General features: G+C 68.5%; 49 protein-coding genes and 1 pseudogene (2 of these 50 only partly in view). 16 read left to right on the forward strand and 34 right to left on the reverse strand.

Annotated elements, in window-relative coordinates:
- The 3 genes from EJI01_RS08585 to EJI01_RS08595 form a co-directional block, all read left to right on the forward strand.
- A protein-coding gene (locus EJI01_RS08585; protein WP_126836699.1) for an efflux RND transporter permease subunit crosses the window boundary here: on the forward strand, positions 1 to 1400 show its 3' portion. The gene continues 1723 nt to the left of window position 1, outside the view; only the last 1400 of its 3123 coding nucleotides appear in the window; its start codon lies beyond the left edge, outside the window; it ends in the stop codon at positions 1398 to 1400.
- An 835-nt stretch (positions 1401 to 2235) separates the two neighbouring features.
- Positions 2236 to 5493: an efflux RND transporter permease subunit gene (locus tag EJI01_RS08590; protein WP_126836700.1), complete on the forward strand. Its 3258-nt coding sequence runs from the start codon at positions 2236 to 2238 to the stop codon at positions 5491 to 5493.
- Between the two features lie 7 nt (positions 5494 to 5500).
- Positions 5501 to 6913 carry an efflux transporter outer membrane subunit gene (locus tag EJI01_RS08595; RefSeq protein WP_126836701.1) on the forward strand — a complete coding sequence of 471 codons (1413 nt, stop codon included), beginning with the start codon at positions 5501 to 5503 and terminating at the stop codon, positions 6911 to 6913.
- 637 nt (positions 6914 to 7550) lie between these two features.
- Here EJI01_RS08595 and EJI01_RS08605 read toward each other — a convergent pair.
- A complete protein-coding gene (locus EJI01_RS08605; protein ID WP_126836702.1) occupies positions 7551 to 8420 on the reverse strand; it encodes a MurR/RpiR family transcriptional regulator in 870 nt (289 codons plus the stop codon).
- Between the two features lie 122 nt (positions 8421 to 8542).
- Between EJI01_RS08605 and EJI01_RS08610 the strand changes: the two genes are divergently transcribed.
- The 4 genes from EJI01_RS08610 to EJI01_RS08625 are packed head-to-tail and all read left to right on the forward strand — an operon-like array spanning position 8543 to position 12335.
- Positions 8543 to 9871, forward strand: coding sequence for an aspartate aminotransferase family protein (locus EJI01_RS08610; RefSeq protein WP_126836703.1), 1329 nt, complete (start codon positions 8543 to 8545; stop codon positions 9869 to 9871).
- A gap of 29 nt (positions 9872 to 9900) precedes the next feature.
- Complete coding sequence (locus EJI01_RS08615; protein WP_126836704.1) at positions 9901 to 10806, forward strand: transporter substrate-binding domain-containing protein; 906 nt, start codon at positions 9901 to 9903, stop codon at positions 10804 to 10806.
- A 9-nt stretch (positions 10807 to 10815) separates the two neighbouring features.
- Entirely contained in the window at positions 10816 to 11457 is a 642-nt protein-coding gene (locus tag EJI01_RS08620) for an aspartate/glutamate racemase family protein (RefSeq protein ID WP_126836705.1), read from the forward strand.
- Positions 11458 to 11510: 53 nt separating this feature from the next.
- Positions 11511 to 12335 carry an undecaprenyl-diphosphate phosphatase gene (locus EJI01_RS08625; protein ID WP_126836706.1) on the forward strand — a complete coding sequence of 275 codons (825 nt, stop codon included), beginning with the start codon at positions 11511 to 11513 and terminating at the stop codon, positions 12333 to 12335.
- Between the two features lie 304 nt (positions 12336 to 12639).
- Here EJI01_RS08625 and EJI01_RS08630 read toward each other — a convergent pair whose 3' ends face one another.
- From EJI01_RS08630 to EJI01_RS08670, 8 genes are all read right to left on the reverse strand, one after another.
- Positions 12640 to 13479, reverse strand: a complete 840-nt coding sequence (locus EJI01_RS08630; protein WP_126836707.1) for a proteasome-type protease — start codon at positions 13477 to 13479, stop codon at positions 12640 to 12642.
- 24 nt (positions 13480 to 13503) lie between these two features.
- Positions 13504 to 16137, reverse strand: coding sequence for a DNA mismatch repair protein MutS (gene mutS / locus EJI01_RS08635; protein WP_126836708.1), 2634 nt, complete (start codon positions 16135 to 16137; stop codon positions 13504 to 13506).
- Positions 16134 to 16532 (reverse strand): type II toxin-antitoxin system VapC family toxin, encoded by a 399-nt coding sequence (locus tag EJI01_RS08640; protein WP_126836940.1) that lies wholly within the window; start codon positions 16530 to 16532, stop codon positions 16134 to 16136. The genes mutS and EJI01_RS08640 overlap by 4 nt, the downstream gene beginning before the upstream one ends.
- Positions 16532 to 16744 (reverse strand): AbrB/MazE/SpoVT family DNA-binding domain-containing protein, encoded by a 213-nt coding sequence (locus tag EJI01_RS08645; RefSeq protein ID WP_093102362.1) that lies wholly within the window; start codon positions 16742 to 16744, stop codon positions 16532 to 16534. The genes EJI01_RS08640 and EJI01_RS08645 overlap by 1 nt, the downstream gene beginning before the upstream one ends.
- 111 nt (positions 16745 to 16855) lie before the next feature.
- Positions 16856 to 17494 (reverse strand): GDSL-type esterase/lipase family protein, encoded by a 639-nt coding sequence (locus EJI01_RS08650; RefSeq protein WP_126836709.1) that lies wholly within the window; start codon positions 17492 to 17494, stop codon positions 16856 to 16858.
- Between the two features lie 81 nt (positions 17495 to 17575).
- Positions 17576 to 18091, reverse strand: a complete 516-nt coding sequence (locus tag EJI01_RS08655) for a hypothetical protein (RefSeq protein WP_126836710.1) — start codon at positions 18089 to 18091, stop codon at positions 17576 to 17578.
- A gap of 112 nt (positions 18092 to 18203) precedes the next feature.
- The gene (locus EJI01_RS08660) at positions 18204 to 19043 is read right to left on the reverse strand and encodes a siderophore-interacting protein (RefSeq protein WP_126836711.1); all 840 of its coding nucleotides are present in this window, start codon (positions 19041 to 19043) and stop codon (positions 18204 to 18206) included.
- A 139-nt stretch (positions 19044 to 19182) separates the two neighbouring features.
- Positions 19183 to 19752 (reverse strand): PadR family transcriptional regulator, encoded by a 570-nt coding sequence (locus EJI01_RS08670; RefSeq protein WP_126836712.1) that lies wholly within the window; start codon positions 19750 to 19752, stop codon positions 19183 to 19185.
- 227 nt (positions 19753 to 19979) lie between these two features.
- Between EJI01_RS08670 and EJI01_RS29655 the strand changes: the two are divergent.
- Positions 19980 to 20117, forward strand: a pseudogene (locus tag EJI01_RS29655) (AraC family transcriptional regulator); the annotation flags it as partial.
- 151 nt (positions 20118 to 20268) lie between these two features.
- Positions 20269 to 20559: a GyrI-like domain-containing protein gene (locus EJI01_RS08680; protein ID WP_126836713.1), complete on the forward strand. Its 291-nt coding sequence runs from the start codon at positions 20269 to 20271 to the stop codon at positions 20557 to 20559.
- Positions 20560 to 20711: 152 nt separating this feature from the next.
- Here EJI01_RS08680 and EJI01_RS08685 read toward each other — a convergent pair whose 3' ends face one another.
- From EJI01_RS08685 to EJI01_RS08695, 3 genes are read right to left on the reverse strand one after another with little or no spacing between them, the layout of a single operon-like run.
- Entirely contained in the window at positions 20712 to 22028 is a 1317-nt protein-coding gene (locus EJI01_RS08685; protein WP_126836714.1) for a sulfatase, read from the reverse strand.
- Between the two features lie 9 nt (positions 22029 to 22037).
- Positions 22038 to 23003 (reverse strand): Bug family tripartite tricarboxylate transporter substrate binding protein, encoded by a 966-nt coding sequence (locus EJI01_RS08690; RefSeq protein ID WP_126836715.1) that lies wholly within the window; start codon positions 23001 to 23003, stop codon positions 22038 to 22040.
- A gap of 14 nt (positions 23004 to 23017) precedes the next feature.
- Positions 23018 to 24001 (reverse strand): Bug family tripartite tricarboxylate transporter substrate binding protein, encoded by a 984-nt coding sequence (locus EJI01_RS08695; RefSeq protein WP_126836716.1) that lies wholly within the window; start codon positions 23999 to 24001, stop codon positions 23018 to 23020.
- A gap of 114 nt (positions 24002 to 24115) precedes the next feature.
- On the opposite strand from EJI01_RS08695, the gene EJI01_RS08700 reads away from it, so the two are divergent.
- Positions 24116 to 24607, forward strand: a complete 492-nt coding sequence (locus EJI01_RS08700; RefSeq protein ID WP_126836717.1) for a MarR family winged helix-turn-helix transcriptional regulator — start codon at positions 24116 to 24118, stop codon at positions 24605 to 24607.
- A 9-nt stretch (positions 24608 to 24616) separates the two neighbouring features.
- Here the strand turns inward: EJI01_RS08700 and EJI01_RS08705 are convergent, their stop codons facing one another.
- Positions 24617 to 25612 (reverse strand): Bug family tripartite tricarboxylate transporter substrate binding protein, encoded by a 996-nt coding sequence (locus EJI01_RS08705; RefSeq protein ID WP_126836718.1) that lies wholly within the window; start codon positions 25610 to 25612, stop codon positions 24617 to 24619.
- A gap of 220 nt (positions 25613 to 25832) precedes the next feature.
- Here EJI01_RS08705 and pcaQ point away from each other — a divergent pair, with 220 nt between their 5' ends.
- Complete coding sequence (gene pcaQ, locus EJI01_RS08710; protein ID WP_126836719.1) at positions 25833 to 26780, forward strand: pca operon transcription factor PcaQ; 948 nt, start codon at positions 25833 to 25835, stop codon at positions 26778 to 26780.
- Here pcaQ and EJI01_RS08715 read toward each other — a convergent pair.
- The 3 genes from EJI01_RS08715 to EJI01_RS08725 are packed head-to-tail and all read right to left on the reverse strand — an operon-like array spanning position 26762 to position 31106.
- On the reverse strand, positions 26762 to 27841 hold the full coding sequence (locus tag EJI01_RS08715) for a mechanosensitive ion channel family protein (RefSeq protein WP_126836720.1): 1080 nt from the start codon (positions 27839 to 27841) through the stop codon (positions 26762 to 26764). The two genes, pcaQ and EJI01_RS08715, sit on opposite strands and share 19 nt — an antisense overlap.
- Complete coding sequence (locus EJI01_RS08720; protein WP_126836941.1) at positions 27841 to 30081, reverse strand: FUSC family protein; 2241 nt, start codon at positions 30079 to 30081, stop codon at positions 27841 to 27843. Before EJI01_RS08720 ends, EJI01_RS08715 begins: the two co-directional genes overlap by 1 nt.
- The gene (locus EJI01_RS08725; RefSeq protein WP_126836721.1) at positions 30081 to 31106 is read right to left on the reverse strand and encodes an inositol monophosphatase family protein; all 1026 of its coding nucleotides are present in this window, start codon (positions 31104 to 31106) and stop codon (positions 30081 to 30083) included. Before EJI01_RS08725 ends, EJI01_RS08720 begins: the two co-directional genes overlap by 1 nt.
- 88 nt (positions 31107 to 31194) lie before the next feature.
- On the opposite strand from EJI01_RS08725, the gene EJI01_RS08730 reads away from it, so the two are divergent.
- Both EJI01_RS08730 and cysE read left to right on the forward strand, forming a co-directional pair.
- Complete coding sequence (locus tag EJI01_RS08730; protein ID WP_126836722.1) at positions 31195 to 31947, forward strand: RNA methyltransferase; 753 nt, start codon at positions 31195 to 31197, stop codon at positions 31945 to 31947.
- Positions 31948 to 31982: 35 nt separating this feature from the next.
- The gene (gene cysE, locus EJI01_RS08735) at positions 31983 to 32756 is read left to right on the forward strand and encodes a serine O-acetyltransferase (protein WP_126836723.1); all 774 of its coding nucleotides are present in this window, start codon (positions 31983 to 31985) and stop codon (positions 32754 to 32756) included.
- A 768-nt stretch (positions 32757 to 33524) separates the two neighbouring features.
- On the opposite strand, the gene mog is transcribed toward cysE, so the two are convergent.
- Positions 33525 to 34121 (reverse strand): molybdopterin adenylyltransferase, encoded by a 597-nt coding sequence (mog, locus tag EJI01_RS08740; protein ID WP_126836724.1) that lies wholly within the window; start codon positions 34119 to 34121, stop codon positions 33525 to 33527.
- The gene (gene yjgA / locus EJI01_RS08745; protein ID WP_126836725.1) at positions 34118 to 34774 is read right to left on the reverse strand and encodes a ribosome biogenesis factor YjgA; all 657 of its coding nucleotides are present in this window, start codon (positions 34772 to 34774) and stop codon (positions 34118 to 34120) included. The genes mog and yjgA overlap by 4 nt, the downstream gene beginning before the upstream one ends.
- Positions 34775 to 34832: 58 nt before the next feature.
- Between yjgA and pmbA the strand changes: the two genes are divergently transcribed.
- Positions 34833 to 36203, forward strand: a complete 1371-nt coding sequence (gene pmbA / locus EJI01_RS08750; protein WP_126836726.1) for a metalloprotease PmbA — start codon at positions 34833 to 34835, stop codon at positions 36201 to 36203.
- A gap of 15 nt (positions 36204 to 36218) precedes the next feature.
- Here the strand turns inward: pmbA and EJI01_RS08755 are convergent, their stop codons facing one another.
- From EJI01_RS08755 to nirB, 13 genes are all read right to left on the reverse strand, one after another.
- A complete protein-coding gene (locus EJI01_RS08755) occupies positions 36219 to 36947 on the reverse strand; it encodes an alpha/beta fold hydrolase (protein ID WP_126836727.1) in 729 nt (242 codons plus the stop codon).
- 91 nt (positions 36948 to 37038) lie between these two features.
- Complete coding sequence (locus EJI01_RS08760; protein WP_126836728.1) at positions 37039 to 37995, reverse strand: helix-turn-helix domain-containing protein; 957 nt, start codon at positions 37993 to 37995, stop codon at positions 37039 to 37041.
- Positions 37996 to 38487: 492 nt separating this feature from the next.
- Positions 38488 to 38964: an NUDIX domain-containing protein gene (locus tag EJI01_RS08770; protein ID WP_260602378.1), complete on the reverse strand. Its 477-nt coding sequence runs from the start codon at positions 38962 to 38964 to the stop codon at positions 38488 to 38490.
- A 2-nt stretch (positions 38965 to 38966) separates the two neighbouring features.
- Positions 38967 to 39416, reverse strand: a complete 450-nt coding sequence (locus EJI01_RS08775) for a GatB/YqeY domain-containing protein (RefSeq protein ID WP_126836730.1) — start codon at positions 39414 to 39416, stop codon at positions 38967 to 38969.
- Between the two features lie 98 nt (positions 39417 to 39514).
- Positions 39515 to 39727: a 30S ribosomal protein S21 gene (gene rpsU / locus EJI01_RS08780; protein WP_007833691.1), complete on the reverse strand. Its 213-nt coding sequence runs from the start codon at positions 39725 to 39727 to the stop codon at positions 39515 to 39517.
- Between the two features lie 110 nt (positions 39728 to 39837).
- The gene (locus EJI01_RS08785) at positions 39838 to 41040 is read right to left on the reverse strand and encodes an NAD(P)/FAD-dependent oxidoreductase (protein WP_126836731.1); all 1203 of its coding nucleotides are present in this window, start codon (positions 41038 to 41040) and stop codon (positions 39838 to 39840) included.
- Between the two features lie 59 nt (positions 41041 to 41099).
- Complete coding sequence (locus EJI01_RS08790) at positions 41100 to 42230, reverse strand: sterol desaturase family protein (protein WP_126836732.1); 1131 nt, start codon at positions 42228 to 42230, stop codon at positions 41100 to 41102.
- A 79-nt stretch (positions 42231 to 42309) separates the two neighbouring features.
- Positions 42310 to 43107, reverse strand: a complete 798-nt coding sequence (cobA, locus tag EJI01_RS08795) for a uroporphyrinogen-III C-methyltransferase (protein WP_126836733.1) — start codon at positions 43105 to 43107, stop codon at positions 42310 to 42312.
- Entirely contained in the window at positions 43104 to 44018 is a 915-nt protein-coding gene (ybiB, locus tag EJI01_RS08800) for a DNA-binding protein YbiB (RefSeq protein WP_126836734.1), read from the reverse strand. The genes cobA and ybiB overlap by 4 nt, the downstream gene beginning before the upstream one ends.
- 92 nt (positions 44019 to 44110) lie before the next feature.
- Positions 44111 to 46906, reverse strand: coding sequence for a nitrate reductase (locus EJI01_RS08805; RefSeq protein ID WP_126836735.1), 2796 nt, complete (start codon positions 46904 to 46906; stop codon positions 44111 to 44113).
- A complete protein-coding gene (locus tag EJI01_RS29660; protein WP_126836736.1) occupies positions 46899 to 47015 on the reverse strand; it encodes a hypothetical protein in 117 nt (38 codons plus the stop codon). Before EJI01_RS29660 ends, EJI01_RS08805 begins: the two co-directional genes overlap by 8 nt.
- A gap of 29 nt (positions 47016 to 47044) precedes the next feature.
- Complete coding sequence (gene nirD / locus EJI01_RS08815; RefSeq protein ID WP_126836737.1) at positions 47045 to 47470, reverse strand: nitrite reductase small subunit NirD; 426 nt, start codon at positions 47468 to 47470, stop codon at positions 47045 to 47047.
- A 16-nt stretch (positions 47471 to 47486) separates the two neighbouring features.
- Positions 47487 to 49943, reverse strand: a complete 2457-nt coding sequence (gene nirB / locus EJI01_RS08820; RefSeq protein WP_126836738.1) for a nitrite reductase large subunit NirB — start codon at positions 49941 to 49943, stop codon at positions 47487 to 47489.
- 58 nt (positions 49944 to 50001) lie between these two features.
- Here nirB and EJI01_RS08825 point away from each other — a divergent pair, with 58 nt between their 5' ends.
- On the forward strand, positions 50002 to 51708 hold the full coding sequence (locus EJI01_RS08825; RefSeq protein ID WP_126836739.1) for a bifunctional protein-serine/threonine kinase/phosphatase: 1707 nt from the start codon (positions 50002 to 50004) through the stop codon (positions 51706 to 51708).
- A gap of 32 nt (positions 51709 to 51740) precedes the next feature.
- On the opposite strand, the gene EJI01_RS08830 is transcribed toward EJI01_RS08825, so the two are convergent.
- Positions 51741 to 53018: an MFS transporter gene (locus EJI01_RS08830; protein WP_126836740.1), complete on the reverse strand. Its 1278-nt coding sequence runs from the start codon at positions 53016 to 53018 to the stop codon at positions 51741 to 51743.
- 265 nt (positions 53019 to 53283) lie between these two features.
- Between EJI01_RS08830 and EJI01_RS08835 the strand changes: the two genes are divergently transcribed.
- Entirely contained in the window at positions 53284 to 54549 is a 1266-nt protein-coding gene (locus EJI01_RS08835; RefSeq protein WP_126836741.1) for a type IV pili methyl-accepting chemotaxis transducer N-terminal domain-containing protein, read from the forward strand.
- A 154-nt stretch (positions 54550 to 54703) separates the two neighbouring features.
- On the opposite strand, the gene EJI01_RS08840 is transcribed toward EJI01_RS08835, so the two are convergent.
- Together EJI01_RS08840 and ntrB are read right to left on the reverse strand one after the other, a co-directional pair.
- Positions 54704 to 55513 (reverse strand): ABC transporter ATP-binding protein, encoded by an 810-nt coding sequence (locus EJI01_RS08840; RefSeq protein ID WP_126836742.1) that lies wholly within the window; start codon positions 55511 to 55513, stop codon positions 54704 to 54706.
- Positions 55510 to 55836 carry the end of a nitrate ABC transporter permease gene (gene ntrB / locus EJI01_RS08845; protein ID WP_126836743.1) on the reverse strand. It continues 600 nt past the right edge of the window, so 327 of the gene's 927 nt are visible here — the last part of the coding sequence; the start codon falls outside the window, past its right edge; its stop codon occupies positions 55510 to 55512. The genes EJI01_RS08840 and ntrB overlap by 4 nt, the downstream gene beginning before the upstream one ends.

Raw genomic sequence — 55836 nt, forward strand, 5'->3', positions numbered from 1 at the left:
CCCGCATCGAGGCGGCGCAGGACGTTTCGTTCGTGCGCATGGCCGAGCTGCAGCAGGCCGCGGCCAACGCGATCCTCGCCGACCCCGAGGTGCGCAGCATCAGCTCGGTGGTGGGCGTGGATGCAGCCAACAACACGGCGCTCAATACCGGCCGCATGCTGGTGAACCTGCGCGCCGACCGCGGCAACCAGGAAGAGACCATGCAGCGCCTGCGCGAACGCGTGGGCGCGGTGGCGGGCGTGACGCTCTACCTGCAGCCGACGCAGGACCTGACCATCGATGCCGAGACCGGTCCGACCGAGTTCCGCGTCTCGCTCGAAGGCGTGGACACCGCGACCGTGAACGAATGGGCGAGGAAGCTGGTGGAGCGGCTGCGTACCGTGCCGGAAGTGCGCAACCCGACGACCGATGCGGGCGCGCAGGGGATGGCCGCCTACGTGGACATCGACCGCAATACCGCCTCGCGGCTGTCGGTCACGGCGAGCTCGGTCGACGATGCGCTCTACAGCGCCTTCGGCCAGCGCATCGTCTCGACCATCTTCACCGAGACCAACCAATACCGCGTGATCCTCGAGGCCCAGCGCGAGGCGCTGTCCTCGCCGCAGGGCCTGGGCAATCTGCAGCTGCGCACCGGCGCAGGCACGCCGACGCCTCTGTCCTCGCTGGCAACGGTGCGCGAGCAGCTGGCGCCGCTGGCGGTCACGCGGGTGGCGCAGTACCCGGCCGCCACGGTGGGCTTCGACACCGCGCCGGGCGTCTCGCTCGGCAGGTCGGTATCGGAGATCCGCGCCGCGGCCAAGGACATCGCGCTGCCCGCGAGCGTGGGCATGACCTTCCTCGGCGCGGCGGGGGCCTACGAGAAGTCGCTGACCAACCAGCTGTGGCTGATCCTGGCGGCGGTGGTGTGCGTGTACATCGTGCTGGGTGTGCTCTATGAGAGCTACATCCATCCGCTGACGATCCTGTCGACCTTGCCTTCGGCGGGCGTCGGCGCGCTGCTGGCGCTGATGGTGACGGGCAACGACCTCGGCGTGATCGGGATCATCGGCATCATTCTTCTGATCGGCATCGTGAAGAAGAACGCGATCATGATGATCGACTTCGCCATCGATGCCGAGCGCCATCAAGGCAAGTCGCCGCAGGAGGCGATCCACCAGGCGGCCTTGCTGCGCTTCCGGCCCATTCTGATGACGACGCTGGCTGCCTTGTTCGCAGCCTTGCCCTTGATGCTCGGATGGGGCGAGGGGGCTGAGCTGCGGCGTCCTCTTGGCTTGGCGATCTTCGGCGGGCTGGTGGTGAGCCAGGTGCTGACGCTGTTCACGACGCCGGTGATCTATCTGGCTTTCGATCGGATGGGGCGGCGGTTTGGAGGAAAGCGTGAAGCGACGCATTCCGCTTGAATCCCTCTTGCTCCCTCTCCCTCTGGGAGAGGGTGGGGGTGAGGGCGTTGGGCCTTTGAATCGCTGCTGTTCTTTGCTGAGGCTGGAGCCGGGTCTCGCCCCGGCGGGCGAGTCACTTTCTTTTGCGTCGCCAAAAGAAAGTAACCAAAGAAAAGGCGACCCCACTGTCTGCGACCCCCTTCGGGGGCAACCTGCGGTGCTCGCGTCGCCGGCCTGCCGCAGAACTCGCTGCGTTCACTTCGTTCACTGCGCTCAGACAGCTGCGGCAAGTCAGACCACGATGCACGCCTGTCCTTCGGCAGGCGTGCGGCCGACGCCCCTGCGCTCCTCGGCGCAGCCAGAGGGGAGTGGCTCGGGCCTTCGCTTCGCTCGGCCGCCAAGAACCCCAACAGCCAACCCCTACACAAGTACGCGCCATGGCGCGTACTTGTTCAATCCCCTCTGGGCGTGCCGAGGAGCGCAGCTTCAGGCGGAAGAAGGGGCGCGCGTGCGGCCGGCGCCGGGCCGCCCCAAGGCGGCCGAACCTCCCCCTTGGGGGGTGGCCAATTACACGCAGCGAAGCGAAGTGAAAAGCCGGGGGGCACAGGTGACCCGAAGCGAGTTTGCGCGGACCCCGCCTGAAGCGAGCACCGCAGGTTGCCCGGAACGAAGTGGAGGGACACGCACAGTGGGGTCGCCTTCTTTTGCTTACTTTTCTTGGCGAGACAAGAAAAGTGAGTCGCCCGCCGGGGCGAACTCCCGGCTTCGGCTTCAACCCAAGCGCAACGTACGAGTCAAAGGCCGAAACGCCCCCACCCCAACCCTCCCCCAGAGGAAGAGGGAGCAAGGCTAAGGCATGAACTTCTCCAGACCCTTCGTCGAACGCCCGATCGCCACGGTCCTGCTGACGATCGGCGTCGCGCTGGCCGGCGTCGTCGCCTTTTTCGTGCTGCCGGTCTCCCCGCTGCCGCAGGTCGATTTCCCCACCATCTCGGTCCAGGCCAGCCTCGCCGGCGCCAGCCCGAGCACGATGGCATCGAGCGTGGCCACGCCGCTGGAGCGCCGGCTCGGCATCATCCCCGGCGTCAACGAGCTGACCTCGACCAGCTCCAACGGCTCGACGCGCATCACGCTGCAGTTCGACCTGAAGCGCAACATCGACAGCGCCGCGCGCGAAGTGCAGGCGGCCATCAACGCGGCGCGCGCGGATCTGCCGGCCACGCTGCGCAGCAACCCGACGTATCGCAAGCGCAACCCGACGGCGGCGCCGGTCATGATCCTCGCGCTGACATCCAAGACGCGCACGCCGGGGCAGATCTACGAAGCGGTATCGAACATCGTCAGCCAGCGCCTGTCGCAGGTCGAAGGCGTGGGCGAGGTCGAGATCGGCGGCGGTTCGCTGCCGGCGGTGCGGGTCGAACTCGAGCCCTTCGCGCTCAACCGCATGGGCATCAGCACCGAGGACGTGCGTGCTGCGATCCAGGCCAACAATGCGAACCGTCCCAAGGGCGCGATCGAGAGCGGCGACCGCCGGCTGCAGGTCTACACGCCCGCTCCGGGCCGCCGCGCCGCCGACTACCGCGACCTGGTGATCGCCTGGCGCAACGACTCCGCGGTGCGCCTGGGCGATGTGGCGCGCGTGATCGACAGCGTCGAGAACACGCGCACGCTGGGCCTGTTCAACGGCGCGCCCGCCGTGGTCGTGCTGCTGACGCAGCAGCCCGGCGCCAACGTCATCGAAACCGTGGACGGCGTGCGCAAGCTGCTACCCGAATTGCGCGCGCAACTGCCGCAGGACATCGACATCCAGGTCGCCTCCGACCGCACCAACTCGATCCGCGCCTCGCTGCGCGAGATCGAGTTCACGCTGATGATCTCGATCGTGCTGGTGGTGCTGGTGGTGGGGCTGTTCCTGCGCAAGGCGCGCGCCACCATCGTGCCGGCGGTGGCTACCGTGGTCTCGCTCTTGGGCACCTTCGGCGTCATGTACCTCCTGGGCTACAGCCTCAACAACCTGAGCCTGATGGCGCTCACCGTGGCCACAGGCTTCGTGGTGGACGACGCCATCGTGGTGCTGGAGAACACCACGCGCCACGTCGAGGCCGGCATGAACCGCGTCGAGGCGGCGCTGCGCGGCGCGCGCGAAGTGGGCTTCACGGTGCTGTCGATCAGCCTCTCGCTGGTGGCGGTGTTCATCCCGTTGCTCTTCATGGGCGACCAGGTCGGCCGGCTGTTCCGCGAGTTCGCGGTCACGCTGTCGGCGGCGGTGCTGATCTCGCTCGTGATTTCGCTGACCACCACGCCGATGATGTGCGCCATGCTGCTGCGCAGCGAGGCGGAAGAGGCGCCGGCCAAGAAGCGCGGGCGCGTGCGCGCCTGGCTCGGCAGCCGCGCCGAGCGCGCCTGGCAGTGGACCCTGCGCACCTACGCCCACAGCCTCGATTGGGCGCTGGCGAGCAAAGGCGTCGTGATGGTGGTGCTGCTGGCGGTGATCGCGCTCAACGTCTATCTCTTCAATGCCATCCCCAAGGGCTACTTCCCGCAGCAGGACAACGGCCAGCTCAACGCGGGCTTGCGGGCCGACCAGAGCATCTCCTCCGTGGCGGTCGCCGAGAAGCTGCGCCAGGCCGTGGACATCATCCGCAAGGACCCGGCGGTCGACACGGTGGTGGGCTTCTCCGGCGGCAGCCGCGCCGGCGGCGGCTTCATGTTCGTGAACCTCAAGCCGCTGTCCGAGCGCACCGAGAAGACGGCCGCGGTGATCGACCGCCTGCGCCCGCAGCTCAACCAGCTCACCGGCCTGCGCGTGTTCCTGTTTCCGGTGCAGGACCTGCGCATGGGCGGGCGCTCCAGCAACTCCAGTTACCAGTACACGCTCAAGAGCGACAACCTCGGCGACCTGCGCGCCTGGTCGACCAGGCTGGCCGATCGCCTGCGCCAGGAGACCGCGCTGACCGACATCGACAGCGACGATGCCGACAACGGCGTCGAGACCTATGTCGAGGTCGACCGCGATGCCGCGGCCCGGCTCGGCGTGACGTCGAGCGCGGTCGACAGCGCGCTCTACAACGCTTACGGCCAGCGCTCGGTGGCCACCATCTACGACGAGCTCAACCAGTATTCGGTGATCATGGAATGGGCGCCGCGCTTCCAGCGCGCGCCGATCGCGCTCAAGGACCTGTACGTGCCCTCGACGCTGAACGCCACCACCACCGCGAATGGGGCGACCAGCATCAGTTCGCTTCAGGCCACCACGGACGCGGCGACCGGCACCTCCACCACCACCTCGGCCAACCCGGCGCTGCGCACCGCTTCGACCGGCCAGCAGATCGCGACCAGCGTCACCAACATGGTTCCGCTCGCGGCCTTCGCCAAGCTCAGCGAGCGGGCGGTGCCGACCTCGATCGACCACCAGGACACCGAGCTCGCGAGCACCGTCTCCTTCAGCCTGGCCGAAGGCGTGAGCCTGGCACAGGCCAAGCGCATCGTCGCTCAGGCCGAGGCCGACATCGCGATGCCGGTCAATGTGCGCGGCAGCTTCCAGGGCACGGCGCTGGCGGCGCAGCAGTCGCAGGCGCAGCAGCTGTTCCTGATCGTCGCGGCGCTGGTCGTGATCTATATCGTGCTCGGCGTGCTCTACGAGAGCCTGGTGCACCCGGTCACGGTGCTGACCACGCTGCCTTCGGCCGGCGTCGGCGCGGTGCTCGCGCTGCTGCTGTTCCGCATGGAGTTCTCGATCATTGCGCTGATCGGCGTGTTCCTCTTGATCGGCATCGTGAAGAAGAATGCGATCCTGATCATCGACTTCGCGCTCGAGGCCGAGCGCGCGCGCGGCCTGAGCGCGATGGAGGCGGTGCGCGAGGCCTGCCTGCTGCGCTTCCGCCCGATCCTGATGACCACGCTGGCGGCCGCACTCGGCGCGCTGCCGCTCGCGATCGGCTTCGGACAGGGCGCGGAGCTGCGCCAGCCGCTGGGCGTCGCGATCATCGGCGGCTTGATCGCGAGCCAGCTGCTGACGCTCCTGACCACGCCGGTCGTCTACGTGCTGCTCGACAAGCTGCGCCGGCGCCCGGCCAACGAAAAATACCTGAGCCGTGCCGCGAGCTCGACATGAAGACCCGATGACGACGAACAGAAGAACCCACCTGGCCCTGGCGCTTGCGGCCTTGCTCGCGGGCTGCGCCGTCGGCCCGCGCTACGAGCAGCCCTCCACCGCCGTGCCCGCCACGTGGAAGGAAGCGGCCGCCGCCGAAGGCTGGCTGCCTGCCGCGCCGGCCGATGCGCTGGACCGCGGCGAGTGGTGGAAGCTGTTCGGCGACCCGGCGCTCGACGAGCTTGCGGCGCGCGTGCAGGTGTCGAACCAGAACATCGCTGTCGCCGTGGCCAACTACGCGCAGGCCCAGGCGCTGGTACGCGAGCAGCGCGCGGCCCTGTTCCCGACCGTCACGGCCGACGGCGGCGCCCGGCGTTCCGGCGCGCGCAATACCTCGCCTTCCACCACGGCCAGCGCTTCGCTGCAGGCCGACTGGGCGCCGGACGTGTGGGGCCGGCTGCGTCAGGCAGTCGGCGGTGCGCAGGCCAGCGCGCAGGTCAGCGAGGCCGATCTGGCCTCGGCGCGCCTCTCGGCCGTGGGCGAGCTCGCGACCAACTACTTCGCGCTGCGCGAAGCCGATGCCGAGCTGCAGCTGCTGGCCGTCACGCTCCAGGGCTACGAACGCAGCCTGGAGATCGCGCGCAACCGCTACAACGCCGGCATCGCGGCCCAGACCGACGTGCTGCAGGCGCAGACGCTCTACGTCAACACCCAGGCCGAGCGTGTCGCGCTGCAGCGCACCCGCGACACGCTGGAACATGCGATCGCGGTGCTGGTCGGCGCCGCGCCGGCCGAGTTCGTCCTGAGGCCTGCCGACTGGAAGCCAATCGTGCCCGGCATCCCCGCCGGCGTGCCCTCGACCCTGCTGCAGCGCCGGCCCGACATCGCCGCAGCGGAGCGCGCGGTGGCCGTCGCCAATGCGCAGATCGGCATCGCGCGCTCGGCCTACTTTCCGAGCCTGACCCTGAATGCCGCGCTCAGCAGCAGCGCGAGCCGGGTCGGCGACCTGTTCAATGCCTCGAACATGCTCTGGTCGCTGGGCCTGTCGGTCGCGCAGACAGTGTTCGATGCCGGCGCCATCGGCGCGCGCGTCGATGCGGCCAAGGCCTCGCACGAGGCGGCGGTGGCGAGCTACCGCCAGACCGTGCTCGCTGCCTTCCAGAACGTCGAAGACCAACTCACTGCAGGCGCCAGCCTCGCGCAGCAGGAGGACCTGCGCCGCGAGGCCTCGGCCGCGGCGGACCTCACCGAGCAGCAGTTCCTCAACCGTTACCGTCAGGGCCAGGTGAGCTACACCGACGTGGTGACGGCGCAGGTCTCGGCGCTTAACGCGCGGCGCACGCTGCTGCAACTGCAGGTCAATCGGCAGGGCGCGGCGGTGGCGTTGATTCAGGCGTTGGGGGGCGGGTGGCAGGCGGGGTGGGGCTCGTCGTCCTCCTGATCTATACGTTGTGCTTGAGTTGAGGCCTGGAGCCGGGAATTCGCCCCGGCGGGCGACTCACTTTCTTTTGCTTCGCCAAAAGAAAGTAAGCAAAGAAAAGGCGACCCCACTGTCTGCGACCCTCCACTTCGTTCCGGGCAACCTGCGGTGCTCGCTTTTCGCGGGGTCTCGCTCGAACTCGCCTTCGGCTCAGACAATCGCGAGCCCTGATCCGCGAAAAGCTGCGCTCCTCGGCGCAGCCAGAGGGGAGTGGGTCGGGCCTTCGCTTTGCTCGGCCGCCAAGAACCCCAACAGCCCAAACCCAAAACACAAGGACGCGCCATGGCGCGTCCTTGTTCAATCCCTCTGGGCGTGCCGAGGAGCACAGCTTCAGGCGGATAAAGGGCCGCGCGTGTTTGAGCGCAGCGAGTTTGCGCGGACCCCGCCTGAAGCGAGCACCGGAGGTTGCCCGGAACGAAGTGGAGGGACACGCACGGTGGGGTCGCCTTTCTTTGCCTACTTTCTTTGGCGAGACAAAGAAAGTAGGTCGCCCGCCGGGGCGAACTCCCGGCTCCGGCCTCAAAAACAAGCGCAACGTACAAATCGTCGGCCGGTGTGCCCACCCCAACCCTCCCCCGGAGGGGGGGAGTAAGACAAGTCAGCCGCCCCGTGGCCGCGGCGCCTGCAGGTAGGCACCCGATTCGAATAACTGCGACTCAGCCTCGTCGATGCGCCGGATCACCGGCCTGCCGGCGCGGCTGGCCAGCATCTCGACCAGCGCCTCGGTGACCGCCACGCCCGCCGCAACCGAAGGAAAGAAGGACGGGCTGTCGATCGCGAACAGCAAGGTCTCGTCTGCCAGCAGCGACAACGGCGAGGCGATGCTGTCCGTGACGGCCACGATGCGGCAGCCCACCGCCTTCGCGGCCTGCGCGACCTGCAGCGCTTCGCGCGAGTAGGGTACGAAGCTGGCCACCAGCAGCGCATCGCCCTTGGCGAAGGCACGCTGCTGCATCTCGAGCGAGCCGCCCTGGCCGTCGACCAGATGCACGCTCGAGCGAAACAGGCGGTAGACATAGACGAAGGAGAAGGCGATCGAAAAGCAGGCGCGAAAGCCCGCCGCGTGCACGGTACCGGCCTTCTCCAGCACGGCGCAGGCGTTCTGCAGCGTCGGCTCGCTCTGGCGATGCGTGTTCTCGAGATTGCGCCGCTGGACTTCGAACATCTCACCGGCCAGGCCCTGGTCCTTGGCGCGGCCGATCAGGGTCTTGGCGCGCGCGCCGTAGGCATCCGAGGAGCCCAGGCCCATCTCGGTGGCCACCGCGTCCTTGAACTGCGGCCAGCCCGCGTAGCCCAGGTGCTGCGCAAAGCGCACCAGCGTGGCCGGCGTGCTGCCGGCGCGCGTGCCGACGCTGCGCATCGAGCTCGTCACCACGTCGTTCGGATGGTCGAGCACGTGCTTCGCGACCTGCTGCAGGGCAGGGCTCAGGCTCTCGTAGCGATGGCGGAGATCGTCCTTGACACCCATGGGGCTTTCCTTCGTCGATGGAACGAATGTACCGGATGGAACAGCGACGCTTCACGGTTTATCTTGACGGAACAAATGTTCCAGAAAATAATTGAGTCAGCACATTAGTTCCAATCCTGGGCATGACGCACGTCTTCCACCGCCACCTCCGCCACACGCCCCAGCTCGCCGTCGCCGCCCAGGGCATGACCATCCGCGACGCCGCGGGCCGCGAGTACCTCGACGCCTCGGGCGGCGCGGCGGTGTCCTCGCTGGGCCACGGCCACCCGTACGTGATCGCCGCGATGCATGCGCAAATCGACAAGCTCGCCTACGCCCACACCAGCTTCTTCACCAGTGAGGTCGCCGAGCAGCTCGCCGACGAGCTGATCCGCACCGCGCCAGAAGGCATGAGCCATGTCTATCTGGTCAGCGGCGGCTCGGAGGCGGTCGAGTCGGCGCTCAAGATGGCGCGCCAGTACTTCGTCGAGATCGGCCAGCCGCAGCGCACGCACTTCATCGCGCGCCGCCAGAGCTACCACGGCAACACGCTGGGCGCGCTCGCGGTCGGGGGCAATGCATGGCGGCGCGCGCCTTTCGCGCCGATCCTGGTGCCGGCCACCCACGTCTCGCCCTGCTACTCCTATCGCGAGCAGCGCGCCGATGAAACGCCCGAGCAGTACGGGCGGCGCCTGGCACATGAACTCGAAGCGGCGATCCTCGGGCAGGGGCCCGACAGCGTGATCGCCTTCGTCGCCGAAACGGTGGGCGGCGCGACCGCCGGCGTGCTGCCGCCGGTGCCCGGCTACTTCAAGGCGGTGCGCGAGGTCTGCGACCGCTACGGTGTGCTGCTGATCCTCGACGAAGTGATGTGCGGCATGGGCCGCACGGGCACGCTCTACGCCAGCGAGCAGGAGGGCGTGGTGCCCGATCTCGCGACCATCGCCAAGGGCCTGGGCGGCGGCTACCAGCCGGTCGGCGCGGTGCTGGCGCAGCGCAAGATCGTCGAGGCGATGTCGCAGGGCAGCGGCTTCTTCCAGCATGGCCATACCTATCTTGGGCATCCGGTGGCCTGCGCCGCGGCGCTGGCGGTGCAGCAGGTGATCCATCGCGACGGGCTTCTCGCCAAGGTGCGCGCGGACGGCGAAGCCTTCGGCGCCATGCTGCGCGAGACACTGGGCGCCCATCCGAACGTGGGCGACATCCGCGGCCGCGGCTTCTTCTGGGGCGTGGAGCTGGTGGCCGAGCGCGCGAGCAAGGCGCCTTTCGCGCCGGCGCTGAATCTGCACGTCCGCATCAAGAAGGAAGCCATGGCGCAGGGCCTGCTGTGCTATCCCTTCGGCGGCACGGTCGACGGCAAGCTCGGCGACCACGTGCTCTTGGCACCGCCTTTCATCGCGACGCGGCAGGACCTGCGCGAGATCGCGACGCGGCTCGCGGCGTCCATCGACGCCGCCATGCGCGCCCTCTGATTTCTTCCACCCTCCCGAGGAGCTTTCCCATGACCTTCCCACGCCTGTCGACCCTGGGCGCCGCGCTCGTGGCCGTCTTCAGCCTGATGCCCCCGGCCGCCGTGCATGCGCAAGACGGCAGCACGCTCGCCAAGGTCAAGGCGAGCGGCACCATCACCTTCGGCTACCGCGAATCGTCCTTCGGCTTCTCGTACCTCGACAGCAACCTCAAGCCGGTGGGCTACAGCATCGAGATCTGCAACCGCATCGTCGAGGCGATGAAGGCCGAACTCAAGATGCCCAGCGTCGAGATTCGCTACCAGGCCGTGACCTCGGCCAACCGCATTCCGCTGGTGGCGAACGGCACGGTCGACATCGAGTGCGGCAGCACCACCAATCTGGTCGAGCGGCAGAAGCAGGTGGCCTTCTCGCCCGACATCTTCCGCTACAACGTGCGCATGCTGGTGAAGGCCGATTCGGGCATCAGGAGCGTTGCGGACCTGCAGGGCAAGACGGTGGTCACCACCACCGGCACGACGTCTTTCCGCTTGCTGCGCGAAGCCGACAAGGGCAAGAACCTCGAAGTGACCAACCTGGCCGGCAAGGACCACACCGATTCCTTCCTGCTGGTGGAGAGCGGCCGCGCCCAGGCCTTCGTGCTCGACGACATCCTGCTCGCCGGCCAGATTGCGAACGCGCGCAATCCCAAGGACTTCATCATCACGGGCGAAAGCCTGCGAACGGAGAACCAGTCGCTGATGTTCCGCAAGGACGATCCGGAGTTCAAGGCGCTGGTCGACCGCGTGGTGGGTGGCATGATGAAGTCGGGCGAGATGGAGAAGCTCTATGCCAGGTGGTTCATGTCGCCGATCCCGCCCAAGAACATCAACATCAACTACCCGATGAATGCCGAGACGAAGGAGGCCTTTGCCAATCCGTCGTCGAAGGGCATCTGAACCTTGTTCATGACGCGCATCGCCCTGATCCATGCATTGAGCCATTCGGTGGTGCCCATCAACGCCGCGTTCGCGCGCGATTGGCCCGAAGCGCAATTGATGAACCTGCTCGACGACAGCCTCTCGGCCGATCTCGCGCGCGGCGGCCGCGGGCTCGACGAGGCGATGCACGAGCGCTTCCAACTTCTCGCGCAGTACGCGGTCGACACGGGGGCGATGGGCATCCTCTTCACCTGCTCCGCCTTTGGCCCGTGCATCGAGGCGGTCGCGCGGCGGCACGCGGGCATGCCGGTGCTGAAGCCCAACGAGGCGATGATCGCGGAGGCTGCATCGGGCACAGGGAAGCTGGGGCTTATCGCGACCTTTCAGCCGACGCTCGATTCGATGCCGCCGGAGTTTCCGCCCGGCATCGAACTCGAGCTCGCGCTGGCCGAGGGCGCGTTCGATGCGCTCAACGCAGTCGACGCGGCGCGGCACGATGCGCTCATCGCGCAGCAGGCCAGCGCGCTGCGCGACCGGGGCTGCACCCGCATCGCGCTGGCGCAGTTCAGCATGGCGCGTGCCCGCGCGGCCTGCGAAAGCGCATCGGGCCTGCCGGTGCTGACCACGGTCGACAGCGCGGTGCGCGCGCTGCATGCGCGGCTGGGCTGAACGCCAGCTGACTTCCGCCCTCGCGATAATCGGCGCTCTTACAAGGAGCGCGCGTGGATATCGTTTTGCTGGTCAAGGCCGCCATCATGGGCATCGTCGAGGGCCTGACCGAGTTTCTGCCGATCTCGTCGACCGGCCATCTGATCCTCGCGGGCTCGCTCCTGGGATTAAACGGCGACAAGTTCAAGGTCTTCGAGATCGCGATCCAGACCGGCGCGATCTTCGCCGTCATCCTGGTCTACTGGCAGAAGATCCATTCGACCGTCGTCGCGTTGCCGCGCCAGCCCAAGGCGCGGCGCTTCGCGCTCAACGTGCTGATCGGCTTCCTGCCCGCCGTGGTGCTGGGGCTCGTGTTCGGCAAGCTGATCAAGGCGCACCTGTTCACGCCGGTGGTCGTGGCCAGCACCTTCATCATCGGTGGCTTCATCATCCTGTGGGCCGAGAAGCGGCCGCCGGGTTCGGTGCATATCGAGAACGTCGACGACATGACGCCGTGGGACGCACTCAAGGTCGGGCTGGTGCAGTGCTTCGCGATGATTCCCGGCACCAGCCGCAGCGGCGCGACCATCATCGGCGGCATGCTCCTGGGGCTGTCGCGCAAGGCTGCAACCGACTTCTCCTTCTTTCTCGCCATTCCGACGCTGATCGGTGCCGGCGCCTACAGCCTCTACAAGGAACGGGCGCTGCTGTCGACCGCGGACGTTCCGCTGTTCGTGGTCGGGCTGGTCTTCTCTTTCATCAGCGCGTGGCTCTGCGTGCGCTGGCTGCTGAAGTACATCAGCACGCACGACTTCGTCCCGTTCGCCTGGTACCGCATCGCCTTCGGCATCGTGGTGCTGGCGACGGCGTGGAGCGGGGCGGTGGTCTGGGCCGACTAGGGCCTGTTAACGCTATTTGCGGGGATCGCGTTGCCCAGCCAAGGGGCTGGATGCAAGGCGCCCGTGCGCAGCAAGGCTCACGCCTTGCAAGCGCGGGCAACGCCGCAGACGGCCCTTGGCTGGGCAACCCGAAGGGAAGGCCTGCCAGGGCGTGCCACTCGGCGTTGCGCTCCTTGTGCGTGCCGACGCACGCACGGCGTCGCGCGCCTTGATTGGCCCGCCCTGGCAGGCCTTCGCGACCCCGCAAATAGCGTTAACAGGCCCTAGCGGGCGGCCGCCGGGCCGGCCTCTCTTACCGGCGTGTTCAGATGAGTTTCTCTTCCGGCGTCGAGATCTTGCGCAGCGCGCTGTGGCGCGTGGCCGGCATCTTGAGCGGATGCGCGGTGTAGGCGTCGTCCCAGACCGGATCCTCGATGCTGTCGAACACCTCGCGCAGCTTCTGGCCCCAGCTGTTGTGCATCATGCGGTAGTAGGGGTTCTCGGCATCGATGCAGGCCACCTTCTCGGTTTCGAGCCGGTTGGCTTCGTAGACCACGAGGTCGAGCGGCAGGCCGACGGAGAGGTTCGACTTCATCGTCGAATCCATCGACACCAGCGCGCACTTCGCGGCTTCGGCGAGCGGGGTGTCGGGCGTCAGCACGCGGTCTAGCACCGGCTTGCCGTACTTGGATTCGCCGACCTGGAAGTAGGGCGTCTCGTTGGTCGCTTCGATGAAGTTGCCGGCGGCATAGACCAGGAACAGGCGCATGCCTTCGCCCTTGACCTGCCCGCCGAAGATGAAGGAGACGTTGAAGTCGAGCCCGGCGTGCTTGAGCGCCTCGGCGTCGCGGTCGTACACATGGCGCACCGCCGAGCCGAGCACGCGCACGGCGTCGAACATGCTCTTGGCGTTCCAGATCGTGATCGGCGGGCTGTCTTCGCCGTCTTCCCTGCTCTCGCGCAGCTCCTCGATCTGCAGGATCTCGCGCACCGACTGCGAGATGCTCAGGTTGCCGGCCGACAGCAGCACCATGAAGCGATCGCCCGGCTGCTCGTAGACGATCATCTTGCGGAAGGTGCTGATGTGGTCGACGCCCGCGTTGGTTCGCGAGTCGGAGAGGAACACCAGTCCGGCGTTGAGTTTGATGCCGACGCAGTAGGTCATGAGGTCGTTTCGCACGAACCGGGCCTAACCCTGCTCGCGCGTGTGGAGTTTCTTGAGTGTGTAGAGCGCTTCGAGCGCTTCGCGCGGGCTCATCGTGTCGGGGTCGAGCACGGTCAGCGCGGATTCTACGGCGCTCACCGGCGGCGCATCCACCGCCGGCGGCGGCGCGAACAGGTCGACCTGGGCGCGTGTCTGCGTCTGTTGCGCCTCCAGCGCCTCGAGGGCCTGGCGCGCATGGTTGACCACCGCGGCCGGCATGCCGGCAAGCCGCGCGACCTGGATGCCGTAGCTCTTGCTGGCCGGGCCCGGCTGCATCTCGTGCAGGAACACGATGTCGCGGCCGGCCTCGGTGGCGCTCACGTGCATGTTGACGGCGCCGTGGTGCGTGGCCGGGAACTCGGTGAGCTCGAAGTAGTGAGTGGCGAAGAGCGTGAAGGCGCGGGTGCGGTCATGCAGCTGCGCCGCGATGCCGGCGGCGAGCGCGAGGCCATCGAAAGTACTCGTTCCGCGGCCGATCTCGTCCATCAGCACCAGCGAATGGGCCGTGGCGCTGTGCAGGATCTGCGCCGCCTCGGTCATCTCGAGCATGAAGGTCGACTGCGCATTGGCCAGGTCGTCGGCCGCGCCGATGCGCGTGTGGATGGCATCGATGGGCCCGAGCCGGCAGGCTTCGGCCGGTACGTGCGAGCCGATCGAGGCCAGCAGCACGATGATCGCGACCTGCCGCATGTAAGTCGATTTACCGCCCATGTTGGGGCCGGTGATCACCTGCATGCGTTGTTGAGGACCCATGCGGGTGTCGTTTGCAATGAACGCGCCCGATGATTTTTCTGCGAGGCGCGCCTCCACCACCGGATGGCGGCCCTTCTCGATCTCGATGCAGGGGTGGGCGACGAAGCTCGGCGCGCGCCAGTGCAGCGTGTGCGAGCGTTCGGCCAGCGCGCACAGCGCGTCGAGCGCGGCCAGGGCGCTGGCCAGCCTGCCGAGCGCCGCGACCGAGGGCTGCAGCGCGTCGAGCAGCTGCTCGTAGAGCCACTTCTCGCGCGCCAGGGCGCGGTCCTGCGCCGACAGCGCCTTGTCCTCGAAGGCCTTGAGCTCGGGCGTGATGAAGCGTTCGGCATTCTTCAGCGTCTGGCGCCGGCGGTAGTTGTCGGGCACCTTGGCGAGTGCGCTCTGCGTGACCTCGATGTAGAAGCCGTGCACGCGGTTGAACTGCACGCGCAGGTTGGTGATGCCGGTGCGCTCGCGTTCGCTCGCTTCCAATTGCAGCAGGAAGGCGTCGCTGTTCTCGCTGATGGCGCGCAGCTCGTCGAGCTCGGCGTCGTGGCCGTCGGCGATCACGCCGCCGTCGCGCACCAGCGCGGAAGGCTCGGGGCCGATGGCCGCCACCAGCAGTTCGACGCAGCCGGGCGGTGGCGCCAGCTGCTCGACGATGCGTTCGAGCAGCGAGGCCGAGGCCGGCAGGGCGGGCGCCAGCTCTTGCGCCTTCGCGAGGGCCATGCGCAGCGCGACCAGCTCGCGCGGACGCACTTGCCTGAGCGCGATGCGCGCCGCGATGCGCTCGACGTCGCTGGTGTTCTTGAGCCGCTCGCGTAGCGTGCGCCATGGCGCGGCGGTGGCGCCTGGCGCCGCGGATTGCAGCGCGTCGATGGCCTCGAGCCGCGCCTCTGCATCGCCGCGCTCGCGGCGCGGCGCCAGCAGCCAGCGCCTGAGCAGGCGGCTTCCCATGCCCGTCATGCAGGTGTCGAGCAGCGAGAACAGCGTGGGCGAGTCCTCGCCGCGCAGGGTCTGCACCAGTTCGAGATTGCGTCGCGTGGTCGGCGGCAGCTCGATCAGCTCGCCGTCGCGTTCGACCGAAAGCCGCTGCACATGCGACAGCGTTCTGCCCTGCGTGTGCTCCGCATAGCCCAGCAGCGCCGCGGCGGCCGCATGGGCGTTGGCCAGCAATTCGGCGTTCCAGGCGGCCAGGCTGTTGCTGCCCATCTGCTCGCACAGCTTGCGCTCGCCCAGGCCGCCGTCGAATTGCCAGGCGGGCCGCACCGAGAGCGTGAAGGGCGCGCCGTTGCGCGCGGCCTTCAGGCGCTGCTCGAAGCCGGGCGTGACCTCTGCGCTGTAGAGCAGCTCGCTCGGCGCGATGCGCGCGATCCAGGCTTCCAGCGCATCGGCCGGGCACTCGGCCAGGCGCAGCTCGGCGCCCGTGACGCTGAGCCAGGCCAGGCCGCAGAAGTTGCGCGAGCCGGCGTGCACCGCGAGCAGCAGCGAATCGCTCTTGTCGTTGAGCAATTCGGCATCGGTCAGCGTGCCCGGCGTGACCACGCGCACCACCTTGCGCTCGACCGGCCCCTTGGCCGCGCCGACCTCGCCGACCTGTTCGCAGATGGCCACCGATTCGCCGAGCTTGATGAGCCGCGCGAGGTAGGTATCGACCGAGTGGAAGGGCACGCCGCACATCACCACCGGCTGCCCGGCCGACTGGCCGCGCTGCGTGAGCGTGATGTCGAGCAGGCGCGCGGCCTTCTCGGCGTCGGCATAGAACAGCTCGTAGAAATCGCCCATCCGGTAGAACAGCAGCGTCTCGGGATGGTCCGCCTTGAGCCCGAGGTATTGGGTCATCATCGGCGTATGCGAGGCGAGCTCGGCTGGGTCGCCTCGGCTCATGAGCGCTCCGTTTTCTGAAAGTACATCGTATTGCGCAAGCCTTCGAAATGGACATCGCAGGTCAGCAGATCAGCGCCCTGGTGTCGCGCCGTTGCGTAGACGATGGCATCCGCCGTCGCCAGCTTGTGCTCGCGGTGCAGTTCGGCCGCGAGAAGAGCGATGGAGGTGTCCAGCGGCACGACCACGCATTTTTGCGTATAGGCGATGACCTGGTCCGCTTGTTCTTCGCCGACCTCGCGCATCAGCCATTTCGACAGTTCGAGTTGGACGATGGTTGGAACGATGCAGCGCGCCTTGTCGGGAAATTCCTTGCCGAGTTTCTTGCCAAGCGCGCTGCCGGCCAGCCATTCGATCCAGGCCGAGGTGTCGACCACGCGCAGTGTCGCCGTCGCCATCAATAGCGGTCCTTGCGATCGCGGTAGCCGTCTTTTCTCGCGCCCTTGGCGATGCCGGACAACTGGTCCAGTTCCGGCACCGGCATGACCAGCACACCTTTGCCCTTGGGCACGAAAACGAACTCCTGGCCTGCCTCCCAGTGCTGTTCTTCGCGAACAGCCTTGGGAATGGAGATCTGGAACTTGCTGGACAGCGTCGCGGTGGCGGTCATGTTCGTACCTCGGGTTGATCGATGCGGATTTGGTAAGAATATACCTTTGGAAGCATGAGCCCACAGGGGGATCCAAGCGACGACCGCAATACGCGAACCGGGGTCTGCGAATCAGCGCCACCCGGCCGCTTGCAGCTGCTGCGCCAGTTGCTGGGCCACCTGCGCATAGCCCTGGGCGTTGGCATGGATGCGATCGGAGCGCAAGGCGGCGTCCGAGAGCACGCGCGCATACACGTTCGGAATCAGGAGCGCCTGCTCGGCCTTGGCGACCTCTGCGTAGAACACCGCGTCGCTGAGCGAGCCGATCGCTGCGCGCATCGGTTCTGGCGCGGGAGTGGCGATCACGCCGACGTGGGGCGTGTGCGCGCGTGCCTGGCGCACGATGGCGGCGAGGTTGTCGATGGTGGCTTGCGATGACATGCCGCGCAGCATGTCGTTGCCGCCGATGCCGACCAGGATCGCGTCGTAGCGATTGGCGGCCAGCAGACTCTCGAGGCGTTGCAATGCGCCGAGGGATGTGTCGCCGTTGAGTCCTTCGTTGACGACCGTCCAGCCGGTCAGTTGCGAGAGCTTGTTGGGCCATGCGTCGTCGGGCCCTGCGCCGTGGCCTGCGGTGAGGCTGTCGCCCAGGGCCAGCACGGTCGCGCCCGGCTTGAGCGCTGCTGCGACCGGCGTGCGTTTGCCGCAGGCGCCGAAGAGCAGGGTAGTTGAGGAAGCGGCCAGCAGGCCAAGCAGGTTTCGGCGGTTCATTGGCGGCGCATCGTCGGCGAAAGCGAAGCGCCGCAGTGTAAGCGGCCCGTGCGCAGCGATGCCGATGCGCCCTTGCTATGCCTACAGCTGACCGCGGCGCCGGCGCGCGACGCGCACGGCGTCGACCCAGGTGTCGATGTTGAAGCGCTGGCCCGACTCCGCGATGCGCGCACCGGTGATCTGCTGCAGCGGAATCCGGCGCAGGTCCCCAGGCAGTTCGCAGTGGCCGTGGAGGATCCTCTTCTGCACGTCGAGATGGTCGACCTGCAGCGTGCACTCCGCCTTGCGCCCACGAGGATCGAGATAGCGCACGCGGATGCGCGGCTGTTCGTCGACGACCGGATGTTCGCCCTTGCCCTGGATGAACCACTCGGGGAGCGTGTCCGGCGGCGCATCGCCGGTGGGGCTCAGGCCGCCGCGTACGGACGGAATCTCGAGCGGTATGTGACCCGACCGCACCCTGGCCGCTGCGATACGGCGTTCGGTTTCGCGCCGCTCGGCGAGGCGGCGCCACGCGATCCACATGATGACGAACAGGAGCAACGCCCCCGTCAACAGCGCAACCAGGAACTGCCATTGCGCAAGTCCGATGTCCATCTGTCCGCTCCCGAGATATAGCTTTTAGTACTCAGCCGGGGAATTCTGGGTGTGCGGACATGAGGTGTCAAACGGCCTCAGGGCATAGGGCGTACGGCCGGTCGCCCGGCGTTCAGTCCTCGTGCGTGTCGTGCGTGGCCACCGCGCCGCGGCGCCAGTAGCCCGAGGCCCGGATCCATTTGGGATGGGCGCCGCGTTCGCCGACCAGGTGGGCGCGCAGCGCCTTGGCGGCGGCCGATTCGCAGGCCACCCAGGCGTGGAAGTCGCCGGCCGGCAGCGTCAGCTTGCGCAGCGCATCGAGAAGGCTGCTGCCGACGCCCGGTTCGGCGCCGCGGCGGTGCACCCACTGCAAGTCCAGGCTGGCGCGGGTCTCGAAAGGGATTTCATCCGCTTCGCTGTCGACTTCCGCCAGCACCAGCGCACGCGCCCCGGCCGGCAACTCGGCCAGCCGGCGCCAGATGGCCGGCAGGGCGGTGTCGTCCCCGATCAAGAGGTGCCAGTCGAAGTCGGTCGGGACGATGAAGGAGCCGCGCGGTCCGCCCACGCCCAGCAGGTCGCCGACCTTGGCCTGTTCGGCCCACTGGGTGGCCGGGCCGGCCTCGTGCAGCGCGAAGTCGAGCTCGAGCGTGTCGGCCGCGGCATCGTGGCGGCGCGGCGTGTAGTCGCGCATGGTCGGCTTCGGACCCTCGGGCCAGAGCGGCCCGTCGGGGCCGACCGTCGGCACGATGAGCGCGCCGGTCCCGGCGTCGGGAAAGAAGATCTTGGCGTGGTCGTCGAAGCCGGGGCTGGTGAAGCCGGCCAGTTCCTCGCCGCCAAGGGTGATGCGGATCAGGTGCGGCGCCACGCGCTGCACCGCGCGCACCTCGAGCTTGCGAAAGCGAAGTTCGTGGCGCACGCGGCGCGGCAGGCGGTCGGCGACAGGAGAAGCAGCGGGAGAAGAAAAATCAGTCATGTTGTCGATTCAGTTGTTGACCGGCGAAGCCAGGCCTGTTCGTGGAACACCGCGGAACCGGCTTTGCCGGGCCGCTGGTGTTGCCCCCGGTGAGGGGAGTGGCGGAGCGACACGAAGTGCGCGAAGCCTGGGGGAGAGCTCAAATCCTTTCGATGTGTTGAGCGGCGCTGTCGAGCACCGCGGCGAATTCGTGGGCCTGTTGTTCGGTGAGGGGTTCGCGCGCGAGGCGCATGCGCATCGCGAGCTTGAGGTTCTCGATGGCGCGCACCACCTGCGGCGGGCGGCCGTGGCGCGGGCCCGCGCCGTCGACGCCGCCTTTCATGCGGGCCATCATCTCATCGGTGATCTCGCGGTTGGCGGCGAGGAATTCACGGCCGGCCTCGGTGATGCTGTAGCGCTTGCGGCCGCCGGCGTCGGCTGCGTCGACGCTCACGCAGCCCATTTCCTCGAGCAGCGTGAGCGTGGGATAGACGATGCCCGGACTCGGGCTGTAGCTGCCGCCCAGGCGTTCCTCGATGGACTTGATCAGCTCGTAGCCGTGGCTGGGCTTGTCGGCGATGAGCTGCAGCAGCACGAAGCGCAGGCCGCCATGGCCGAAGATGCGCCCGCTGCCCCGGCCGTCGCGTGTGCCGCGCAGTCCGCCGCCGCCCATGCCGTCGCCGTGTTCGCTACGGGGATGGCCGTGTAGAAAGTGTTTGAAAGCTCGCATGGAATGAGATTTCGATGTCGTTATCTGATTTTGTAAAGATATATCTAAATACTATCTTAGTCAACCCGCGAGGTGGCTGGTGACGAGCCCGCGCCATACCTACATCGCGCGCATCAACCGCGTGATCGATCACATCGACGGCCATCTCGCCGATCCACTCGATCTGGCCATGCTGGCCGGGGGTGGCGCACTTTTCCTCCTGGCATTTCCACCGCGTGTTCCAGGCCATGACCGGCGAGACGCTGGCCGAGCGCGTGAGGCGCCGCCGGCTGGAGGTGGCGGCTGGCCGGCTGATCGGCCTCCCGCCCGAGCCGGTGCTGGCGATCGCGCTCGACGTCGGCTTCGGCTCGGCGGCGGTGTTCACGCGGGCCTTCAGCGCGCACTTCGGCGTCACGCCCACGGCCTGGGGGCGCGGCGCCTTCCGTTCGTGGGCCGAACGCCACCGCATCGAACTCGGCAAGATTCATCAAGCCGACAGCAAGGCGCATCAAGCCGTGGCCGAGGCTTTCCGACACGATGAACGCTCCTGGCCCAACGGGGCTGTTCCTCGTTCAGGAGACAGGCTTCCGGCCCGAAGGCGAGATCGGCGTGCAGACGGTGGGCGGCGGGCGCGATGCCTGCACCGGATTCAGCGGCCCGTCGACGGAGATCCACCTGGCGTGGGTGAAGCTGTGCGACTGGCTGCCGGACAGCGGCTGGCAGCCCGCCGATGGCGCGCCGATCGAGATCTACGGCCGCGATTTCGCGATGGATGAGAAGACCGGCGCATTCAGCTGCACGCTGTGCATGCCGGTGCGGCCGATCTGACGCTTCCTCTCGGTGCTCCAGCTCGCCATCGCGGCCGGCGAAGCCAGGCCCCTTCGGGAAACACCGCGGAACCGGCTTTGCCGGGCCGCTGGTGTTGCCCCCGGTGAGGGGGTTGGCGGACCACACGAAGTGGGGGGAGCCTGGGGGTGAACTTATCTTTGCGGCATGTCTTTGACCGAGTAGCCCAGGCTCACGGTCGCATCGTCCGGAATGGGCGGCATGCTGGCGTTCCACACCTGCCAAGCCTCGCGCATCGCGGCCAGCCGTTCGGGTTCGCGCTTGGCCTGGTTGGCGCGCTCGCGTTCGTCGGCCGGGATGTTGAACAGGTACTCGTTGCCGTCGACTTGCAAGTACTTCCAGTCGCCGTCGCGCAGGGCGCGCTGGCCGCGGTGGTTCATGCGCCAGTGCAGCGGGCGGCGGAAGCTCGACTTCGCATCGCGCAGCACCGGCAGCAGCGACACACCGTCGAGCGGCAAGCGTGCATCGGCCTTGGCGCCTGCCGCATCGAGCATCGTGGCGGACCAGTCCATGGTCATGCAGTGCTGCGCGCTCTCGCTGCCGGCCTTGACGACGGCGGGCCAGTGCGCGATCCACGGCACGCGGATGCCGCCCTCGGTCAGGTCCATCTTGCCGCCGACCAGCGGCCAGTTGTCCGAGTAGCGTTCGCCCCCGTTGTCGCTGGTAAAGACCACCAGGGTGTTGTCTGCGACGCCATGCTTCTCGAGCGCGGCCATGATCCAGCCGATGCCTTCGTCCATGTGGTGGATCATGCGGCGGTAGGTATGGATGTTGCCGCCGGCCAGGTCGAACAGGTTGTTCTTCACGGCCGGCGCCTTGGCCGCGTCCTCGCGCGTTTCCCAGGGCCAGTGCGGCGCGGTGTAGTGCAGGCTCAGGAAGAATGGCGCGTCCTGGTTCGCCATGCGCGCCACGTAGTCGACCGCGCGCCGCGAGAGCAGGTCGGTGAGATAGCCATCTTCCTGCCGATCCTCCTCGCCCGACCAGAGGTCGTGCCGGCCGCTCGAATCGCAATGCGTGAAGTAGTCGACGCCGCCCGACATCGGGCCGAAGAACTCCTCGTAGCCCGAACGCAGCGGGCCGAAGGCCGGCGGAAAGCCCAGGTGCCACTTGCCGATGAGCGCCGTGCGATAGCCCGCTTCGCGCAACAGCGAGGGCAGTGTCGGGTGCTCCGGCGGCAGGCCCAGCGTGGCGCTGCCGCGGCTCTTGCTGTTGATCGGCTCTTCGGCCGCGCCGCGCAGGCGGTACTGGTAGCGCGCCGTCATCAGCGCGAAGCGCGTGGGCGAGCACACCGGCGAGTTCGCATAGCCCTGCGTGAAGCGGATGCCCTTGGCGGCGAGGCCGTCGAGCACCGGCGACACCGGGCCGAAGTCGGCATCGCGGCCGCCGTAGCAGCCGAGGTCGGCGAAGCCGAGGTCGTCGGCGACGATGAAGACGATGTTGGGACGTTGCATGAAAAAAGCTCAGGGTTGGTAGCCGGATTTCTGAACCACGGGCGCCCACTGGGCGCGGTAGGCCTTGAGCATGGCCGCTGTCTGCTCCTGCGTGCTGGCCACCGGCGTCATCAGCGAATCCCTGAAGCGGCGCACGGTGTCCGGGTCCTGCATGACCTCGCGGATGGCCTGCGACAGGCGCGCGACCTTGTCGCGCGGCATGCTCGCGGGCGCGAAGAAGGCGTTCCAGCCGGTGGCGACCAGGTCGAGCCCGGCTTCCTTGAAGGTCGGCACCTCGGGCGCGAAGGGCGAGCGTTTGGCGCCCGACATGGCGAGGATGCGGACCTTGCCGGCCTGGTGCTGCGGGATCACCACGTCCAGCGTGTCGACGGCGATCGGCACCTGGCCGCCGATCAGGTCGGTCAGGAGCGGGCTGGAGCCGCGATAGCCGACCACCTGCGTCGGCACCTTCGCCTTCTCGCCCACCATGAGGCCGAAGAAGTGCGGCAGGCTGCCGGTGGCGGGCACGCCGACGTTGGCCTTCTCGGGATTGGCGCGCATCCAGGCCAGCAGGTGCGACAACTCTCGCACCGGCACGGCGGTCGCCACCGACAGCGCGAACTCGTAGTCGTTGACATGCGAGACCGGCACGAAGTCGCGCTCGGCGTCGTAGCCGTTGTCCTTGAAAACCAGCGGCGCCACGACCATCACGGCCGGATTGGCCAGCATCAGCACGTTCTGCGACGCGGGCGCGGCCTTGACCTGCTGGGCCGCGAGGCGGCCGCCCGCGCCTGGCTTGTTGTCGATCACGACCGGCACGCCGAGCCTGGCCTGGAGCTTGTCGCCGACGATGCGGGCTACGCGATCGGTGGCGCCGCCCGGCGCGTAGCCCACCACGATGCGCAGCGGGCTGTCCAGCGGCTGGGCCGCGGCGGTGCAGGCGATGGCGGCCAGGGCGAGGGTGCCGGTGAGCCGGCGAAGAAGATGCTTCAGCATGGCGAGATCTCCGTTCAGTCGTTGGCTTGGAAGTTCACGGCCCGCATGATGCCGCCCCAGCGCGCCGTGTCCTCGCGCATGGTCTTCAGCAAGGCCGCGGCATCGTCGCCCACGGGGTACATGCCGTTCTGCAGCAGCTGCTGGCGCACTTCGCGCACATTGACGGCGCGGGTGAACTCGGCCCGCAGCTTGTCGACGATGGGCTGCGGCGTGTTGCGCGGCGCGTAGTAGGCGAACCAGGCGGCCGCGACCACGTCCTTGTAGCCGGCCTCGACGAAGGTCGGCAGGCTCGGCATCAGCGGCGAGCGCTTGTCGCCGCTGGTGGCCAGCACCTTCACGCGGCCGGTGGTCTGCAACTGGAGCGCGCCGCCCACGGTGTCGAAGTAGACCGGCACGGTGCCGCCCATCACGTCCTGGCGTGCCGGCGTCGAGCCGCGGTAGGCCACGTGGACCATCTTCAGGCCGGCGGCGCGGTTGAGCATCTCGCCGAGGAAATGCGAAGGCGTGCCGGCGCCGTAGGAAGCGAAGCTCAGCTTGTCGCCCTGGCTCTTCGCCCAGGCGATGAACTCGGGCAGCGTGTTCGCCGGTACATCCTTATGGACCACCAGCGCGAGCTCGAAGCGCGCTGCATTGACGATCGGCACGAAGTCCTTGACCGGGTCGTAGGAAAGATGGCGGTAGGCGCTCGGAAACATGGTCATCATGCTGGCGGTGCCGAGCAGCAGGGTGCGACCGTCGGGTGGCGCGTTCTTCACGGCCTCGACCGCGATGCGGCCGGCCGCGCCGGAGCGGTTGTCGACCACCAGCGGGCCGAGCGTGTCGCGCACCTCGTGCGCAATGGCGCGCGTCAGCACGTCCTGCGTGCCACCGGCGGGCACGCCGATCAGCACCTTGATCGGCTGGCCGGGGGTGAAGGCCTGCGCTGGCGCGAGCGGGGCGAGCGCGATGCCGCCGAATGCGGCAAGCAGTTGGCGGCGGTCGAACGTGCGATGGGGCATGAGTCAGCGTCTCCGAGGATGTGGATTGGCGCGGCCGCGCGGGGCTGCAGTCCCGGTTGACTTTAGAGTCGCGGCATTCGATTGATCTAATCAACCATTCCCCGGACTAACCCGATGACCGCGCACCGACCGCTCGACGACCTGCTGCTGTACCGGCTGTCGCGCCTGCTGTCGGTTGCGGGCAGCATGGTGATCCGGCTCTGCGAAGGCCGATTCGGGATCACGCGCCGCGAATGGCGCCTGCTCGCGACGCTGGCAAGCCGCGGCGAACTGAGCTCCTCGCAGCTGGCCGAGCACGCCCAGCTGGACCGGGCGCGCACCTCGAAGGCGGTGGGCTCGCTGGTCGCGAAGCGGATGGTCTCTCGCACCCATCTCGCGGGCGACCGCCGCAGCGTGGTGCTGCGCCTCACGGAAAGCGGCCAGGCGTTGTATGACGAATTGTTCCCGCTGGTGGCGCGAATCAATGCCGATTTGCTGGACGCGCTGGACACTGCCGAGGCCGCCCGTTTCGACGATGCGCTGCACCGCCTGCAGGCGCGCGCCGAGCGCCTGGCCGGCGAGGCCGTGCTGCCCAAGGCCGATCGCGGGCGCCGGCGCGCAGGCTGACGCATCGCTTCAATCCACCTTCATGCCGGTGGCCTTGACGACCTTGCCATAGCGCGCCGCGCTCGCGCCCAGGTGCTCCGAGGCCGCGCTGCCCACTTCGCCGACCGCCACCATGTCCAGCGTTGCCAGCCTGGACTTGAGTTCGGGCAATGCGAGCGCCGACCGAAGCGCCCGGCGCAGGGTCTGCATCACGGGCTCGGGCGTAGCGGCCGGCACCATGGCCAGGTAGAGCACCTCGAATTCCAGGTCCTTCAAACCCAGTTCGCTCACCGTCGGCACCTGCGGAAGCAGCGGCGAGCGCTGCCGGCCGGTCACCGCCAGCGGCCGCACCTTGCCGGCCTGCAACTGCGGCAGCAGGCCCGGCGTCGCGAGGATGCCGGCCTGCACCTCGTTCGAGAGCAGGGCCATGACGGCCGGCGCATTGCCCTTGTAAGGCACGTGCGTGATCTTCGCGCCGGTCGCGCTGGCGAAAATCTCGGCCGCGATGTGGCCGGGGCTGCCGTTGCCGGCGGAGCCGAAGGTGGATGGCTGGGCCTTGCTCTGCGCGACGAACTCCGCCAGCGTCTTCGCGCCGACCGAGCTGCCGACGCCGAAGGTCAGGCCCGAGGAACTGAAGATCATCAACGGCTTCAGGTCCTTCGCCGCGAAAGGCATCGACGCGTAGAGGTGCGGATTGATCGTGAAGGTGGTGTCGATCGAGATCAGCACCGTGTGGCCGTCGGCCGCGCTCTTGGCCACCACGTCGGCGCCGATGTTGCCGCCGGCGCCGGGCCGGTTGTCCACGACGAAGGGCTGCCGGAGCTCCTTCTGCAGCGCATCGGCCAGCGCCCGGCCGAGGATGTCGAGCGGCCCGCCGGGAGGGAAGTTGACGACGAACTTCACCGGCTTCGCCGGGTAGCTCGTGTCGGCATGCGCAGGCAAGGTGCAAAGGCCGGCGGCCAGCAGGGCGCAGGCGCTCGCGAGGCCGAGGCGGCGCTGCGCGCCTTTGGAATCGAGGCGGGTCATGGGGTTTTTGTCTCCGTGCAAGAAGCCCCCACTCTAGGAGCGCCCCCGCGGCGGCACAACTGAAAGCTCTTCTGCCAGCTATTCCCGTTGGTTATATTTGGACGGCATGTTCGCGGAACACCGCGGAACCGGCTTTGCCGGGCCGCTGGTGTTGCCCCCGGAGCGGGGGTTGGCGGACCACACGAAGTGGGGGAGCCTGGGGGTGAACGCTATTCCAGCCATGAACTTTGCTCGCCTCAAGCTGCGCCATCTGCAGTGCCTGGTGGTGGTGGCGCAGGAGCGCAACCTGGTCCGCGCAGCCAAGGGGCTCGCGCTCACGCAGCCCGCTGTCTCCAAGACCATCGCCGAACTCGAGGACATCGTCGGCCGCAGGCTGCTGCTGCGCCGCCGCCGCGGCGTCGAGCTGACGCCTGCTGCCGACGTGCTGGTGCGCCACGCCGTCGCCGCGCTGCGCGGGCTGCGCGAGGGGCTGGGCCTGGCCCTCGACCAGCCCGAATTCGATCAGGTCCGCGTGGCCGTCGGCGCCTTGCCGAACATGGCGGCCAACCTGCTGCCGGCGGCCATTGCCGCCCTCCACGCATCGACGCCCGCGCTGCGCGTGCGCGTGGCCAGCGGTACCAATGCGCAACTGATGACCCAGCTGCGCCAGGGCGAGATCGACCTGGTGCTTGGCCGCCTCGCACAGGCATCGGCCATGGCGGACCTGCATTTCGAGCAGCTCTACAGCGAGCCGCTGCTGCTGGTCGTGCGGCCGGGCCATCCGCTGGCGGCGCGGCGGCGCCCGGCGCTCGATGCGCTTGCGGCCTATCCGCTGGTGGTGCCGGTGTCGGGCACGCTGATCCGCCACACGGCCGACGCCTTCTTCGTTGCCCAGGGGATGGCGATGCCGCGCTGCTTCGTGGAGGCGACCGACACCAGCTTCGCGTTCGGCCTGCTGCAGTGTGCCGACGCCGTCTGGTTCGCGCCGCAGGGCGCGGTCGAGGGCTTCGTGGCGCGCGGCGAGCTGCGCCGCCTGGCGATCGACACGGCAAGCACCGAAGGGCCGGTCGGGCTGACGGTGCGGCGCGGCAGCGAACCGACGGAAGGCGCGCGCCTGTTGATCGAGGCGATCCACGGCGTGGTGCGCCAGCGCGGCGCGCGGCGCAAGCCTCAGGCGGCCGGCGCTTGAGCAGCGGCGTCGCGCTGCGGCAGGTCGCCCTCGATGCGCATCCTGGGCAGCCACTGCGGGTACTCGCGCTGCATGAAGTCGATCAGCCCTTCGCGCACCGTGCAGCGCAGGTCGAAGGCCAGCGACGATGACGCCGCGGTGCAGAGCACGCGAATCTGCATGCTGCGATCGGTGGCGTCGGTCACGCGCAGGTTGAAGAAGCGGCCGTCCCATTCGGGTGCCGCCTTCACGATGCGCTCGGCCTCCTCGCGCAGCGGCGCGACCGGCATGCCGTAGTCGGCATAGATGAAAACCGCACCGAGCAGCTCGGAGCTGCTGCGGGTCCAGTTCTGGAACGGCTTCTCGATGAAGTAGGACAGCGGCAGGATCATGCGCCGGTCGTCCCAGATCCTGAGCACGACGAAGGTGCCGGTGATCTCCTCGACGCGGCCCCATTCGCCTTCGACCACGAGCACGTCGTCCATGCGGATCGGCTGCGCCAGTGCGATCTGCAGGCCGGCGATCAGATTGCTGAACACCGGCTTGGCGGCCAGGCCGACCACGAGGCCGATCACGCCGGCCGAGGCCAGGAGGCTGGCGCCGACCTGGCGCGCGCCGGGGAAGGTCATCAGCATGAGCGACGCGCCGGCCACCAGCAGCGCGCTGGCAGCGGTGCGCGACAGCACGCGGGTCTGGGTGAGCACGCGGCGCGCCTGGAGGTTGTCGGTCACGTCGTACGGGTGCTTCGCCAGCACGCCGTCAGCCACGCCGTTGACTGCGCGGACCGCGAGCCAGGTCGCAGCCGCGATCAGCAGCAGGCCGTTCAGGTGGCGCACGCCGGCGATGAAGCGCAGCTCGTCCGGCGCGGCTTGCCACACCATCTGCAGCGCCACCAGCGGCAGCACGAGCCTCGCGGCCGGCTGGAGCTTGATCAGCATGGTGTGCAGCACGGGCATGCTGCGCGTCAGGCGCTTGAGCACGATGCCGCCGATGCGGTGGACCAGCAGCGCGAGCGGTACGGCGATCAGCGCGGCCAGGCAGGGGCCGAACCACGGGTGGGCGAGGAGCATTTCCTTGGTCATCAGGCAGTCTTGGTCTTAGGGACGTTCGTGGCGAGGGGTTGCAGGATGCGTGCCGCGTCGTCGCGCAATTGCGCGGCGATCGCGGTCGCGAGGTCGAGTCGGCGCAGCAGCCAGGGGCTGACGTCGTTGTCGAAGGGGTCGGGAAGCGGGATCGGCCCGGCCAGCGTGGTGGCGGGGGCGCTCTCGGGCATGACCGGGCCGGTCGTGGGTGTGCTGCCGATGGCGGCTTCGATGCGCTCGGCGGTGCGCGCGAGCGGGCCTTCGATCTCGGCCGGCGTGAGCCGGTCGCGCCTGAGCACCAGCATCGACTTGACCGCGCTCAATTGGGCCAGCAGCTGGTAGCTGTGCGCCTGCAGGTGTTCGAGCGGCTCGAGAGGCGGCTGCACGGCGCGCGGTTCCGACAGCGAGCGCTGCGTGGCCTGCACCAGCGCCGAGAGGCTGTCGTAGGCCTCGCGGCGCGCGAGCCGCCATTCGAGCTCGGGGCTGGTGACCACCGAGCGCAGCTGGCCGAGGCCCAGCGCGAGCCGCGCATGGCGCGCTTGCGCCGTCAGCGTGCGGGCCACCAGCGCCGGGATCTGGCTGCGCTCCCACGAGGGCAGCACGTAGCAGAAGGCCCAGGCCAGCGCGGCGCCGATCAGCGTGTCGGCCACGCGCTCGAACAGCGCGAAGGTCGGGCTCATGCCGACGCTCAGCATGTGGGCCTGGAGCAGCCCGAGCACGGTGGCGGCGACGGAGGTGACCAGGTAGCGCCGCACCGCGAAGCCGTGCGCGATGGCCTGCGCCACCGTCACCGCGGCCAGCATGCCCAGCGGCGACGGGTGCGTCGAAAGCAGGCCCACCGCGAGCACGCAGCCGAGCAGCGTGCCGGCGACGCGGCTGTCTCGCCGCTCCAGCGTCTGGGACAGGCTGCCGCGCAGCACTACCACGATGGTCAAGAGGATCCAGTAGTCGTGCGAGCCCCAGGGCAGCATCACCGCGATCGCGTAGCCGGTGGCGACGGCGAGCGCGGCGCGGATCGCATGGCGCAGCGGCGGCGCGTCCCAGCGCCACAGCGTGAGAAAGGGCAGCAGCGACCATTCGGTGGGGCTCACGAACATCTGCCAGTTCGCCCGCACCACCGTGAGGTCGGGCTCGACGTCGCCGCGCGCCAGGGCCACCAGGCGCAGCACCTCGTCGTTGATGTGGCCGATGCGGCTGGCCAGCCCGCGCGCCAGCATGGCGGGGGTCGGCCCGACATGGCCGGCGGGCGGTGGCGCGTCTTCGTCCTCGAGGTGGATGGCCGCCAGCTCGGGACGGCGATCGGGCACCGGCGCAGGCTGCCGGCCCAGCAGCAGCGTGTCGGCCAGCGCTTCGGTCTCGTCGGCCAGCTCGTCGAGCACGCGCTGCATTTCGTAGAGCGCCGCAGCATGGCCGGGATGCGCCTTGAGCGCGTCGAGGTCGAGTTCGCTGGCCAGCAGCAGGTCGCGCAGCTCGAGCACCAGCACCAGCATGCCGGCGAGCCGCTGCCGGCGCGGCGTGCGCGGCGATTCGAGCACGATGTCGCGCGTGGCCTGCAGCTGGTCGGCCAGCGCGGCCTGCTCGCGCAGCAGCTGGCCGAGCAGCGGCGCCGGCACTTCGCGCACGTCGCCGGAATCGTCCCTGGGCGTGAACTGGCGAGCCTCGGTGCGCATCAGCGCTGCCAGCGAGAGCAGCACGTCGGCCATCGCCTGCACGCGGTAGCGGCCGTTGAGCGCATGGTTGGCGAGCACCGCGTAGATCACGTAGAGGCCTGCGCCGATGCCGAAGTGCAGCGTGCGCTGGAGCGCTTCGGCCATGCCCGTGGGCGCGGGCGTGGCCATCGAAAAGATCATCGAGAACATGACCGCGATCGCGATCGGGATGCCGCGCTTCCCCCACGCCATGGCCACGAAAGCGAGGAAGGTCGCGGGCACCAGCAGCAGGCCGAGGCGCAGCGGCGCCGAGTGCAGCAACTGCACGAAGAAAAACAGCGGCAGCCCGATCAGCGGCGAGGGCAGCATCTGCCAGAACTTGCCGCGGCGCGGGCCGGGCAGGTCGGGCGGCGCGCTGACGATCACGCCGACGGCCGCTGCCGAGGCGGCGAGCGTGCCCAGCAGCAGGTGCACGCCGCCGGAGATCAGCATCAGCCCGAAGGCCACCGACAGGCCGTTCGCGACGTAGTGCGAAAGCGCCACGCGCAGCGCGGCGCGGCCCCGGTTCCCGGTGGCGCGCTGCGCCTGCATCACTCGGCGGAGGTGTCGCCCTCGGCGGGCCCGATGGGCGCCTCGCGGCGCAGGCGCGTGAGCTTGCGCGGCGCCGGCGCCGCTGCCGTATCGGCCGGTGCGTCGGCATCGGCCTGCGTACCGACGACGGTGCTGCGCGCGTAGACGTCGCCCGCGTGGGCCGAGGGATCGACGGCGCGCACGCGGTCGCTGGCGCGCAGCTTGTCGTCGACGCCGGCGAACTTCGAATACTTGGCCAGGATCGGCACCAGCTGGCCGTAGATGCGCGGCGCGCCGGCAAGGCATTCGCGCTGATCGAGGAAATCGGGCTCGCCGGTGAAGTTGCCGATCAGCCCGCCCGCTTCGGTGACGATCAGCGAGCCGGCCGCCACGTCCCAGATGTTGAGGCCGGTTTCGAAGAAGGCATCGGTGAAGCCGGCCGCCACGTAGGCCAGGTCGAGCGCGGCCGCGCCGGGGCGGCGCAGGCCCGCCGCGCGCGGCATCAGGTCGGCCATGATGGCCAGGTACTGCTTGAAGTTGTCGCCGGTGCGGAAGGGAAAGCCGGTCGAGATCAGGCACTCGCTGAGCCGCGTGCGCTTGCTGACGCGCAGGCGGCGGTCGTTCATGAAGGCGCCGCGGCCCTTGGTGGCCGTGAAGAGGTCGTTGCGGCTGGGGTCGTAGATGACGGCCTGCTCGACCTTGCCCTTGACCGCGAGCGCGATCGAGACGCAGTAGACCGGGAAGCCGTGGATGAAGTTGGTGGTGCCGTCCAGTGGATCGATGATCCAGACGTAGTCGGAATCCTTGGCGCCGTGCTGGGTGCCCGATTCTTCGGCCAGGATGCCGTGCCCCGGGTAGGCGCCGAGCAGCGTCTCGATGATCGCTCGCTCGCTCGCGTGGTCGACTTCGGTCACGAAGTCGTTGACCTGCTTCTGCGAAATGCGCACCGCTTCGACATCGAGCGCGGCGCGGTTGATGATGGCGCCGGCGGCGCGGGCGGCCTTGACGGCCACGTTGAGCATGGGGTGCAGGTTGGGGGACGACATTGGATTGTGAGAAGAACGGCTGGCGGCGCCGGAATGCGCCCTGGGATGCGGCCCGGCGATGCGGGCGGCGAGAATCGGGAGATTTTACATGCGCACCCGATTCATCCTGATCCAGACCAGCCACGCCGGCAACGTCGGCGCTGCCGCGCGCGCCATGAAGACCATGGGTTTCGGCGACCTGGTGCTGGTGGCGCCGCGCTGGGCCAACGTGCTGCGGCGCGAGGAGACCATCCAGCGCGCGAGCGGGGCGCTGGACGTATTGGCCAACGCGCGCATCGTCGAGACGCTGGACGAGGCGCTCGACGGCGTCACCCACTTGTGCGCGACCGCGATGGTGCCGCGCGACTTCGGCCCGCCTACGCGCACGCCGCGCGAGCACCTGGAGCCGCTCGCGGAACAGGAGGGGCAGCACGTGGCCTTCCTGTTCGGCTCGGAGCGTTTCGGCATGCGCAACGAGGATGTCTATCGCTGCCATGTCGCGCTCAGCATTCCGACCGATCCGGGCTTCGGCTCGCTGAACCTGGGCGCGGCGATCCAGGTGATCGCCTACGAATGGCGGCTCGCGCTCGGCGGCTACGCGGTGCGCGATGCCACTGCGCCGTCGCCTGCGGCCGATGCGCGCGCCCTGGCCGGCATGCTCGAACACTGGGAGCGCTCGCTGGTGCAGATCGGCTTCCTGGATCCCGAGGCGCCCAAGAAGCTGATGCCGCGGCTGCAGCAGCTCTTCAACCGCGCCCAGCCGACGCCGGAGGAGATCCATATCCTGCGCGGCATCGCCAAGGCCATGGCGGATGCGGCACGGAAAACCCCATCACCGGTACGCGAAGACCCGAGCCCTTAGACTGCGCGGCCCATATAGCCATAACAAGAACATCCATGTTCTCGCGCCTGCGCTCCGACATCCAGTGCATCCTCGACCGCGATCCGGCCGCGCGGACGCGCTGGGAAGTGCTGACCCTCTATCCGGGCCTGCATGCCGTGGTGCTGCACCGCCTTGCGCACTGGTGCTGGGGCCACGGCCTGAAGTGGATCGGGCGCTTCATCTCGCAATGCTCGCGCTGGTTCACCGGCATCGAGATCCATCCCGGTGCGATCGTCGGTGACCGCGTGTTCTTCGACCATGCGATGGGCGTGGTGGTCGGCGAGACCGCCGAGATCGGCGACGGCTGCACGATCTACCAGGGCGTGACGCTCGGCGGCACCTCGCTCTACAAGGGCGCCAAGCGGCATCCGACGCTGGGAAAAGACGTGGTGGTCAGCGCCGGCGCCAAGGTGCTCGGCGGCTTCGTGGTCGGCGACGGCGCCAAGATCGGAAGCAATGCCGTCGTCATCAAGCCAGTGCCCGCGGGCGCGACGGCGGTGGGGATTCCGGCGCGCATCATTCCGTCGAAGGCAGGCACCAGTGCCGATGTCACGAGCGCCGACAGGAAGTTCACGGCCTACGGGATCACGATGGAAGACGACCCGTTGTCGCAGGCCATGAAGGGGTTGATCGACAACGCGTCGAGCCAGGATCACCAGATCGCGCTGCTGTGGAAGGCGATCGAGGCCTTGTCCGCGCAGCCGGGAAAGAAGGATTGCGTGCCGGGCGACGCGGCGCGGGAGGAGTGCTTCGAGGCGGAGCGGTTGACGCAACTGGTTGGGAAGTGACTTGCTCCCTCTCCCTCTGGGAGAGGGTTGGGGTGAGGGTCTGGGCCTTTGAATCGCTGCTGCTCTTTGCTGAGGCCGGGGCCGGGAATTCGCCCCGGCGGGCGAGTCACTTTCTTTTGCGTCGCCAAAAGAAAGTAACCAAAGAAAAGGCGACCCCACTGTCTGCGACCCCTGCGCTTCGCTCCGGGGCAACCTGCGGTGCTCGGTTCGCCGGCCTGCCGCAGAACTCGCTGCGTTCACTGCGCTCAAACAGCTGCGGCAAGTCAGATCACGAAGCACGCCTGTCCTTCGGCAGGCGTGCGGCCGACGCCCCTGCGCTCCTCGGCGCAGCCAGAGGGGAGTGGGTCGGGCCTTCGCTTCGCTCGGCCGCCAAGAACCCCAACAGCCAACCCCCACACAAGTACGCGCCATGGCGCGTTCTTGTTCAATCCCCTCTGGGCGTGCCGAGGAGCGCAGCTTCAGGCGGATAAAGGGCCGCGCGTGTTTGAGCGCAGCGAGTTTGCGCGGACCCCGCCTGAAGCGAGCACCGCAGGTTGCCCCGGAGCGAAGCGCAGGGGACACGCACGGTGGGGTCGCCTTTTCTTTGCTTACTTTCTTTTGGCGAAGCAAAAGAAAGTGAGTCGCCCGCCGGGGCGAATTCCCGGCTCCAGCCTCAAGAACAAGCGCAACGTACAGATCGAACGCCCGTGTGCCCTCACCCCAACCCTCTCCCAGAGGGAGAGGGAGAGGGAGAGGGAGAGGGAGAGGGAGAGGGAGCAAGAGATGAATTCAACGCGGCCGAATCGCCGACTTCGGCCGGAACGCCTTGCACACCGATTCATCGGTTTCCAGATAAGGCCCGCCGATCAGGTCGATGCAGTAGGGCACCGCGGCGAAGATGCCCGCTACCACCTGTGCGCCCTGAGGATCCTTCAATCCTTCGAGCGTCTCCGCGATCGCCTTCGGCTGCCCTGGCAGGTTGATGATCAGGCTGCGATCGCGGACCACCGCCACCTGGCGGGAAAGAATCGCCGTCGGCACGAAGCGCAGGCTGATCTGCCGCATCTGTTCGCCGAAGCCCGGCATTTCCTTGTGGGCGACAGCGAGCGTCGCTTCCGGCGTGACGTCGCGCAGCGCCGGCCCGGTGCCGCCGGTCGTCAGTACCAGCGAACAGCCGGCGTCCACCAGCTCGATCAGCGCCGCGCTGATGCCGGCCTGTTCGTCGGGAATCAGCCGCGGCTCGAAATGGATCGGGTTGCGCAGCGCCCGCTGCAGCCACTGCTGCAGGGCGGGCAGGCCCTTGTCCTCGTAGACGCCGCTCGAGGCGCGATCGCTGATCGAGACGATGCCGATGCGAACCGGATCGAAGGCGCTCGCTTCACTCATGCGTCCTCCTCGCGCGCTTGCGCCGAGGCCTCGGCCGCGTGGTCATCGGTGCCGTGCACCTCGAGCTGCGCACGCACGATCTGGAACACCTCGCGGTAGGCCTTGCCCTGGCGCGGCGCTTCGCCGGGCGGTCCAGCCTTGATGTCCTTGCGGGCCTGGCGCACCAGTGCGCGCAGCTGCTGGGCGTCGGTGCCGGGATGGGTCTCGATCCAGCCGCCGAGCGCGTCGTCGTCGGCGATCAGGCGGTCGCGCCAGCGTTCGGCGTCGTGCAGGATCGCCGTCTCCTGGGCCGGGCCGCGGTTCTGCTCGTCGAGTGCGCTGCGCACGGCGTCGAGGGTGGCCGCATCGAGGCCGCGCATCAACTTGCCGATGAACTGCATCTGGCGCCGCTTGCCTTCGAAATTGGTGATGCGCTTGGCTTCTTCGATCGCGTCCTTCAGCTTTTCGCCGAGGTCGAGCTTGTCGAGCAGGCTGGCGCGCAACGTGAGCAGGGCTTCGCCCAGCGCCTGCAGTTCGGTGCTTTCGCGCTTGAGATCGGTCCTGCTTGCTGCGTCGGTGCCCTTGAGCTCGCGCTTGAGCTCCAGATCGAGTTCGCTGCCTTCGGCCACGAACTGGCCGCGGACGAAGTAGCCTTTTTTGGGTTTGCGGGGCATAGAGGCAATCGTTGGCCGCACCATCGGGAACAGGGGGCGCAAGTATCATAGCCAACACATGAGCACATCTTCCTCGCGCGCCGATTCCGGCTTCGCCTACACCCGCCCCTTCTTCGAAAATCTGGTCGATTCGGCCTTGGCGCATGCCAAGAAGCTCGGCGCCACCGACGTCGGCGCCGAGGCGTCCGAAGGCTGCGGCCTGAGCGTCTCCGTGCGCAAGGGCGAGCTGGAGAACGTCGAACGCAACCGCGACAAGTCGCTCGGCGTCACGGTCTACGTGGGCCACCGCCGCGGCAATGCCAGCACCTCCGACTTCTCCGAGGCGGCCATCGCGCAGACCGTGCAGGCAGCCTACGACATCGCGCGCTTCACAGCCGAAGATCCGGTCAGCGGCCTGCCCGACGAAGCCGACATCGTCAGCGGCCAGCCCGATCTCGACCTGTTCCATCCCTGGGACATCAGCAGCGAGCAGGCCGCTGCGCTGGCGCTCGAATGCGAGGCCGCGGCGCTCGCGACGGACAAGCGCATCACCAACAGCGAAGGCGCGGGCGTCTCGGCGCAGCAAAGCCATTTCTTCAGCGCCCACACGCGCGGCTTCCGCGGCGGCTATGCGAGCTCGCGCCATTCGATCTCGGTGGCGCCGATCGCGGGCAAGGGCGACGACATGCAGCGCGACGCCTGGTACAGCTCGATGCGTTCGGCCGACGAGCTGGCGAGCCCGGCGGCCGTCGGGCGCTATGCGGCGGAACGCGCGCTGAGCCGCCTCAAGTCGCGCAAAATCAAGACGACCGAATGCCCGGTGCTTTTCGAGTCGCCGATGGCGGCCGGGCTGCTGGGCGGCCTGGTGCAGGCCACCAGCGGCGGCGCGCTCTACCGCAAGAGCAGCTTCCTGCTCGACTCGCTCGGCAAGCCGGTGCTGGCCAAGCACATCGACGTGCTCGAAGACCCGCACGTCCTGCGCGGCAAGGGCAGCTCGCCCTTCGACGACGAGGGCGTGACCACGCGCAAGCGCAAGGTGGTCGACGGCGGCCGGCTCGAGGGCTACTTCCTGAGCACCTACTCGGCGCGCAAGCTGGGCATGAAGACCACCGGCAATGCCGGCGGCTCGCACAACCTGACGCTGAGCTCGCGCCAGACGAAGCCGGGCGACGACCTGGACGCGATGCTCGCCAAGCTCGGCACCGGCCTCTTCGTGATCGAGCTGATGGGGCAGGGCGTCAACTACGTGACGGGCGACTACTCGCGCGGCGCCAGCGGCTTCTGGGTCGAGAACGGCAAGATCGCCTTCCCGGTGCAGGAGATCACGATCGCCGGCAATCTCAAGAGCATGCTGCTCGGCATCGAGGCGGTCGGCGCCGATGCCTACAACTACGGCGCCAAGACCACCGGCTCGATCCTGGTGAACCGGATGAAGGTCGCCGGCAGCTGACGCGCGTTCGATCGCTCAATCTCGCCCGGCTTCGATCATCTTGCGCGCCAGGAGCGCGGGGTCGGTGAAGCAAAGCTCGTGGCTGCCCGGGCACTCGACCAGCCGGAACAGCCCCAGCCGTTCCGAGAGGCGCGGATGCCACGGAAGGCTGTGCGGCATCGCGCTGTCCTGCTGGCAATTGAGATAGGACTTCCCGACCTCCAGCGCGGCCAGCTCGGTGCGCAGGCTCAAGGGCTCGGTGAAGGTCCGGTAGGGATGCAGATTGAGCATCTCGTAAGTGCGCTGCGCCGTCGCCAGATCGGCGTCGTTGATGAAAGCATCGCGCCAGATCGGAAAGGGCAGCATCACTGCGTCGTCGTTCTGCGCCGCGATGCCGTCGAACAGCGCCTTGTAATGCGGCGGGGCCATGTCGTTCAGGCACTCGCCGTGAAGCGGCACGAAGGCATTCCAGTAGACCAGGCGCCGCACGCGTTCGGCGACCAGGTTCATCGCGCCCGAGATCACCATGCCGCCATAGCTATGGCCGACCAGGCGCACGTCCTGCAGCGCATGCGCCGCGATGTAGTCGGCCAGCGACTGCACCGCCTCGGTCAGTCCGATGGCGCTGCGCGAATCATGGGGACGGTTGCCGGCCAGGGTCGGGCAGTGCACGGTATGGCCCTGGGCCCGGATGGCCTCAGCCACCGGCTCCATCAACTCGCCCGTGTGCCAGGCGCCGTGAACGAGAACATAGGTATCCGCCATTTCAGCCTCCTCGAGATGCAGAGGCGTGCAAGTTAGCGGCGCTTCGGGCCTGCCGCTGGCCGATGCGCGCCGAGCGGATGGCCGTTGCGTGTCAGCCGCAGCCGTCCAGCGCCAGCCGGCGATACCGGCTCGGCGTGATGCTGTGCTCGGCGCGGAAATGGCGCACGAAATGCGAGGCGTCGAGATAGCCGCAACGCCGCCCGATCTCGGCGCTGCTGGTTCGCGCGAAGCGGCGCGAGGCCAGCAGGCGCGCCGCCTCCTCCATCCGCAGCCGGCGCAGCGAGCGCGCGAAGCTCTCGCCCGACGCGAACGCGCGATGCAGGCTGCGCAAGGACACGCCCAGGGCATCTGCGACGTCCTGCGCGACCAGGCCGGGTTCGCCGAGGCGCTGCGCCAGCAGATCCATCGCACGCCGTCGAATGTCGGCGCCCCGGGGATCGTCAGGCGGCGCTGCGCCGGGCATCGCCAGGCTGAGCAGTACGCCGAGCTGGTCGACTAGCAGTGCCGGCGGCAGCCCGGGGGCGGCGGCGAATTCCGGCGACAGGTTGGCCAGCAGGCCGCGCAGCGCAAGACCCCAGCCGGCGTCTCCCGCAATGCGGCGAGCGACGCTGTCGGGCCCGCCAGGAAGCCAGCGCTCGGCCCAGGCGATCGGCAGCTGCAGCGACGCGCAATGCACGCCTTCGCGGAAGTGGAATTCGTAGCGCTCCCGGGAATCGACCAGCACGGCGTCTCCGGCGGCGAGCGCCGTCTCGCGGCCGCGCTGCACCACGCTCCACGGGCTGTCGAACTGGCTGATCAGGTAGTAGAAGTTGTCGCGGCTGCGGCCGATGGCGGAGTGCGTCCGGTACACGTCCTGCGCGCTGGCTTGGACCCGGTTGACCGCGATCGGCCCGAGCGGCTGATGGACGAGACGGGCATTGAAGGCTTCGCGGCGCGAGCTCGTGACGTCCATCTCGAGAAAGGCTTCGCACACTGCGCCGACCCAGTAGTCCAGGCGCTGCGAACCGGGCACGACGTCCGTGCTCCATTGGCGGGGAAGTGCTTGCATGACCGCGGTCTCCAGGCCGGTATCGGCGCCCGCACTATAGAGCGGACACGCGCGGTCGGGTACGCCTGATGAAGTCGAGCATGAGCGGCACTGCTGCGGCGGCGTGTGTCTCGAGCAGCTTATGGCCGGCGTCGAAAACGTGGACTTCCATCCGCGGAAGGTCCTGCCTCCAGGACAGGACATCGGCGAGATCAAAGAATGGATCCTGCCTTCCCCGGAGCAGCAGCGAAGGCGGGGGCTTGCGTCGCATCCCATTGCGGACCGAGCCCGGTTCGATGAGCGTTGGCGTTCTGAACGATGAGGCCCCAAACTCGGTCGGGCGCCTGCATGGCGATGTGAAAACCCACTGGGGCCCCGTAATCATGTAGATAGATGCATCGCGGCCCGATCGAGAGCCGGTCCAGCAGCTCCGAGATTGCGTGACCGAAGGCGGAAAACCGAACTCCTTTTCTCGATCGTCCGATCGCTCGCAATCCCTGCGCAGAGGCAATGCTAAGCGGGAGGCGTCGGAAGGTCCAGCGGGAGCGCCTCGCGCACCCTGGCGATGGCGTTGAGGTAGGGCAAGGTGAATCCCTCCAGGGGTGCATCCGGCGCCAGCCAGCTGAAGCTGAACACGAGCCCGTCTTCTTCGGGGCTGCCCATGGCCACATGGTCGAAGGTTTCGGGCAGCGGCGCCGGCGCGCGCATCAGGAACAGGTGCCAGAGCTGGGCATGCCGGTGCACGTTGCCTTCGATGCCGGCCTCGCATTCGCGCTCCAGCGTGCCCAGCGGCTGCAGTTCGCCGCGGTAGTCGATGCCCGACTCTTCCAGCAGTTCGCGCCGCACCGCATCTTCGGGCGCTTCTCCGGGCTCGACCGTGCCCTTGGGCAACTGCATGCCCCTGTCGCCCGGGTGATGGAAGACCAGCAAGCGGTCGCTATCGTCCACCAGGCAGGCGCAAGCCTTGTGGATCGCGGTGCGTGCCTTCACCCTCAGCCGCCCGAGAGCGCAGCCTTCACCGCGGCGCTGACCTGGCCCATGTCGGCCTTGCCGGCCAGGCGGGTCTTGACGGCGCCCATGACCTTGCCCATGTCGCCGGGGCCCTTGGCGTCGAGTTCGGCCACGATGGCCTTCACTTCCGCGGCGATCTCGTCCGCGCCCATGCGCTGGGGCAGGTACACCTCGAGCACCTTGATCTCGGCGGCTTCCTTGTCGGCCAGGTCGGTGCGGCCGCCCTGGGTGAAGGCGGCGACCGAGTCCTTGCGCTGCTTGACCAGCTTGTCGACGATGGCCACGACCATCGCGTCGTCGAGTTCGATGCGCTCGTCGACTTCCTTCTGCTTGAGGGCGGCGAGCAGCAGGCGGATGGTGCCCAGGCGCTCCGAGTCCTTGGCGCGCATCGCGGTCTTCATGTCTTCGGTGATCTGGTCCTTGAGGCTCATGGCAGGCTTTCTTGACAGGCTAAAAACAAAAGCCGCGGCAGGTATCCCTGGCGCGGCTCTGAACCGGACGCTGGCTTCGACGCCAGCGCGGCGGATGCTCAGTACAGCTTCTTGGGAAGCTGCATGCTGCGCACGCGCTTGTAATGGCGCTTGACCGCTGCGGCCTTCTTGCGCTTGCGCTCGGCGGTCGGCTTTTCGTAGAACTCGCGGGCACGCAGGTCGGTCAGCAGGCCGAGCTTTTCGATGGTGCGCTTGAAGCGGCGCAGCGCGACGTCGAAGGGCTCGTTTTCTTTAACGCGGATGGTGGTCATTTAAAAATCGGTCTTGTTGAATTTGGCCTGGGGAAGATCGGGCCCCGGGCCGGGTTCCTCAACTGAAAAATGGGGTAGGCCGTTGAGGGGAGGCCAAAGTTAGCCCGACATTATAACGCGTGCGCGCAGGCATGCGCGCTGGCCCAGGCCCACTGGAAGTTGTAACCCCCTAGCCAGCCGGTCACGTCGACCACTTCGCCGATGAAGTACAGGCCGCGCTGCTTCGATTCCATGGTCTGGGACGAGAGCTCGCGGGTGTCGATGCCGCCGGCCGTGACCTCGGCTTTCTTGTAGCCCTCGGTGCCGCTGGGCGTGATCTGCCAGCGTGCGATGCGTTCGGCCAGCGCCGCCAGCGCCCGGTCGGCGGCCTCGTTGATCGGGCGCTGCAGCGCCGCCTCCTGCCCGACCCAGGCGTCCGCCAGCCGCGAGGGCACCAGCGCGGCCAGCTCGTTGCCGATGCGCTTGCGCGAGCGTTGCTTGGCCTCGCCGAGCGAAGCCCGCACGTCCACCCCGGGTGCGAAGTCGATGGTGAGCGGCGCACCCGGCTGCCAGTAGCTCGAGATCTGCAGCACCGCGGGGCCCGAGAGGCCGCGGTGGGTGAAGAGCAGGTCTTCCAGGAACATCGCGCGCTCTTTCTTTGTGCCGGTCTCGATCTGCACCGGCAGCGCCAGGCCGGCCAGCTCGGCATAGGGCGACCAGGCTTCGCCGCCGAAGGTCAGCGGCACCAGGGCGGGGCGCGGCGCGACCACGCGCAGGCCGAATTGCGCAGCGATCCGGTAGCCGAAATCGCTGGCGCCGATCTGCGGAATGGAAAGGCCGCCGGTCGCGATCACCAGCTTGGGTGCCTGGACGACGCCGCGGCTGGTTTCGATCCGAAAGCCGGCCTCACCGGAGAACGCGATCTCGCCGACGCTGCAGGGCTGCCAGTGCGCGACGCCGCCGGCCGCGCATTCGGCCAGCAGCATGTCGATGATCTGCTGCGAGCTGCCGTCGCAGAAGAGCTGGCCCTTGTGCTTCTCGTGGAAGGCGATGCCGTGGCGCTGCACCAGTTCGATGAACTGCTGCGGTGTGTAGCGCGACAGCGCCGAGCGGCAGAAATGGGGGTTGTCGCCGATGAAATGGCGCTGCGGCGCGCGCACGTCCAGGTCGCGGTTGGTGAAATTGGCGCGCCCGCCGCCCGAGATGCGGATCTTTTCGGCGATGCGCTCGCCATGGTCGATGAGCAGTACCTTGAGGCCGCGCTGACCGGCGAGTCCTGCACAAAAAAGACCGGCCGCCCCGGCGCCGATGACGACTGCGTCGAACGCGGTCATTCAGCAAACCTCCGCGCTGCGCGCTGCGGTGCGAGCGCCTTCGGGCGGCCGGGCGGCGCTCATCCTTTCCACACGAAGGGGAACTTCAGCTGCTTGAAGAAGCCGTTGGGCACGTAGTCGCCGACCACGCCGTAGCGCTCGGGCCACAGCCTGGTGCTCTTGACGGCCGTGCCGAAGAGGTAGTCGAGAAAGGCGTAGTGCGCGGCGTAGTTCTTGTCGATCGCCTCGTCGTCCTGGCTGTGGTGCCAGTGATGGAAGTTGGGCGTGACGATGAGGTAGCGCAGCGGCCCGAGGCGCACGCTCACGTTGCAGTGATTGAAGACCGCCTGGAAGCCGACCACCACGATGTAGGCGTCGATCACTTCCTTGCTGAAGCCCAGCACGTAGATCGGCGCCAGCACCAGGGTGCGCGTGATCAGCAGCTCGAGGATGTGCTGGCGCGAGCCGGCCATCCAGTCCATGCTCTTCACGCTGTGGTGCACCGCGTGCAGGCGCCACAGGAGCGGCACCTCGTGGTAGGCGCGGTGCGTCCAGTACTGCACCAGGTCGGCCACCAGGATGATCAGCAGCACGCCGGCCCAGAAGGGCAGCCCTGCGACCCAGCCGCGCACGCCGTCGTTGGCGGCCCAGCCGAAGAGCTTGTGCACCAGCAGGTTGGTCGCGAGCAGCACGAAGCCCACGATCATGTGGTTGACGACGAAGTGGTGGAAGTCGGTCTGCCACTCGGCGCGGAACACCGGCTGGTCCTTGCGGTGCGCGAACAGCTTCTCGATGAAGATGAAGATCAGCGAGGAGCCCAAGAGGTCGAGGATGAACCAGTCCAACCCGATGTAGGGCGTGTTGTCGGCGAAGTCGTTGACCGGCACCTTGTGCCCGCCGAGCAGCGCCGCCGCCGCCACCAGCAGGAAGGCGAAGGAGGAGAGCCAGCGCGAGCGGTTGAAGATGATGTTCACCAGCGAGAGGCCGCCGGAAATCACCATTGCCGCGAGCAGCACGATGCGCATCGCGTCGACGTCGTAGCTGCGGCGCAGCTCGGGCGTGCTGAGGTACTGCGGGAAATGGAAGACCAGCACGCCCAGGAAGCACAGGACTGCAAGCGACAGCGCGATGGTGCCCGTGACCAGCCCCTTGCCGCGTTGGAGCTGGCCGTGGCTTTCGGTGAATTCGTTGAGTTTGTCGAGCTCCAGCATCCTGATCTCCCGCCCGTGTTCGAGGGCTGCAGGATTCTAGGGGCGGCGCCGGAACATGCCGACAGGCCGAACGGCCGATTCAGGTGCCGAAGCGCGTCGCCGGCAGGCCCGCCGCGGCCAGGCCGCGCAGCACGTCGCCGACCACGATCACCGACGGACTGCCGAGCCCGGCGGCCGCCAGGTCGAAGGGCAGGCGAGCGAGCGTGGTCGCGATATGGCGCTGCTGCGGCAGGCTCGCATGCTGGATCACGGCCACCGGCGTGTCGCCCGCCAGGCCGTGCAGCAGTTCGTCCTGGATGTGGGCTACGCCCGTGACGCCCATGTAGATCACCAGCGTGAGCCGTGCATCGCGCGCCGTGGCGGCCAGCTGCCGCCAGTCGGTCGGATGCTGGTCGGCCGCATGGCCGGTCTTGGCGTGGCCGGTGACGAACACCACGCCCTGCGCGTGGTCGCGGTGCGTGAGCGGCACGCCCAGCGCGGTGACGGCGGCGAGGCCCGCGGTGATGCCGTTGATCACCCGCACCTCGATGCCTTCTTCACGCAGGTGCTCCACCTCCTCGCCGCCGCGGCCGAAGATGAAAGGGTCGCCGCCCTTGAGGCGCACCACGGTCTCGCCCTCGCGCACCGCCGTGATCATGAGCCGCTCGATGAAGGCCTGCGGCGTGCTCCTGCAGCCACCGCGCTTGCCGACATGGACGATGCGGGCGCCGGGCCGCGCATAGGCCAGGATCTCCTCGCTGACCAGGTCGTCGACCAGGAGCACGGTCGCCGCCTGGATGGCCTTGACGGCCTTGATCGTCAGCAGCTCGGGATCGCCGGGACCGGCGCCGACCAGGGTGCAGCTGCCGAGGGAACCGTGATGGGAAGGGTGGCTCATGCGTGCTCCGTCTGTCGCGCCAGTTGCAGGACGTGCTCGACCTGTTGCGCGATCGCGCCGGGCACCGGCAGTTGGCCGGCCAGCACGCGCCGCGTGTAGTCGGCCGTGGTTGCGACGTCGATTTCCTGAGGCAGGCCGGGCACCTCGGACTGCGTGCCGGGCTGCTGGCTCTGCAGCGTGATGCGCTTTCCGTGCACGAAGCCGTCGACCTGCGCGGTACGGCGCGGGTCGGCCACGCTCTCGCCTTCGAGCCCGCGCGAGAGCAGGGCGGTCATGCCCAGCAGCTCGAAGGTCGCCGCCATCGACTCGGCGTAGGCGGGGTGCGTGTAGCTGCCCACCACCACGCAGGCGCCTTGCGTCGGCTGCATCAGCTTGACGACGCTGTGGCCGGGATTGCGCAAGCCCACCACGCGGCGCACGTCGAGCAGGCGCTTGAGGCCGGGGCTGAGCAGCTCGGTCGGCGCGAAGACCGCCTCGCCGTTCGCGATCGGCCGGATGGCCGCAAGCGGCGGCACGTCGAACGCCGCGAGCACGTTGGAGGCCAGCACCCGGGTCGATTCGGTGGCCGCGCCATGCACCAGCACCGGCAGGCCTTCGCGCGCCAGCAGCAGCGCGAGCAAGGGCGTGAGCACCGGCAGCCGGCGCGCGCCGTTGTAGCTGGGCAGCACCACCAGCGGCCGGCCGGTGGCGGGAAAGCGCGCCAGGCGCGCGTGGGTGGCATCGAGAAAGCCGGCCATCTCATCCGGCGTCTCGCCCTTGATGCGCATGGCCAGGCAGAAGGCGCCGGTCTCCAGGTCGGTCACGGTGCCGTCGAGCACCTGGCCGAAGAGGTCCGCGGCCTGCTCTCGGTCGAGCGGCCGCGCGCCGCGCGCGCCGCGGCCGATTTCCTTGATGTAGTGGCTGATTCCCATGGGTAGGCCCATTGTCCCGCAAGGCTTATGCCGCAATACAGCTGCGCTTATGCCCTGGATGGCAGGAAGGGGAGCCGCCAAAGTGCTCATGATTACTCGGCCAAGGCCGGTGCCGCGCTGGCGCGCACCATGCGCTTGAGCTCGGGCAGGCAGGAGCCGCAATTGGTGCCGCACTTCAGTGCGCCCTGCAAAGCGGCGAGGCGATCGCTCTCCGACCCGGTAGCGGCCGCCAGGTGCTCGCCGATGGCGGTCTGCGTCACGCCGAAGCAGCTGCAGATGACCTTGCCGCGCGCCGCCACGCCCGCCGGGGCGGCGGCGCCGGGCTTGAGCAGCTGGCGGCCATAGGCCTGTGCGGGCAACTGGTCCTGCAGCAAGGTCTTGATCCAGGCCTCCGCACGCGTGTCGCCGGCCAGCAGGAAGCCTTCGAGGTGCGCATCCTGGCCTTCGCGCACCAGCCGCGCGGCGCGCCGCTGCCCGTGCTTGGCATCGGCATAGCGCAAGGTGTCGGCGCCGCCGAGCCCCAGCAGTCCCTCGATGCGGGCGAGCACGTCGTTGGAAGGCGCGTCGTAGGCGGCCGCGCGAAAGAGGATACCGGTGCGCTCCGGCCCGCTGCCCTCCAGGGCGCCGCCGGTGCCGAACGGCACGCAGCTGGCATAGGGGAAGGACAGCATCAGTGCGCGCAGGGCCTCGCGGACGTCTAGGGACGCGTCCCGCGGCAGCCAGGCGAGCGCCAGCAAGGACCAGGGCAGTTCGGCCTTGAGGATCTTGACGGCTGCGTGCTTGAGCTCCGGCTGTTTCGAATCGGGGCAGAAGACCGGTGTCGTGAGCGCATTCACGCCGGCGAGCGGCTCTCCGGTGCTGGAGCGGCCGCTGAGATATTCGCCGCCCCAGTGCATGGCGATGAAGGCCTGGCTCATCCCTACCTCGGCACTGGCGGCGACGGGCAGCACGATGGAGCCGCGCCGCGAGGTGACGTGCACCAGGTCGCCCTCCTTCAACTGGCGGCGCGCCATGTCCTGCGCGTGCATCTGCACCGTCGGCTCCGCCGCGTGGCCGAACAGGCGGCCCAGCGTGCCGGTGCGGCTCATGCCGTGCCACTGGTCGCGCAAGCGGCCGGTGTTGAGCGAGAACGGATAGCGCGCCTCGCGTGCTTCGGCCACCGGCTTGTAGGCGACGTCGGCAAAGCGCGCGCGGCCGTCGGGCGTGGCGAACACGCCGTCTTCGTAGAGGCGCGCGCGGCCGGTGGTCTCGCCTTCGCGCAGCGGCCACTGCCGCGGCGCGGCCTCGAGCATCGCGTAGCTCATGCCGGTGATGTCGAGATCGCGGCCGCGCGTGGATTCGCGATGCTCGTTCCAGACCGCTTCGGCGCTCGCATAGGGGAACAGCGTGTTCGCGCGTGCCAGCCGTGCTTCGAGCCGGCGCGCGAAATCCATCGCGATGGCCCAGTCGTCGCGCGTCTCGCCCGGTGCCGCGACGGCCGGTCGCACGCGCGAGACGCAGCGCTCGCTGTTGGTGACGGTGCCGTTCTTCTCGCCCCATGTGGTGGCCGGCAGCAGCAGGTCGGCGAAGTCGCAGGTGGAGGTGGTCGAGAAGGCTTCCTGCACGACCACGAATTCGCAGCGCTCGAGCGCGCGCCGCACGGTGGCCTGGTCGGGCATCGACTGCGCGGGATTGGTGCAGGCGATCCAGAGCGCGCGAATCTCGCCGTCGGCGGCGGCCTGGAACATCTCGACCGCGGTCTTGCCGGGCTTCTCGGGCACCGAGGGCAGGCCCCAGAGCGCGGCGACCTCTGCGCGATGCTGCGGGTTGGCGAGGTCGCGGTGCGCCGACAGCAGGTTGGCCAGGCCGCCCACCTCGCGGCCGCCCATCGCATTGGGTTGGCCGGTGAGCGAGAAGGGGCCGGCGCCGGGCCTGCCGATCTGCGCGGTCGCGAGGTGCAGGTTGATCAGCGCTGCGTTCTTGGCAGTGCCGGACGACGATTGGTTCAAGCCCTGGCAGTAGAGGCTCAGCGTCGCTGCCGAGGTGGCGAAGAGGCGTGCGGCCGTGAGCAGATCGTCCTTCGAGATGCCGCAGACCTGCGCCACGCGATCGGGCGTGCAGTCGCGCACCGTGGCCTTGAGCGCCTCGAATCCGCTGGTGTGGGCGGCGATGTAGCGCGCATCGGTCCAGCCTTCCCACAGCATCAGGTGCAGCATGCCGTTGAAGAGCATCACGTCGGTGCCCGGCTGGATGGCCAGGTGCAGGTCGGCGATCTCGCAGGTGTCGGTGCGGCGCGGATCGGCCACCACGATCTTCATCGCCGGGTTGGCCGCCTTCGCATCCTCGATGCGGCGGAACAGGATCGGATGCGCCCAGGCCGTGTTGCTGCCGGCGATGAACAGACACGCGGCGTGCTTCAGGTCGTCGTAGCAGGCCGGCGGCGCGTCGGCGCCCAGCGTCTTCTTGTAGCCGGCCACCGCGCTGCTCATGCACAGGCGCGAATTGGTGTCGATGTTGTTGGTGCCGATCAGGCCCTTGGCCAGCTTGTTGAAGACGTAGTAGTCCTCGGTGAGCAGCTGGCCCGAGACGTAGAAGCCGACGGCGTCCGGGCCGTGGTCGTCGATGACCTGCGCGAACTTGTCGGCCGCGGTATCGAGCGCGGTGTCCCAACTGACGGTCTCAGGCGTCGCGCCGCGCTCGGCACGCCGCATCGGCTGCAACAGCCGCGTCTGCCGCGTGACCGCCGCGCTGGCCGTGAGGTGCAGGGTCGAACCCTTGGTGCACAGGCGGCCGAAGTTCGCCGGGTGATCGGGGTCGCCGCGCACGCCGGTGATCTGCGCGCCATCGGACTCGATGACCACGCCGCAGCCCACACCGCAGTAAGGGCAGGTAGAACGGGTTTCAACCATGGCAGGCTAGATGCAGGCTGCGGCGTTCACGTCCACCGCGAAGCGGACCGCCGAAGGCGTGTCCGCAGCCCACGCCGCAGTAAGGGCAGGTAGAACGGGTTTCATCCATGGCAGGCTAGATTTTTTCCATAGCCGGACCTAGATGCCGTGCGGCGCCTGCACGTCGAAGCTCTCGTCGCCCAGCTTGCCGGCCGTCGCAGCGCCGGGGCCGGCGCGAGGTGGAGCCAGGTCGAGCGCCAGCGTGGCCAGTTCGCGCGCGTCCAGCATGACCTGTTCGCCTTCGACCTTGCACGCGAAGCGCGGCGTGCAGCCTTCGTCCGGCGACTTCGCGCAGCCGTCGTCCAGGCCGATGGCCCAGTTGTGCAGCGGGCAGGCCACGCTGGTGCCGAACACGATGCCCTGCGACAACGGACCGCCCTTGTGCGGGCAGCGGTCGAGCAGCGCGAACACCTGGTTCTCGGCATTGCGGAATACCGCGACGTCCACGCCCACGGGCCGCGCCACGCGGCGGGCGCCGAGCACGGGGATGTCGTCGACGCGGCAGATGACTTTCCATTCGCTCATCGGTGTGTTCCTTTTTTCAAGCCGGCTGGGCGGCGTTGTCGACGACGGCGACGGGCGTGAACTGCCGCACGTCGACCGAGGCCTGGCTCGATTCGAACCACGGGTCCGGTTCGCCGTCGAGCGCGAACTGCAGCCGCTCCCACAAGGCCTTGCGGCCTTCGGCGTCCTCGAGAATCTTCTTCTTGACGTAGTCCAGGCCCACGCGGCCGATGTAGTGCACCGTACGCTCGAGGTACCAGCCCTCTTCGCGGTAGAGCTGCAGGAACGCGCCCGCGTACTCCATCACTTCCGCGGAGGTCTTGACCTTCACAAGGAACTGCGCCACCTCGGTCTTGATGCCTCCGTTGCCGCCCACGTAGAGCTCCCAGCCCGAATCGACGCCGATCACGCCCACGTCCTTGATGCCGGCCTCGGCGCAGTTGCGCGGGCAGCCCGAGACCGCGAGCTTGACCTTGTGCGGCGAGTACATGGCCCACAGCGCGCGCTCCAGGTCCTTGCCCATCTGCGTCGAGTCCTGCGTGCCGAAGCGGCACCACTCGCTGCCGACGCAGGTCTTCACCGTGCGCAGCGACTTGGCGTAGGCGAAGCCCGAAGGCATGCCGATGTCCTTCCAGACGTTCTCCAGGTCCTCCTTCTTCACCCCCAGCAGGTCGATGCGCTGGCCGCCCGTGACCTTGACGGTCGGGATCTTGTACTTGTCGGCCGCGTCCGCGATGCGGCGCAGCTCGTCGGGCGTGGTGTGGCCGCCCCACATGCGCGGGATCACCGAGTAGGTGCCGTCCTTCTGGATGTTGGCGTGGCTGCGCTCGTTGATGAAGCGGCTCTGCGGATCGTCCTTCGCCTCCTTGGGCCAGGTCGAGATCAGGTAATAGTTGACGGCCGGGCGGCAGGTGGCGCAGCCGTTGGGCGTGCGCCAGCCGAGGCCGCGGTACACCGCGTCGTGCGTGAGCCAGTGCTCCTTGCGGATCGCGTCGCGCACGTCCTGGTGGCTGGCGTCGGTGCAGCCGCAGACTGCCTTCTTCTTCGGCGTGGCCGAGTAGTCGCCGCCGGCGGTGAACATCAGGATCTGTTCCACCAGGCCGGTGCACGAGCCGCAAGAGGCGCTGGCCTTGGTGTGCTTCTTGACCTCTTCGAGCGTGAACAGGCCCTTGTCCTTGATCGCCTTGCAGATGGTGCCCTTGGTGACGCCGTTGCAGCCGCAGACCTCCGCGTCGTCGGGCATGCTCGCGGCCTTGCTGTGGCCCTCGTGGCCGGTGTCTCCGATGTTGGATTCGCCGAACATCAGCTTGTCGCGGATGTCGCTGACGCTGCGGCCGTCGCGCAGGAGCTTGAAGTACCAGCTGCCGTCGACCGTATCGCCGTAGAGGCAGGCGCCGACCAGCTTGTCGTCCTTGATCACCAGCTTCTTGTAGACGCCGCCGAAGGGATCGCTCATCACGATCTCCTCGGTGCCTTCGCCGCCCATGAACTCGCCGGCGGAGAACAGGTCGATGCCGGTGACCTTGAGCTTGGTCGAAGTCAGCGAACCGAGGTAGCGGCCGATGCCGAACTGCGCCAGATGGTTGGCTGCAACCTTCGCCTGCTCGAACAAGGGTGCGACCAGGCCATAGGCGATACCGCGGTGGGCCGCGCATTCGCCGACCGAGTAGATGCGCGCGTCGGTCACGGTCTGCATCGTGTCGGTGACCACGATGCCGCGGTTGCAGTAGAGGCGCATCTTCTCGGCCAGCTCGACGTTGGGGCGAATGCCCACGGCCATCACGACCAGGTCGGCCGCGACTTCGGTGCCGTCCTTGAAGCGGATGGCCGCAACGCGGCCTTCATCGTTGCCCACCAGCTCCTGCGTCTGCGCGCCGATCAGGAACTTGAGGCCGCGGTCTTCCAGCGACTTCTGAAGCAGCTTGCCCGCCACGTCGTCGAGCTGGCGCTCCATGAGCCAGGGCATGACGTGCACCACGGTCACGCTCATGCCGCGCAGCATCAGGCCGTTGGCTGCTTCCAGGCCCAAGAGGCCGCCGCCGATGACCACCGCGTTCTTGTGCGTCTTCGCGGTCTCGATCATGTAGTCGGTGTCGGCGATGTCGCGGTAGGCGATCACGCCCTTCAGGTCCTTGCCCGGGACGGGCAGCATGAAGGGGTTGGAGCCGGTGCACATCAGCAGGCGGTCGTAGGCGGCCTCGGTGCCGTCCTCGGCCCGCACGATGCGCTTGACGCGATCGACCTCGACCACCTTCTTGCCGGCATGCAGCGTGATGTGGTTCTCGGCGTACCACTCCCAGCTGTTGAGCACGATCTCGTCGACCGTCTGCTCGCCGGCGAGCACCGGCGACAGCAGGATGCGGTTGTAGTTGGGATGCGGCTCGGCGCCGAAGACGGTGATGTCGTAGAGATCGGGTTCGATCTTCAGCAGCTCTTCGAGCGTGCGCACGCCGGCCATGCCGTTGCCGACCATCACGAGTTTCATCTTCTTCATGGGGTGGGACCTTTCAAGCAAAGAGGGGGCTCGCGGCTTGCGCGGACAATCGCGCGCCATGAGCTTCGAAGTAGAGATCGGCTACAGCAGCCACCGCGGGCCGCGCCCGCAGAACGAGGACTTCGCCGGCGCGGTGCATGCGCCGCGCGGCGAGGAGTCGCGCGGGCTGGTCGCGGCGATCGCCGACGGCGTTTCTTCGGGCGGCCATGGGCTGGAGGCCGCGCAGACCACCGTCATCGGCCTCCTGGGCGACTACTTCGCCACGCCCGACACCTGGGAGCCGACGGTCGCGATGGACCGCCTGATCGCCGCCCAGAACGCCTGGCTTGCCGATCACAACCGGCGCCGCCGCCAGGACAGCGCCATGACCACGCTGACCGCCCTGGCCCTGCACGGGCAGAGCTACACGCTGGCCCATGTGGGCGACACGCGCGCCTGGCGCGTGCGCAAGGGCGAGGGCGCGGCCACGCAATTGAGCGTCGACCATGCGCTGGACCACCCCGACCTGCGCAGCCGCCTGACGCGTGCGGTGGGCCTGGACGACCACGTGCGCGTCGACTACATGCAGGGCGAGCTGCGCATCGGCGACTGCTTCGTGCTCAGCACCGATGGCGTGCACGGCGTGCTGAAGCCCGCGCGCGTCGCCGAGCTCGCGCTGGCCACCAACGCGCAGCAGGCCAGCGACGCGCTGGTCGACGCCGCCATCGCCGCCGGCACCCGCGACAACGCCACCGCGCTGGTCATCCGCGTGCTGGGGCTGGATGCGCGCCAGCTGCACGACGAGCTGGGCGATGCGCGCCGCCTGGACCCGCCCGCGGCCCTGAAGGTGGGCGAGGTGCTTGACGGCTACGCGATCACCGCGCTGGTCGCCGACACCGGCGTTCATCGGCTCTACCAGGCCCGCCACGCGCAGAGCCGCATGCTGGTCGCGCTCAAGACCCTGCACCCCTCGCGCGCCAGCGATCCCGAGGAACGCGCCATGCTGGCGCACGAGGCCTGGCTGGGCCTGCGCGTGGGCGTGCGCGGCGAGCCCGGCTTCGTGCGCGTGCACGAACGCGCAGCCGAGGCCAGCGCGCTCTACACCGTGTTCGACTGGCACGGCGGCCGCACCGTCGAGCAGATGCTGCGCTCCGGCACGCGCCCGAACGTGGCCGAGGTGGTGGCTGCCGCGGTCCAGATCTGCAAGGCGCTGGGCCGGCTGCACCGCCACGGCGTGGTGCATCGGGACATCAAGCCCGGCAACCTGCACCTGGGCGACGACGGCTGCTGGCGCATCCTCGACCTGGGCGTGGCGCTCTCGGGCCGCGAGGGCGCGGCGCAGCGCGAGCTGCATGCCGGCACGCCGAGCTTCATGAATCCCGAGCAATGGGAGGGCGCCGTGCCCGATGCCGGCAGCGACCTGTTCGCCCTCGGCGTGGTGCTGTACCAGTGGCTGGGCGGACGCCTGCCCTACGGCGAGATTGAGCCCTACCAGATCGCCCGCTACCGGCGCGACCCGGTGGCGCTGTCGCGCATCCGGCCGGACGTGCCGATCTGGCTCGACCATCTGGTGCGCAAGGCGGTGGCGCGCGATTCGCGGCAGCGCTTCGAGACCGCCGAGGAGATGCTGCTGGCCCTCGAGCGAGGCGCGGCCCGTCCCGTCGGCGCGCCGACTGCCACGCCGCTCGCGCGGCGCGATCCGGCCCTGCTGTGGAAGATCGCGCTGGCCGCGTCGCTGCTCTTCAACGCGCTGCTCGTCTACTGGCTGCTGTTCCTGCCGCGCTGAGCGCAGGAGGGGGAGGGGGCGATGCATGGCCGTCAACGTCCGGCGCTGCGGCGCAGCGGCCGAACCGGCCGATCGCCCTCGTCGGCCGGACCGGTCGGTACGCTGCGTGCGCGCCCGCCCTTTTCGGCCCAGGTCCGCGTCCAGCGGATCTGCATGACCCGCATCACGCCGAGCATCACCAGGGCCAGCACCGCGAACAGCATGAAGCCCCACATGTAGGTGCCCAGGTACTGCTTCGACAGGCCCATCGCATTGGGCACCAGGCCGCCGCCCAGGGCGCCGATCTCGCCGATCATCGAGCCGGCCACGGCGGTGGTCGTCGGCCAGCGCAGCGGCACCAGCTGGAACAGCGCGCCGTTGCCCGCGCCCAGGGCGGCGAAGCACACCATCAGCAGCAGCGTGGTGATCGCGAGCGAGCTGGAACTCAGCCCGATCAACGCCAGCGAGACTGCGGACACCACCAGCACCAGTGTCAGCGTGTTGACGCCGCCCCAGCGGTCGGAGATCCAGCCGCCCATCACGCGCACCGCGGCGCCCATGAAAGCGGCCAGCATCGTCAACTGGCCCGCCTGCACCTTGCTCACGCCGAATTGGTCGTGGTAGTAGGAGGGCAGGAAGGTGGTGAGGCCGATGAAGCCGCCGAAGGTGATGCCGTAGATCAGGCTGAAGGCCCAGCCGTCCTTCTCGAACAGGCAGGCCACGTGCTCGCGCATGCTGGCGTGGCTGTCGACGTCCGGCGGCTCCTGGGCGAACAGCACCATCACTGCCATCGGTACCAGGATGGCCACTGCCGCCACGCCGTAGACGGCCTGCCAACCGAGCCACTGCGCCAGCGGCGGCGCGACCAGCACCGACAGCGCCGTGCCCACGTTGCCGGCGCCCACCAGCCCCATCGCCAGGCCCTTGTGCTGCGGCGGGAATGAGCCCGAGCCCAGCGACAGGGCAACGCCGAAGCTGGCGCCCGCGATGCCCAGCAGCACGCCCATCGCCAGCAGGTCGTTGAAGCTGTGCACCATGAAGAAGCCGAAAAGCATCGCCACCGCGATCAGCCCCATCTCCACCAGCGTGGCGTTCTTGCGCCCGATGTACTGCGACAGGATGCCGAGCGGAAAGCGCATCAGCGCGCCGGCGATGATCGGGATCGACAGCATCAGCCCCTTCTGCGCCGCATTCAGCTCGAAGGCCTCGCTGATGAAGGGTGCCATCGCGCCGTTCAGCACCCAGATGCAGCACGAGAACATGAAGTAGAAGAAGGCCGCAAAGAGGGTGGGTGCGTGCCCGGAGCGCAGGAATGACTTGAAGCTGGACATGGCGGTGGCAATGCGTAGAGCATCCGCACAGCCGTGGCGAGGCTGCGTGGATGGGCGATGGATAAGCGTTCCCCGCCGGGCGCCGGCGGGATGGAGGGGTGGCGAGCGAGTCCCTGCCGGAACCCGGGTCGGCGCGGTTGCCGAGGACTTCACCAAAGCGGTGCTTCGTTACACCGCGCTCTTCACTACGCAAGACGCGTGCCTGCCGCAAGAGGCGTGCTTCGCCTATGCTGCGCTCGCCTCCCTTGTTCGCGATCCAACTTCCATGATTCGACTCCTGCTCGTCTTGCCTGACTCCGATGCCGCGGCGCTGAGCCAAGTGCTGGCGGATGCGGATGCCGCCGCCATCGGCTTCAGCACCTGCGACACGATGGTGCAGGAGGCCGCCATGCTCGCACCGCAACAGGTGCTGATCCACAGGCCGGCGTCCATCCCCGATCTGCAGGCGGCGCTGCAGGCCTGGGCCGGCGCGCCGCCGTATCCGGTCGTCGTGGTCAGCGAGCCGCTCGCGCCGCAGGCGCACGAGGCGCTCGTCGAACTGGGCGTGCAGGCCTGGTCGTGCGCCGAGACCCTGGATGCGCAGAGCCTGCGCGCCGTGCTGGCGCGCGCGCAGGCGCGCTGGCAGCGCGAGGCCGCGCTGCGCGAGACGCTGGCGCGTTCGCTCGCCCACCTCGACGAACGCAAGTGGGTCGACCGCGCCAAGGGCCTCCTGATGTCGGTTCGCGGCATCGGCGAGGACGCCGCCTTCGGCCTGCTGCGCGGCGCCGCGATGCATGCCAACCTGCGGGTCGGCGAACTCTCGCGTTCGGTGGTCGAGGCGGCCCAGTGGGCCGAGGCGATCAACCGTGCCGGGCAGCTGCGCATGCTCTCGCAGCGGCTGGTGCGCCTGGCGGCGCAGGCGCTCGCCGATGTGGATGCGCGGCGCAGCCGCGCCTTGCGGGCGCAGTCGGTCGAACGGGTCAAGGACAACCTCGATCACCTGGCTTCCCTTCCGCTGGATTCGACCTCGATGCAAGCGTTGGCGGCCGTGCGCTCGACATGGGATGCCATGGATGCGGCGCTGTCGTCGCGGCTGTCCGCGGCCTCGCTGGCCGCCATCGACGCCAGCGGCGAAGAGCTGCTGGTCGCCGCCGAGGCGCTCACCGACGTGCTCGAATCCTCCGCCGGCCGCCGGGCCTTGCGCATCGTCAATCTCTGCGGGCGGCAGCGCATGCGCGCCCAGCGCCTGGCCAAGGACGCGCTGCTCGGCGCGATGCTGCCCGGGGGCGCGTGGAGCGCCCGCCTCGCGCCCACCATGGACACCTTCGAGGCCTCGCTGCTGGAGCTCGAGCGTGCGCCGCTGAGCTCGCCCGAGATCCGCGAGGCGCTCCATGGCGCCCGCGACGAATGGCTCAGGCTGGTGCGCGGCGTGCGCCATGCCGACCGAGCCGAGGGGCGCGCCGACCTGGTGCGCGCCAGCGAGGTGCTGGCCGACACCTTCGACCGCTTGACCGCTTCATACGAACACAGCCTGCAGGTCATCATGTCGTGAGCATGGCTCTCCCCCAGGCTGCGCGCACTTCGTGTCGCTGCGCCAACCCCCTCACCGGGGGCAACACCAGCGGCCCGGCAAAGCCGGTTCCGCGGTGTTCCACGAACGGGCCTGGCTTCGCCGGCCGCGGAGTTCATGGGTCGCCGATGGTGCGTCAGGCCGCGACCTTCTCCACGTGCGCCTGGCGCGTGTAGAGAAAGTCGATCACGGCCTTGCGCGCGTGCACGTAGACCGGGTCTTCCGCGAGCTCGACGCGGTTGCGCGGGCGCGGGATGTCCACAGCCAGCACTTCGCCGATGGTCGCGGCCGGACCGTTGGTGAGCATGACGATGCGGTCCGACAGCAGCACGGCCTCGTCGACGTCGTGCGTGACCATCACCACCGTGCTGTGTGTCTTCTGCACGATGGCGAGCAGTTCGTCCTGCAGCTTGGCGCGCGTGAGCGCGTCGAGCGCGCCGAAGGGCTCGTCCATCAGCAGCACCTTGGGCTCCATCGACAGCGCGCGCGCAATGCCCACACGCTGCTTCATGCCGCCGGAGATCTCGCCCGGACGCTTCTGCGCGGCCGGCGCGAGGCCGACCAGCGCGAGCGCCGCTTCGGTGCGCGCCTTGAGCTGTGTCTTGTTCTCGGTCGAAGCGAACACGCGCTCGACGGCGAGGTAGACGTTCTCGTAGCAGGTGAGCCAGGGCAAGAGCGAATGGTTCTGGAACACCACCGCGCGCTCGGGGCCCGGGCCGCCGATCTCGCGGTTGGCGCACAGCAGGGTGCCCTGGGTCGGCGTCGTCAGGCCGGCGATCAGGTTCAGCAGCGTGGACTTGCCGCAGCCCGAATGTCCGATCAGCGTGACGAACTCGCCCTTGGCGACCGCGAGGTTCACGTCGCGCAGGGCCAGGAAGCTGCCCTTGGGCGTCTTGAAGCGCTGCTCGACGCCGTGGATCTCGATGTACTTGCCGTCTTGGTTCATGCCTTCACCTCTTCGAACGTGAATGCGGTGGCGATCTTGATGAGCGCGAACTCGAGCACGAGCCCGACGATGCCGATGACGAAGATCGCGATGATGATGTTGGCGACGTTGAGGTTGTTCCACTCGTCCCAGACCCAGAAGCCGATGCCGACGCCGCCAGTCAGCATCTCGGCCGCCACGATCACCAGCCAGGCGGTGCCGACCGCGAGGCGCACGCCGGTCAGCATGTAGGGCAGCACGGCGGGGAACAGGATCTTGGTGAGGATCTTCCACTCGGAAAGATTGAGCACCCGGGCCACGTTCATGTAGTCGCTGGGCACGCG

Source organism: Variovorax sp. MHTC-1, assembly GCF_003984645.1.
Taxonomy (GTDB): Bacteria; Pseudomonadota; Gammaproteobacteria; order Burkholderiales; family Burkholderiaceae_C; genus Variovorax.

Excerpts from the sequence above, each read along its gene's own strand:
- yjgA (WP_126836725.1), bottom strand. The coding sequence starts at position 34,774 with ATGCCCCGCAAACCCAAAAAAGGCTACTTCGTCCGCGGCCAGTTCGTG.
- EJI01_RS08620 (WP_126836705.1), top strand. The coding sequence starts at position 10,816 with ATGACGCGCATCGCCCTGATCCATGCATTGAGCCATTCGGTGGTGCCC.
- EJI01_RS08660 (WP_126836711.1), bottom strand. The coding sequence starts at position 19,043 with ATGACTGATTTTTCTTCTCCCGCTGCTTCTCCTGTCGCCGACCGCCTG.
- EJI01_RS08595 (WP_126836701.1), top strand. The coding sequence starts at position 5,501 with ATGACGACGAACAGAAGAACCCACCTGGCCCTGGCGCTTGCGGCCTTG.
- pmbA (WP_126836726.1), top strand. The coding sequence starts at position 34,833 with ATGAGCACATCTTCCTCGCGCGCCGATTCCGGCTTCGCCTACACCCGC.
- EJI01_RS08685 (WP_126836714.1), bottom strand. The coding sequence starts at position 22,028 with ATGCAACGTCCCAACATCGTCTTCATCGTCGCCGACGACCTCGGCTTC.
- pcaQ (WP_126836719.1), top strand. The coding sequence starts at position 25,833 with ATGAACTTTGCTCGCCTCAAGCTGCGCCATCTGCAGTGCCTGGTGGTG.
- EJI01_RS08605 (WP_126836702.1), bottom strand. The coding sequence starts at position 8,420 with ATGGGTGTCAAGGACGATCTCCGCCATCGCTACGAGAGCCTGAGCCCT.
- EJI01_RS08705 (WP_126836718.1), bottom strand. The coding sequence starts at position 25,612 with ATGACCCGCCTCGATTCCAAAGGCGCGCAGCGCCGCCTCGGCCTCGCG.
- EJI01_RS08670 (WP_126836712.1), bottom strand. The coding sequence starts at position 19,752 with ATGCGAGCTTTCAAACACTTTCTACACGGCCATCCCCGTAGCGAACAC.
- cysE (WP_126836723.1), top strand. The coding sequence starts at position 31,983 with ATGTTCTCGCGCCTGCGCTCCGACATCCAGTGCATCCTCGACCGCGAT.
- EJI01_RS08755 (WP_126836727.1), bottom strand. The coding sequence starts at position 36,947 with ATGGCGGATACCTATGTTCTCGTTCACGGCGCCTGGCACACGGGCGAG.
- EJI01_RS08680 (WP_126836713.1), top strand. The coding sequence starts at position 20,269 with ATGAACGCTCCTGGCCCAACGGGGCTGTTCCTCGTTCAGGAGACAGGC.
- EJI01_RS08730 (WP_126836722.1), top strand. The coding sequence starts at position 31,195 with ATGCGCACCCGATTCATCCTGATCCAGACCAGCCACGCCGGCAACGTC.
- mog (WP_126836724.1), bottom strand. The coding sequence starts at position 34,121 with ATGAGTGAAGCGAGCGCCTTCGATCCGGTTCGCATCGGCATCGTCTCG.
- nirB (WP_126836738.1), bottom strand. The coding sequence starts at position 49,943 with ATGAAGAAGATGAAACTCGTGATGGTCGGCAACGGCATGGCCGGCGTG.
- EJI01_RS08830 (WP_126836740.1), bottom strand. The coding sequence starts at position 53,018 with ATGTCCAGCTTCAAGTCATTCCTGCGCTCCGGGCACGCACCCACCCTC.
- EJI01_RS08615 (WP_126836704.1), top strand. The coding sequence starts at position 9,901 with ATGACCTTCCCACGCCTGTCGACCCTGGGCGCCGCGCTCGTGGCCGTC.
- EJI01_RS08775 (WP_126836730.1), bottom strand. The coding sequence starts at position 39,416 with ATGAGCCTCAAGGACCAGATCACCGAAGACATGAAGACCGCGATGCGC.
- EJI01_RS08640 (WP_126836940.1), bottom strand. The coding sequence starts at position 16,532 with ATGGCGACGGCGACACTGCGCGTGGTCGACACCTCGGCCTGGATCGAA.
- EJI01_RS08790 (WP_126836732.1), bottom strand. The coding sequence starts at position 42,230 with ATGCTGGAGCTCGACAAACTCAACGAATTCACCGAAAGCCACGGCCAG.
- EJI01_RS08715 (WP_126836720.1), bottom strand. The coding sequence starts at position 27,841 with ATGACCAAGGAAATGCTCCTCGCCCACCCGTGGTTCGGCCCCTGCCTG.
- EJI01_RS29660 (WP_126836736.1), bottom strand. The coding sequence starts at position 47,015 with ATGGATGAAACCCGTTCTACCTGCCCTTACTGCGGCGTGGGCTGCGGA.
- EJI01_RS08835 (WP_126836741.1), top strand. The coding sequence starts at position 53,284 with ATGATTCGACTCCTGCTCGTCTTGCCTGACTCCGATGCCGCGGCGCTG.
- EJI01_RS08690 (WP_126836715.1), bottom strand. The coding sequence starts at position 23,003 with ATGCTGAAGCATCTTCTTCGCCGGCTCACCGGCACCCTCGCCCTGGCC.
- EJI01_RS08700 (WP_126836717.1), top strand. The coding sequence starts at position 24,116 with ATGACCGCGCACCGACCGCTCGACGACCTGCTGCTGTACCGGCTGTCG.
- EJI01_RS08645 (WP_093102362.1), bottom strand. The coding sequence starts at position 16,744 with ATGACCGCCACCGCGACGCTGTCCAGCAAGTTCCAGATCTCCATTCCC.
- EJI01_RS08655 (WP_126836710.1), bottom strand. The coding sequence starts at position 18,091 with ATGGACATCGGACTTGCGCAATGGCAGTTCCTGGTTGCGCTGTTGACG.
- rpsU (WP_007833691.1), bottom strand. The coding sequence starts at position 39,727 with ATGACCACCATCCGCGTTAAAGAAAACGAGCCCTTCGACGTCGCGCTG.
- EJI01_RS08610 (WP_126836703.1), top strand. The coding sequence starts at position 8,543 with ATGACGCACGTCTTCCACCGCCACCTCCGCCACACGCCCCAGCTCGCC.
- cobA (WP_126836733.1), bottom strand. The coding sequence starts at position 43,107 with ATGAGCCACCCTTCCCATCACGGTTCCCTCGGCAGCTGCACCCTGGTC.
- EJI01_RS08825 (WP_126836739.1), top strand. The coding sequence starts at position 50,002 with ATGAGCTTCGAAGTAGAGATCGGCTACAGCAGCCACCGCGGGCCGCGC.
- EJI01_RS08650 (WP_126836709.1), bottom strand. The coding sequence starts at position 17,494 with ATGAACCGCCGAAACCTGCTTGGCCTGCTGGCCGCTTCCTCAACTACC.
- EJI01_RS08785 (WP_126836731.1), bottom strand. The coding sequence starts at position 41,040 with ATGACCGCGTTCGACGCAGTCGTCATCGGCGCCGGGGCGGCCGGTCTT.
- EJI01_RS08805 (WP_126836735.1), bottom strand. The coding sequence starts at position 46,906 with ATGGTTGAAACCCGTTCTACCTGCCCTTACTGCGGTGTGGGCTGCGGC.
- EJI01_RS08630 (WP_126836707.1), bottom strand. The coding sequence starts at position 13,479 with ATGACCTACTGCGTCGGCATCAAACTCAACGCCGGACTGGTGTTCCTC.
- EJI01_RS08720 (WP_126836941.1), bottom strand. The coding sequence starts at position 30,081 with ATGCAGGCGCAGCGCGCCACCGGGAACCGGGGCCGCGCCGCGCTGCGC.
- mutS (WP_126836708.1), bottom strand. The coding sequence starts at position 16,137 with ATGAGCCGAGGCGACCCAGCCGAGCTCGCCTCGCATACGCCGATGATG.
- EJI01_RS08695 (WP_126836716.1), bottom strand. The coding sequence starts at position 24,001 with ATGCCCCATCGCACGTTCGACCGCCGCCAACTGCTTGCCGCATTCGGC.
- EJI01_RS08590 (WP_126836700.1), top strand. The coding sequence starts at position 2,236 with ATGAACTTCTCCAGACCCTTCGTCGAACGCCCGATCGCCACGGTCCTG.
- ybiB (WP_126836734.1), bottom strand. The coding sequence starts at position 44,018 with ATGGGAATCAGCCACTACATCAAGGAAATCGGCCGCGGCGCGCGCGGC.
- nirD (WP_126836737.1), bottom strand. The coding sequence starts at position 47,470 with ATGAGCGAATGGAAAGTCATCTGCCGCGTCGACGACATCCCCGTGCTC.
- EJI01_RS08840 (WP_126836742.1), bottom strand. The coding sequence starts at position 55,513 with ATGAACCAAGACGGCAAGTACATCGAGATCCACGGCGTCGAGCAGCGC.
- EJI01_RS08760 (WP_126836728.1), bottom strand. The coding sequence starts at position 37,995 with ATGCAAGCACTTCCCCGCCAATGGAGCACGGACGTCGTGCCCGGTTCG.
- EJI01_RS08725 (WP_126836721.1), bottom strand. The coding sequence starts at position 31,106 with ATGTCGTCCCCCAACCTGCACCCCATGCTCAACGTGGCCGTCAAGGCC.